Source organism: Pseudomonas solani, from assembly GCF_026072635.1.
GTDB classification, from domain to species: Bacteria; Pseudomonadota; Gammaproteobacteria; order Pseudomonadales; family Pseudomonadaceae; genus Metapseudomonas; species Metapseudomonas solani.
Genome location: NZ_AP023081.1, coordinates 4,784,339 through 4,836,908, shown reverse-complemented (window position 1 = coordinate 4,836,908; position 52,570 = coordinate 4,784,339). Strand labels below are relative to the sequence as shown.

The following is a 52,570-nucleotide window of genomic DNA, read 5'->3' as shown; positions in this document are numbered from 1 at the left end:
GGCACCCTCGACCGAGCGCGCATCAAGCGCAACGAGTACGGCACCGGCATCGCCGACGTGAAGACCGGCACCAGCGCGGTCGTCGATGGAGTGGCGAAGACCAGGGGGCACAAGCCTCAGTTGGGCACTTACGAGCTGCTCTACCAGCACACCACCGGGCATGCGACCACAGCACCGGCCGAAATCATCGGCCTGAAGACCAAGGGCCGGCCCGAGGCTGCCACCGCCGAGGTCGAGGGCGCGCGCGAGCTGATGGTGGGCACCGACGCAGCGCCCGGGCTGATCCAGTTTGCCGCCGACATGTTCCGCACCGGCCTGTTTCCCCCGAACCCCCAGAGCAACCTCTGCAGCGCCCGCTACTGCCCGCGCTGGTCCACCTGCCCCTACCACGACTGAGGCTCACCATGACCCAGACCCAAACGCTTCAAGGCCTGCAACAGCAACAGCTCGCTGCTGCTCACCACCAACCGCCCGTGGCAATGAGCTTCTTCGACCTGCAGGGCTTCGAACTGATGCAGCGCATCGCGAAAGCCTTCTCCAGCTCCAACCTGGTGCCCAAGCATTACCAGGGCAACCTGCCGAACTGCATGATCGCCCTGGACATGGCGCGGCGCATTGGCGCCAACCCGCTGATGGTGATGCAGAACCTGTATGTCGTGCACGGTACGCCGGGCTGGTCCAGCAAGTTCCTGATCGCCACCGTGAACACCTGCGGCCGATACAGCACGCTCCGCTATGAGTGGGTCGGCACCAAGGGAAAGGACGACTACGGTTGCCGCGCCTGGGCGATCGAGCGCGAAACCGGTGAGCGCTTGGATGGGATCGTCGTCGACTGGGCGATGGTCAAGGCCGAGGGCTGGTCCAGCAAGTCGGGCAGCAAGTGGATGACCATGGCCGACCAGATGTTTATCTACCGATCGGCGGCCTTCTGGCAACGCGCTTACGCGCCGGACCTCGGCATGGGCCTGGTGACCGAGGAGGAAATCCGCGACACCTACGACGCGCAGCGCAGCAACGACGGAAGCTTCAGCGTCGATCTCGATTCGTTGCGCGACACCGCCCCGGGCCCGGTGGTGGACATGGAAACCGGCGAAATCCTGGACGCCGAGCCCGAGGCACCAGCGCCTGCCGCTGCTGCGGCCGACGAGCCCCAGCAGCAGGACGACGAGCCGGAAGGCGGCGACCTGGTTCTCGAGTAATCCCCATGGCATCCCGCACGGTTGAAGAGCGCTTCGACCGTGTCGAGGAGTTCAACGCCCTGCTCTGCGCCGCCGAGATAGTCGCCCAAGGCGACTGGGACGAGCAGTTCACCGCCGACCTCCGCGACACCTTCAAGCGTTATGGCCCCCACACCTACCTCAGCGACTCCCAGCTCCAGCAGCTGGAGCGCATCGCCGCCCAATAGGAGCCCCACCCCATGAAGATCGAACACCGCAGCATCATCGACCGTGCCCGCAGCATGGGCCTGTATCCCAGCGAGCTCGCCCACGAGCTGCTGGTCCACGACCTGGTAGCCGCTTGCCTGGGCGAACTGCGCAACCTCAAGGCGGCCTACAGCAGCCTGAACGAGTCCACGCAGCAGGAAGTGATCGACCGCTTGACCGACGCCGCACGTGACGCGGCGACGGTCGCAATTCGCACCATCAGCACCCGCGACGTGGAGCACGTGCAAGTCGAGATGAAGTCCATCAAGGTCGAAGCGAAAACGCTGACGATCACCGCCAAGGTCGATGCGCACGAGCCGAGCAAACACGCTCTCACCGACTCCGCCGGGAAGCTGTGCCTGCTGGTGATCGCGCCGAACGACTACGAAGAGGCGATGGACGACATCGTCCCCGATCGCGACCAGAAAACCCTGGCACTGCCGGCCAGCGAGATCCTTGGCGGCCTGGACCTGCGCGGTCGCGACGACGACATCTCGGATGGCGACGATCCCCTGTACCAGGACGTTGTCCGCGTCATCAGCGAAACCCGGCGCGCGACCATCTCTGCGGTCCAGCGGAAGTTCACGGTCGGCTACAACCGCGCCGCTCGCCTGATCGAGCGCATGGAGCGCGAAGGCCTGGTCACCGCGCCGAACTCCAACGGCGCGCGCGACGTGCTTATCCCGCCGCCCGCCGGCCACGAGCAGGAGCCCGAGCCGCTGCACACCCCCGAGGAGCAGGCCGACGACCTCTACGCGCAGGCCGAAGCCATCGTGCGCGAGGACGCTGGAGGAAGCATCTCCTGGTTGCAGATGCGCCTCGCCATCGGCCAGGACCAGGCCGAGGCCCTGATCGCTCGTCTGCGTGATGCGGGTGTGGTCGGTGAGCCGGACGACAAGGGCAACCATCCGCTGCTGGATGCGCGTACGCCGGACATCGCCGTGACCAGCAGCGAAGAGCCCGCGGCCCCGGAAGAGGCCGACGATCAACCCGAAGTTCCGATCACCCTGGAGTGACCCATCATGCACCTGGACCGAATCCTGGTAGAGAACGTCCTGGGCTTGCGTAGCGCCGACCTGGCGCTGCGTACCCCAATCACCCTGGTTGCCGGCCCGAATGGCGCTGGCAAGTCCAGCCTGGGCGACGCCGTGAGCATGGCGCTGCTCGGCAAGCCCCGTCGTGTGGCGAAGAAGAAAGACCTGGCCCAGCTGGTCAGCGAGGGTGCCAAGCGCGGCCGCGCTGCAATCTGGGCCGACGGCGAGCAGATGGGCGAAATGAAGCTGCCCAGCGGCGACCACGGCGAGCACCTGCCGGCCGGCGCGCAGTACCTGCCCTATGTGCTGGACTCGACGCTGTTCGCCACCGGCAGCGCCGACGATCGCCGCCGGCTGCTGTTCCAGCTCACCAACTGCAAGGCGACCCCGGACCTGATCGAGAAGCGCCTGCTGGAACTGGGCGCGCAGCCTGACAAGGTGGCGACGATCAAGCCGCTGCTGTTGTCGGGATTCCCCGCCGCCAGCGAGGACGCCAAGGCCCGCGCCACCGACGCCAAGGGCGCATGGCGTGGTGTCACCGGCGAGGTGTGGGGCGAAGTGAAGGCCGACGGCTGGGAACCGGAGCTGCCGGCCACTTCCGTCGACCAGCAGGACCTGGCCAACAGCCAGAACCAGCTGCAGCAGGTCGAGCAGGACCTGGCCGACGCGCAGGAGGCGCTGGGTGGCCACCGCGCCAACGCGCAGAACAACGCGCAGCGCCAGGCCAAGGTCGCCGAGTTGGTGCCCGAGGCCGACTTGCTCGCGCGCCGTACCGTGAAGTTGGAGGAAGACCGGAAGCGCCAGCTGGAGTGGTCGCAGAAGCTGATTGAAGCCGAGCAGGCCGCCAGCGCCGCAACCGCGATGAAGTGCCCGTGCTGCAGCGAGCTGCTGGTGATGGAGGACGGCAAACTGATGAAGCTGCCCACTGTCCCTGGCGCAGATGCAGCTGAAGCGGCAAAGCGTGTCGCGGAATACGAGGGCTACCTGCAAAGCGCCATGCGCGCGATCGACAACAGCCTGCGCGATGTCGCCAGTTCCGAGGCCGCAGTCAAGCAGATCAAGGAGCTGAAGGCCGAACTGGCCGCAGAGGTGTCGGCGGAGGCGATCGAGACCGCAGAGCAGGCGATCAACGAGCTGCGCCAGCAGCGCGACGCGCTGCGCGCCAAGGTCGAGGCGCTGCAGGAGGTGGCCCGAGCTATCGCCGACCGCCAGGCCGTGATCGACAAGGCCGCGCGGCACCATGCGGACGTCGTCGCCTGGTCGCTGATCGGCGACGCCCTGGCCCCTGCCGGCATCCCCGCGAAGCTGCTCGGCGAGGCTCTGGCACCGGTCAACGACTCGCTCGCCATCCTGGCCCGCCTGGCCAAATGGCGGCCGGTGGTGATCGGCAACGACATGGCGCTGACCTACGGCGACCGCGCCTACGGCCTGCTGTCCGAGTCGGAGCGCTGGCGCGTCGACACCCTGGTGGCCCTGGCCATCGCTCAGCTGTCCGAGCTGCGCATGGTGTTGCTGGACCGGTTCGATGTGCTGGACCTGAAATCCCGCAGCCAACTGCTGGGCCTGCTCCTGGAGCTGGCGAAGATCAAGGCCATCGACTCGGTGGTGCTGTGCGGCACGCTGAAGGAGCCGCCCGCCAAGCTGCCGGCGGCGATCGCCTCCTACTGGATCGAGAGCGGCGCCATCGTCCAGCCCAGCACCAGCCAGGCCGCGTAACCGCCGCCCACTCGGGCGGCCCCTCCCTCCTCGCCCTGCCGCGCCAGCCGCGGCCAGGGCCGGCTCGCCCCGAGGAAACCATGGCCAGACCGAACAACCCCGCCCGCCCATGTGCGGTGCTGACGCCGGACCAGGTGCGCCAGATCCGCGCCGCCGGCTACCGACTCACCGCGCGCCAGCTCGCCGACCAGTACGGCGTCCATTACCGAACCATTGAGAAGGTTCGGGCATATGAAACCTGGCCAGCTTTATAAGGGGCATATAACTAGAACGGGGTATCTTCATACACCGTTCGTATTAAGCTTGCTTCCATCTCAACTTTATTCACGAATTTTTCCAATTTCTTCATCAAATCTAGAATTTCCACGGGACTGATTTCTATAGTACTCCCCTGCTTTGTATATCCAGCCCTATGAACACAATCGTGTCGTTTGGCTACCGCCCGGAAGAACCATGTAATATCGCCGAAATCGATACCTAACACACTTTTATACATCGGCTTTATTTTATCCAGACGATGAAAAATCAAATCCTGCAAATAAGAGCCTACGATTCTTTTGATCTCATCATTTTTCTTGAATAGCTCACCCAACACCATAGGCCTTACAGACAAATCGCTATTGCTTTCGACTAACTGTCGAATCCGCAAATTATCGTTAACAGTGAGCTGTATGAATGTCTTAGACAAATAAGATTCTGCTGCAGCAACGACGTGCGCATACAGCATTACTTGTAGATTTTTTTGTGCCTTAAAGGGCAGTTCCGCTTTAAGCAAAGTTTCTACAGACGCCAAGTGACTGCGGAATATTTCAATAGCTGAATCGTCCGCACCACTTACAACCCAGTCTAACTCTTCCTCTTCGTCGTAGTAAGGAAGGTCATAGGCCAAGATTCCCTTATCGGTGGACATGGAACAGTCCACCCCACCATAAGAATTAGAAATCAGCACAACATGATGAACGCTACACTCGGGGCAATAAATATCTGCTTCGTCTTCAGTCTGGCTATCGATATTTCGATCAGCACTAAAGTTTGGCTCCGGGCAATACACGGCTTCCTGAATCAAACACCCGCAATCGCACCGAATTGAAAGATCAATTTTCATAACTTCCTTCCCTTTTCCACAACGACGCGCTCGCCTGAAGCCGCGAACCTATCTCAACCAATCTCAAAGCGCCACTACGGTGCGGATTCGTTAAGGAACCCGCCGCATGACATCACGGCAGGAATGTCCAAAGTCAGTCCTCAGAGCTTTCCAGGTATCTGCCCGATGTATGGCGGAACCGTCGGGGCAATTTGCTTAAGCAGGTCGTCGAAGGCTCCAGCCGGCCTTTGCGCCGCGTCATCTAACTCCTTCTGTTCGATCTCCTTCGGCTGGTCTTCCTGCTGCTGGTTTTCGTCGCTCATCGCCATCTCCTTATGACCGGCTCCATGCCGGGACTCCGAAGTTAGACCACCTACTCCTAATACGCCACCGCGGCGCGGCGTTGCCGTGCCCAGCAAAAGGAACCAGCCACATGACCTTGCGAGCCACCATCGTCCGTCCCGACGCTCGGATCGTCGTCCAGTTCAGTTGCGGCGCCGCGTCGGCGGTGGCCGGCAAGCTGGCGCTCGCACAGTATGGTGCGACCCATGACGTCCAGTTTCTCAACGCCTTCCTGGCTAGCGAGGACGCAGACAATCGGCGGTTCCTGGCCGACTGCGAAATCTGGACCGGTCGACAGTTCACGGTGTTGCGCGACGAGAAGTACGGTGCCGATGTGCAGAACGTCTTCTTGCGTGAGCGCTACTTGAAAGGCCCTCACGGGGCACCTTGCAGCAAACTACTGAAGCGGCGCCTGCTGGATGCCTGGAAGAAGCCCGGCGACGTGATGGTGCTCGGCTACACCGCCGAAGAGGCCGACCGCCTGGAAGACTTCCGGGAGCGCAATCCGGACCGCCCTGTGATCGCCCCACTGATTGAGCGCGGCTTAGGCAAGGAGGACTGCAAGGCGATCATTCTGCGGGCCGGCATTGTGCTGCCCTACATGTACAGAGCTGGCTACAGCAACGCGAACTGTCCCGGGTGCCCGAAGGGCGGCGAAGCCTACTGGCGCGCCGTGCGAGTCGACTTTCCAGAAGTGTTCGAAGCACGGTGCCAGGTGCAGGACGAGCTGGGCCCAGGGTCTTGGTTCCTGCGATACCGCTCCGGCCCTCGAAAGGGGGAGCGGTTCCCCCTCCGTGAACTTCCATATGGCCCCATCCGCCGTAACGAGTCCCTTCCGTCCTGCAGCTTCTTCTGCGAGATGGCAGAGGCCGACATCATCCACAAGGAACCCACCGCGTGACCTGGTACACCTTGCACCGCTGTTCCTAGTACCCTCTGCGCTTTTGCAAACGCCAAGGAAAGCGCATGAGTTCCATTCCAGAGATCGCCTTTGAAATCGGCCAGGTATACGACCGCCGCACGGACATTCATGAACCGTTTGGCGGTAGCTGGCAGAGTGGCATCTCCCCTTCAGCTCAGTCGCCTGTCGTTTTCATTTTCAGCGGAGAAAGCGGCAAGCAGTTCGGCTACATCGACCACTTCGATGAATACGGTGTCTTCCACTACACGGGAGAAGGCCAGGTCGGAGACATGCAACTCGCCGGCGGGAATCGAGCCATACTTGGGCATGCCCGCGAGGGGCGCTCACTTCACCTTTTCAAGGCACTCGGCAAGAAGGCAGGAAAGAGTCTTGGTCAACGCTACCTAGGCGAGTTCGCCTGCGCCGATTTCACGTGGAAGATGGGGCCTGACCGTGAAGGCAACACACGCAAAATCGTAGTGTTCCACTTGGTGCCGATTGACCGCGTAGTGGAAGCAGTGATTGAAGACTCCGCTCTAGGGGACTTACCTACATCACTTGCAGCAGCACGACAGCTCGCGATGGAGGCCATGGAGACCGGCGAAGGTGCCGGAGCAGGCAACACACTCCGCAACATCTACAAGCGAAGCGCCCAGGTAAAGCATTACGTGCTCTTGCGCGCTGAAGGGCTGTGCGAGGCCTGCGGAGAGCCGGCCCCCTTCCTGCGAAAAGACGGAACTCCGTATCTCGAACCACACCACATCAATCGGCTGTCCGATGGCGGACTGGATCATCCTCTCTTTGTCGGCGCCGTATGCCCTGCCTGCCACCGAGAGATCCACTACGGCGTAGGTGGCCAGGAAAAGAATGAAATGCTGCGGGAATACATACAGAAGCGCGAGGGCGAAATTAGCAACTAACCCTTTGCTGCTGACCAAGTTGGGCAGTCGTTCATTCTGAGCGACATGCCGATGTGGGTGCGGCCGGTGGCTATGGGGTTGAGCGTTGCCCAGCAGAAAATACCGCGGTGACCTGCTGGTACACGAGCAGCTGGCAGCAGCTGTGGCAGAACAACCTGGCGTCGCTGGAAGCCATGTTGCAGGATGCTCGGAACCCGATTTCCCAACGTCGCCTGAAGAGGCAATGCCGGACCGGGCCGAAGAAGAACTGAGCCACCGTGTGTGGCCATCACGAACTGAAGGAACCCACCCCGGGCCGGTGCTGCCGGCCCTCAACCCGCAAGGAGCTGAGCCATGAGTGAATACGATCCCAAAGGCCGCTATGACCTGATCACCGGGACGGGCGAGAAAATCGCCGAAGTGGTCAAGGGCGTGCTGTATGAGGTCGCCCCTGACTATCGCCAGCCGGCGGGAGAACTGACAGCCGTTGCGCGCATCGACGGCCTGACCGCCATCCGCTCGGACGGCGCGGTCTTTCAATTGGTCCCGCAGGCGTGACCGTCACGCATTCAACCCTACCCCAGCCAAGGAGCTGCCCCATGGATATTCGCGACACCTATAACGCCCTGATGGCCATCGCCGACAACCGCTACAACACAGAGCGCGTCCGCCGTGCGGCGCTTCGCGGCCTGGGCTCTGTCCCTCAAGGTGAGGTGCGGGCCTACCTGGCCACGGTGGCGCAAGACGAAGCAGCCACTGAGGGCATGCGCGAGGAAGCGGCTGAAGCCCTGGGCCGCGCCTGCCGCTGAAGGAACACACCCCATGACCAGGCCTACGCCCCCCGTCCGGGGCTGCCCGATGTGTGGCGGTCAGAGCGGCGTCCAGTTCACGCTGACCGAATCGCACGCGATGGGCGGCCGCTGGGGGCAGGTGCCCCAAGCGGGCGACAGCGGGCTGAAAGTGCGTTGTAGCCTGGTTGCCTGCGTGGACTGTGGCCACCGCTTCCGGGCGCAGACCCTGGAAGCGCTTGGGGCGATGGCCAGGCCCGGGCCCGCCGACTGCCCCACACGGGTGCTATGACAAATCGCCCCCAAACCTAAGCCCACCCCGGTGGGCTTTTTCATGCCTGCCGATGTGGGTGCGACCGGTGGACATAGGGTTGAGTGTGGCGAAATCAAGTCCATTTTAAGAATGCCTCTCACGCACAGGCTTGAGCACGGATGAAGCGCGCCAATGGACTCCAATGTTCATTGAAAGCTGGACGTCGCAATGAATATATCGAAAGGCCGACATCACAGCCGTCAAATAATAACCCAACAAATGAATTCCCATTTATAACGAGCTTCTCTGCTGTCGCTTCTATATCCACGAAACCCATTCGCATTTTGAGTCTCTCAACAGAAAGTGAATTCGGAGGATCAACAACCATCTTAAGTACAATATCCCCCGGCCCATTTCTAATAATTATCTTGCCAGCCGAAACTTCCACATCCCAGCTATCGCTGTATGCGATCCATTCATTATCAACTATTTTAAGCGTCGGCGCCCCAAATCTATCGCAGAAGGTTCCACTTATACGGAATGGGCCTCCTTTCGTCTCCGGCGGTTTTATGCTGATGACTGGTCGGTCAAACACCTCTATTGGCGTAGAACAGTTTGTGTGAGTTACGCCACCAATACGAATGGAAGGATACGAGTCACTAAAAAAATCGAATTCATGTTTGAGAACCCCCGTCTGAAGGCATGCAGGATTTTCTGCATATTTTTTTATAGTCGCCTTAGACCAGAATTTCGATGTCACATTTGCATGACATGTTGGGCAAAGAGTAACAATTGAAGCAGGATCATGGACCGATGCCTCATGAAATTCAGGATCTACATGTTCGTATTGAATGATTCCACACCCACACTTTATGCAACCGAAGCCACATCGCTGGCGTACTTGCCTCTTAACATCTGGAGGAATAGTTCTCGATAATCCGTGCTTGTTAAACCCGGGTTTTAACTCCATAAGTGCTCCGAAAATTTAGAAAACGCGTGAATGCTCTACATTACAAATCATCAGAGATGCCTGGCTCCCTTTACCACCTTTGACCACTGTAAATATCGGCTCGCCGAACTGGGTGATCACCGGCTTCGCGAATCCAGCCTGGCCTCGAGCCGTTGATGTCGTAGACCGCATTACCACGCACAACTAGAAACGGCTTGCCATTTTCATCACGACCCCGACCAGTCCGCGTGATTCGCTCCCCAGAGGCGTCATGAATCCACGCCCCTCGTAAAACGTGTAGCTGCCGTCCGCATAGTCCTTTGCCATACCCACCTCCATTGAATGAAGCGGCGAATATAGCTGCCGTGGAATGCCCATGAAAATGGACGAGACCGCACCATGAGCGCTCCCACCTTCTGCCGCTCCACCGGCCTGCGCATCGGGCAGTGCACCTGCATTCGCTGCCGGCCGCCAGCACCAGCAACGCCTCAGTAACCCACCTCCTACTCACCGACTCTGCGCACAGCGCCGGAGGGTTTCCCCGTGTCAACAGTTCAACAACACCGCGAGCGCCCGATCCTGTTCAGCGGCCCCATGGTTCGCGCCATCCTGGAAGGCCAGAAGACGGTCACGCGGCGCGCTGTGAAGCCTTGCAAGGCGCACGCAGACGGCTTTGCCGTACTCGACTTCGGCAATGGCTGGCAGCCGTTCAACACGTTCTGCGACTTCACCTCTGACAGCGAAGGCATGGAGTACCCCATCGCTTGCCCATACGGCAAGCCCGGCGACCGCCTGTGGGTACGCGAAACATTCGCCACGCTCAGCGCCGGCCAGTACGAACCGGTCAAGCCCGCGTGGGGTTATGGGCAAGACCTACGTTTCGCCGCGACCGACCCGCTGGCCGACTGCGACATCGGAGTGCGTGGATACGCATGGCGCCCATCAATCCACATGCCCCGTTGGGCCTCCCGCATCCTGCTGGAGGTCACCGACGTGCGCGTCGAGCGGCTGCAGGACATCAGCGAGCACCAAGCCCAGGCTGAAGGTATCGAACACCTCCCCCATCTCGACCCTGCTGGGACATGCCATTGGCGCGTGTATGGCAGCGAGAGCTCCGGGACCAACTCGCCGGTAGCCAGCTTCGAATCACTGTGGGAATCCATCAACGGCGCGGGCAGCTGGGACGCCAACCCCTGGGTCTGGGTCGTCGAGTTCCGGAGGATTCAGCCATGACCGGTCTCACCAAATCCCGCATGCAACTGGAGGTCGAACTGGCCTCCACCCTCGAACTGCTCCGCCAGGCCAATCGCATCGTAGGAACCCATCCCAGCATTGGCGCCCAAGAGCTGAGCGTGAAGATCTGTGAGCACTTCGCCGCAATCAGGCGGCAGGAGAAGAAATCGTGAGCGAAGAACTGAAGCCGTGCCCGTTCTGCGGGGAAACTCCTGATCTTCCCAGCGGAGACGGCACCTACTACGTAATCGAATGCGGAAAATGCGGATGGGCGGTGGTGGGCGTTCAGATCAGCGACCTCATGACCATTGATGAGCGACAAGCTGATCCGTTCACCGAAAACCGCTATGCGGAGCAGTTCATTGAGCGAGCGAAGGCGCAAGCTACCGAGCTCTGGGGCCGCCGCGCCACCCCTCCCGCCGCGCAGGTGCAGGGGGAGAAGCCTGAGGTGGTGGCGTGGCGCTACGGATTCTCCGGCGGGATCGTGAGTGACAAGGCGTGCCTGGATGAATGGAAGACCGATGGCGAATATCAGCCCCTGATGACCGTCGCCCAGCACGAGCGCATCGTGGCCGCGCCCTCCGCCCCGCCTGCTGCCGGGATGCCAGCCGTGGGCACCAGGCCTCAGACCTGCAACGGAAAGCGCTGCGGCTGGTGCAAGGAGGGTGCCGAGACTTGCCACTACACCCCGCCTGCATCCGAACAGCAGCAGGCTGTCGTGATGCCGAAGATTGCCGGGACTGCCATCGTTGAGGTCGTCAACGGCGTTGAAGGCCCGTCGCTCTACATCGGCAACGAAGATGGCGGGTACAGGCTCGCAGGGCCGAAGCCCTGGGGCGGCGGCAGGACCATCCACAAGTTCACCGTCAAGCTGGACGAGCTAGTCCGCGAAGCGATGGACCTGGCAGGTGTAAACCAGGGGGTTACAACTGAGGCGGGGAATGGGGGTGATGTGTGATAGAGCTTCGACCAATCACCCGCGACCTGGCGGACGCGTTCATCCGCGAGCACCACAGGCACCACAACGTCCCCGTCGGCGCGCTGTGGCGCCAGGCTGTGCACGACGACAACGGCGTTCTGGTTGGCGTAGCTGTCATCGGCCGTCCGGTGGCTCGCGCCCTGGATGATGGGCTCACCGCCGAGGTGACCAGGCTCTGCACCAACGGCACACCGAACGCCTGCAGCATGTTGTATTCCGCCGCCCGGCGCATCGCCCAAGACAAGGGATACCGCCGTGGGCTGACCTACATCCTCGCCAGCGAGAGCGGGGCAAGCCTGCGCGCAGCTGGATGGCAGTTGCTCTGGGACGTGAAGGGTCGGAGCTGGGATTGCCCGAGCCGACCGCGCACCGACAAACATCCGACCGAAGACAAGCAGGCGTGGGGATGGGGCGCATGGCCCACCCCGCCCCAGGAGAACGACCGATGAGCGATGTGATCGAATTGCCGATGTCCGTAACCGTCAGCGGTCGTCGGTGGAACCTCTTCACCTACGACTACACGACGCCGGACGGCACCTTCAGTGGCTACCTGTACGCGATCTCGGCAGAGCATGCGGCTGCACTGCTATCCGAGATGAAGGAAACCGCTGAGCTGAAGGGCCAGATGGTAGGAGTCATCGAATGAGCAGAGCAAGTCAGCACCCTTCCGAGCGAGACCGCCCCGGCCTTCAAATGGCGCTGGCCGCATTAGAGCGCCGCGAACGTATTTATCCCGGCGCCGCCGGCATACCTCGCCTACTGCTGGAGCAGATCAGCAACCCGTATACCGTTCTTGAGCCCTCTTACGACGCCCTCCAAGCCGAGCGCGACCAGCTGCGCGCCCAGGTAGAGGAGCAGTTGCCTCGCCTGATCGACGAGAACCACAAGCTCCGCGCCGAGCTCGACGCGATCAGGGGCAGGAGCCGAGCCTAGACAAGTGGGCGGAGTACAAAGCGAAATTCTGCGGCTGCAAAGATGCCAGTCGACACAATTCGTGCCGAGGCCTAGCAACCTGCCAGCTCCCGATAGGTCATCCTGAGCGCAAAGTGGAGTATCTCCCACCCCAGCAGCCCGACGCGGTGAGCGTGCCGAGGGAGTTGGCGCAGGAGGCCCTGGAGATGGCTATCGACGACGCCGAAGAGCATCTGTGCTCGCCGTGCTTCAACCCGACTCGACAGCGCGTGCTGGATGAACAGGTAGAGCGCTGGAGAGCCCTCCTCTCCACCCGCCAGGCTGAGGATGGGGAGTGATGGATAACCAGCTCAAGCAATGGCGTAATGATCAGAAGCACCTGCCGAAGTTCATGCGGGACTTCCATAACTGCAAAGACCTGTTCAAAGGGATCTCGGATTACATCGTTTGCGACGATGACCACCCAGCAAATCGGGTGAATTGGCGCCAGGCGCAGTGCTATACGATCGACGTTTTCCTTTGGTTCATGGCAGAGCACGGCTTCACGCTTCAGCGAAGCCGAGCTCGACAGAATTTCAGCGACCTTGACGCACTTCTTGCTGAATTGAACCGCCTGCGCCGCGAGGCATTCACCTCCGCAATGCTGGCTCACAGCCAAACCGAGTAACCCCCTACCCCACCACAGCCTGCCGGCAATGACCGGCGGGGAGGCCTCCCTATGTCTGCAGCACACCAAAGCATTGAGGACGAACACGACAAGCTCACCGAGGTGCAATTCGCCGCCTTCCTCGGCACCACCGTCGCAGCACTGCGCACCAGGCGCTTCCGCAAGCAGATCCCTGAAGGGGTCTGGATCAAGCTCGGCCGCGAAACCATCTACAGCAAACGGAGATACGATGAATGGCTGGAAAACCAATGGACTTGCCCGCCGGGGTGGAAATCTTCCGCAACTCCCTCCGTGTCCGCTTCACCTGGAACGGAAGACGTCGCAGCGAAACACTTCCGCTTCCCGTCACGCAAAAAGGCATCCAGGCTGCATCCCGACTGCGTGCTCAGGTAGTTGGCCTGATAAAGATGGACCTGCTGGACGACGCCAAGTACGCCGAGCTTTTCCCAAGCTCGGCGAACGTGGCAGGGCTCAACACCTTCGGTGAATACGCCCAGCTCTGGCTGGACAGCCGGGGGATGTCGAAGGGCACCAGGGGCAACTACGTCAGCGCGCTGAACCTCTACTGGCAGCCCCATCTGGCCAAAACCCGCATCGACCTGATAACCACCACCCTGCTCCGAAAGATCATCGCGGACACCGAATGGTCTTCGCCTGGGGTGAAGCGCAACGCCATCTGGCGCCTTGGCACGGTGCTGCGCACCGCCGTTGAAGACGGCGTCATCGACAAGAACCCTGCAGAGCCAATTGAGTTGCCACGGCGCGGGAAGAAGGAGGTTGACCCCTTCACCCAAGAGGAGGCGGACCAGATCATCGAGGCGATGTATGCCCGTGATTTCTGGCCGAGCAGCATCTACGCGGCGCTCTACGAATTCATGTTCTATTCGGGGCTGCGGATCGGCGAGGCAATTGCGCTGCAGTGGGACGCCGTCGACTTCCAGAAGAGGACAGTGCGGGTATTCCGGGTAGTTGCATTGGGGGAAGTAGAGGAGCGCACCAAGACCCACAAGGACCGAACGGTGCTGCTGAACGATCGCGCCATCCACGCGCTGGAGTTCGCCCTGGCATATGCCGAGCGCCGGAAGAAGGGAGAGGGGCGCATCAAGGAAACGCCGTTCGTCTTCCCGCCGTCGAAGAACAGCGAGTTCATCAAGCAGACTTCCGACGTCCACCACCAGTGGCGGCCGATTCTCAAGGCCCTGGGTATCCGCTATCGCAAGCCATATAACTGCCGTCACACCTATGCGACAATGTGCCTAATGTCAGGCATGAACCCCGCCTTCATCGCGCAGCAGTTGGGCAACAGCGTCCAAATGCTTCTCTCTACGTACGCCCGCTGGATCAACTCTGGCTCCGATTGGACCGAGATTGCGAAGTTAAATACTGGTATCAAATCGGTATCGACTTCGGCAGACAGCTTGTAAGTCATTGAAAGGTAAAGCTCTTGATCTCCACCGCAAATATCACCATGCAGTTCGGCCCCAAGCCGCTGTTCGAGAACGTTTCCGTCAAGTTCGGCAACGGCAACCGCTACGGCCTGATCGGCGCCAACGGCTGCGGCAAGTCGACCTTCATGAAGATCCTCGGCGGCGACCTGGAGCCTTCCGGCGGCCAGGTGATGCTCGAGCCGAACGTGCGCCTGGGCAAGCTGCGCCAGGACCAGTTCGCCTATGAGAACTTCAGCGTCATCGACACCGTGATCATGGGCCACGAGGAACTGTGGCGGGTGAAGGCCGAGCGCGACCGCATCTACTCCCTGCCGGAGATGAGCGAGGAAGACGGCATGGCCGTGGCCGAGCTGGAGACCGAGTTCGCCGAGATGGACGGCTACACCGCCGAATCCCGTGCCGGCGAGCTGCTGCTCGGCCTGGGCATCCCGCTGGCCCAGCACTTCGGCCCGATGAGCGAAGTCGCTCCCGGCTGGAAGCTGCGCGTGCTGCTGGCCCAGGCGCTGTTCTCGGACCCGGAAGTGCTGCTGCTGGACGAGCCGACCAACCACCTGGACATCAACACCATCCGCTGGCTGGAAAACATCCTCACGGCGCGTAACAGCACCATGATCATCATTTCCCACGACCGCCACTTCCTGAACAGCGTGTGCACCCACATGGCGGACCTGGACTACGGCGAGCTGCGCCTGTTCCCGGGCAACTACGACGAGTACATGACTGCGGCGACCCAGTCCCGCGAGCAACTGCTGGCCGACAACGCCAAGAAGAAGGCGCAGATCGCCGAGCTGCAGACCTTCGTCAGCCGCTTCTCCGCCAACGCCTCGAAAGCCAAGCAGGCCACCTCCCGCGCCAAGCAGATCGACAAGATCCAGCTGGCCGAGGTCAAGCCGTCCAGCCGCGTCAGCCCATTCATCCGCTTCGAGCAGCACAAGAAGCTGCACCGCCAGGCGGTGACCGTGGAGAAGCTGGCCAAGGGCTTCGAGGACAAGCAACTGTTCAAGGGCCTGGACCTGCAGATCGAAGCCGGCGAGCGCGTCGCCATCATCGGCCCCAACGGCATCGGCAAGACCACCCTGCTGCGCACCCTGGTCGGTGAAATGACCCCGGACGCCGGCAGCGTGAAATGGACCGAGAGCGCCGAGCTGGGCTACTACGCCCAGGACCACGCCCACGACTTCGAAGACGACGTCACCCTGTTCGACTGGATGGGTCAGTGGACCCAGGGCGGCGAGCAGCTGGTGCGCGGCACCCTCGGCCGCATGCTGTTCTCCAACGACGAGATCCTCAAGTCGGTGAAGGTGATCTCCGGTGGTGAGCAGGGCCGCATGCTGTTCGGCAAGCTGATCCTGAAGAAGCCCAACGTGCTGGTGATGGACGAACCTACCAACCACCTGGACATGGAATCCATCGAGGCGCTCAACCTGGCGCTGGAGAACTACCCGGGCACGCTGATCTTCGTCAGCCACGACCGCGAGTTCGTCGGCTCCCTGGCCACCCGCATCATCGAGCTCTCGGAGACCGGCGTGACCGACTTCAGCGGCACCTACGACGACTACCTGCGCAGCCAGGGCGTGATCGTCTGACGCCCCGCTCCGCCCCATGAAAAAGCCCCGCCGATGCGGGGCTTTTTCTTGCCTGCGCGCCCCCTAGCCGGGCAGCCCCGCCAAGGCGGCGCGCAGCCGCTGGGTGCCGGGGCGCTGGCAGGTGATGGCCACCGCCTCCAGCCCCAGCCAGGTGGCGAGGCTGCGCAGCTGCTCGGCCAGGGCCTGGATGCCCACCTCGCTCAAGCCCCGGGGCTCTTCGTGCAAGGCATGCACGGCGAGGCGGTCCTGGGCCCGCTCGGCGCGCAGGTCGACCCGGGCGGGCAGGCGTTCGTCGTGCAGGAAGGGCAACACGTAGTAACCGTACTGGCGCTTCTCCGCCGGGGTGTAGATCTCCAGGCGGTAGCGGAAGTCGAACAGGCGCTCGGTGCGGGCGCGCTCCCATACCAGCGAGTCGAAGGGCGAAAGCAACGCACTGGCGCGCACCTTGCGCGGCACCGTCGGTTCGCCGATGCAGTAGCCGGGCTGCTTCCAGCCGCGCACCGTCACCGCCTGCAGGTCGCCGTTCTCCACCAGCTCGGCGAGGGCCTGGCGGCTGTCGGCCGGGTCCAGCCGGTAGTAATCGCGTAGGTCCTTCTCGGTGGCCACGCCCAGGGCCTGCGCCGAGTGCAGCAGCAACTGGCGGATGGCGGCGTCTTCCGGCAGTTCGACAGCGTTGAGCAAATCTGCCGGGATCACCCGCTCGGGCAGGTCATAGAGGCGCTCGAAGCCGCGGCGGCCGGCGACCGTCACCTCCCCCGCGGCGAACAGCCATTCCATGGCGTGCTTTTCGGCGCTCCAGTCCCACCAGGGGCCGGCACGCTCCTGGCGGGTGCTCAGGGCACCGGCACCCAGGGCGCCCTGCTCGCGCACGGCGGCGAGCACGCGCTGGATCACCTCCTGCTGCTCGCGACCGAAGCGCGCCAGCTGCTGGTAGATGCCCCGCCCCAGGGCCGCCCGCTGCATGCGCCAGCGCAGCGCCGGGTAGAGGTCCAGCGGCAGCAGCGAAGCCTCGTGGCCCCAGTACTCGAAGAACTCGCGACGGCGCGGCTTGCCCCAGGCCAGTTCGTCCAGCAGCTCGCGCGGGTAGTCGCCGAGGCGCGAGAAGAACGGCAGGTAGTGCGAACGCACCAGGGCGTTGACCGAGTCGATCTGCACCACGCCAAGACGCCCGGCCAGCGCACGGACGTGGCTGGCGCGGATGGCGCCACGGGGCGGCCGCATGAAGCCCTGGGCGGCCAGGGCCAGGCGGCGGGCTTCGGCGGCGCTGAGTTCGAGGGGCATCGGCGGGGGTCCTGGCAGCGGGATCAGCCCAGGACATTAGCACCCGTCGCGGTGGCTTTCCCATCGTTCGGCAAGGTCGCCGGCGGCGGGAAGGGATGGCGGAAGGTGAAGGCCCGTGGCCCCGGCCCCTGCTCACGCAGCAGGGCCAGGCGTTCGGCGGCTTCCCGGGCATCGGGGCGATGCCCGGCGGGCACCCACCAGCACACCAGATGCGCTTCGCTGATGCGCGCGAACCACTCGTTGCGGCGCTTGAGCATCTCGGTGTGGGCACCGCGGTAGGTGAAATCGCGCAGGGATTCCATGTCCCGCCAGACCGAGAGGTTGACCAGCACGTCGTCGCCGAAGGGGCGGATCGCCGTGGCGTCACCACCCTCGTCCTCCAGGCGCCACACGTAGCCGGGCGACGCTTCCGCCAGGCCATTGATGCGCGCCAGGTTGGCGACGAAATCGGCCATGCCGGGGGAATCCAGCGGCGCGGTCATCAACGCGATATTCAGTTGTGCCAGTTCGAAGGCCGGGGCCATCGGGGGTCTCCTTTCCGTGTGGCGTCAGATATCGAGGGTCAGGGTGTGCATCACCTGGGCGTTGCCGCCAGCCATCAGGCGCTGGATGCGGCCTTCGCCGTCCAGGTCTAGGTCGACGGTGATCAGGCTCGGCGAGGCCGGTTGCATCAGGTAGCCCTGTTCGATCAGCAGCTGCGCCCCGGGCAGGCCCATGCGGTCGTGCAGGTAGCAGGCCAGTGGCCCGGCGGCCATGCCGGTGGCCGGCTCCTCGGGGATGCCGAAGCGCGGCGCGAACATCCGCGCACCCGCCACGCGGCCAGGTTGGCGGCTGTCACGGGAGAAGGCGTAGAAGCCCACCACGTCCAGTTCCTCGCTGATGCGTTCGAGGGCATCCAGGTCGGTGCGGATGCTCGCCACATCGGCTTCGCTGCGCAGGGGCACGACGACGAAGGCGACCCCGGTGCTGACCCGCGACGGCAGCAACCCCTCGGCCAGTTGCCCAGGCTCCAGGCCCAGGGCCGCGAGGCTTTCCGCCAGCAGGCGCGAGCCCGGCTCGACGTCCTGGTACTGCGGCGCGCGCTGCTCCATGAACACCCGCTCGCCCTCGATGAAGATGTCGCGGTTGCCGTCGATGGTTTCCTTGTTGCTCCAGCCCTCGCCGACCCGGCCCAGCTGGCGCAACAGCGAGAAGGTGGCCACGGTGGCGTGGCCGCAGTGGGGGATCTGCCGGTTGGGGGTGAAGAACTCCAGCTTGAAGGCGGCCTGCCCGGAGTCGGAGACGAAGGCCGTCTCCGACAACCCGAGCTGGGCGGCGATCGCCTGCTTCTGCGCCGCGCTGAGCGCATCGGCACCGACCACTACACCGGCGGGGTTGCCACCCTGCCCGCCATCGACGAACGCATTCACGATCCTGACTTCGACTTGCATCGCTTTTCCTTGTTGTGTGGGTGTTGCGTGGGTTCATTGTTGCCGGGGGTAGCTGCGTGGGTTCATTTGCCCAGCGGGTCGTCCCAGAAAGGCCGCTCGCTTTCCTGCATCACATCGCCCCGGGTCAGGCCCAGGTCCTTGAGCATGGCATCACTCAGGCCGGCCAGCTCACGGCGCTGGCTGTACAGCTGGTACCAGCGCAGCAGGCGGGTACCGAGGGAAAGATGGGAGCCACGAACGGCGGGCCGGTGGGTGGGGTGCAGCGTGCCTACGAAACCGAATTGACCTTTCATCGCATCGCCCTCCTTGTGGGGTTGGCGCCAGTTTCCCGCGACGCTTATGATCAATCCAACGAATGTTTCTTATGCACTGCATCTCAGGAATTGATGAATGAGCTACCCCGCCATCGACACCGAACTGCTGCGCACCTTCGTCGCCATCGCCGACAACGGTGGCTTCACCCGCGCAGCGGAAGTGGTCAACCGCACCCAGTCGGCCGTGAGCATGCAGATGAAGCGGCTGGAAGAGGACGTGCTGGAACGCACGGTGTTCGAGCGTGACGGCCGCCAGGTGCGCCTGACCGCCGAGGGGCAGATATTGCTGAGCTATGCGCGGCGCATCCTCAAGCTGCACGGCGAGGTAATGACCACCCTGCGCGAGCCGCACATGGTCGGCTCGGTGCGCATCGGCACCCCGGACGATTACGTGATGCGCTTCCTGCCCGGCATCCTTTCGCGCTTCGCCCAGTCCTACCCGTTGGTGCAGGTGGAGGTGCATTGCGAGTCGTCCTCGCAGTTGCTGCAGCGCCAGGACCTGGACCTGTCCATCGTCACCCGCGAGCCGGGCACCGAGATCGGCCAGTTGCTGCGCCAGGAGCGCTTCGTCTGGGCCGAGGCCATCGGCTTCAGCCCCCACGAGCAGACCCAGTTGCCGCTGGCGATGTTCAACACCGACTGCTTCTGCCGCGCCTGGGCCTGCAACGCACTGGACGCCATGGAGCGCCCCTACCGCGTCGCCTACACCAGCCCGAGCCTGTCGGCGATCATGGCGGTGGTCAGCGCCGGCCTGGCAGTCACCGCCCAGTTGCAGAGCCTGATCACCACCGACATGCGCATCCTCGGTGAAGCGGAGGGGCTACCCACCCTGCCCGCCTGCAGCATCGTGCTGGTGCGCAACCCCCGCAGCAGCTCGCCGGTCACCGAGACCCTGGCCGAGCACATCGTCGAAGGCTTCCGCCTGTAGCTCCGGTAGCGGACCATCGGCGGGCGTTCTGCACTCGCGGAGCGCCCGTCCTGCCCACGCCACGCACAGCGCCAAGTTCGATCACTCGAACGCCAGCATCACCGCACACACCAGCAGGAACACGCAGAATGCCGTGCGCAGAACCCGTTCCGGCAGGGCGTGGGCCAGGCGCACGCCCCAGCTGATGCTGAGCAGGCCGCCGACAGCCAACGGGATGCCCATCGCCCAGTCGACGTGGTGGTTGAAGCCGTAGGTGGCGAGGGTCACCGCCGTGCTGGGTGCGGCGAGGGACAGCGACAGCCCCTGGGCAACCACCTGGGTGGTGCCGAAGACGCTGGTGAGCACCGGCGTGGCGACCACCGCCCCACCCACGCCGAACAGGCCGCCCATGGCGCCGGCGAAGCCACCGAGCACGCCCAGCCAGGGCCAGGGGTGGCGCAACTCGGCACTGGTGGCGGCCTTGGCCATGAACATCCGCGCGAAGTTGTAGGCCGCCAGCACCAGCAGGAAGGCGACGAAGGCCAGGCGCATGCTCTCCGCCTCGATGCGCACCGCGAACAGCGAGGCCAGCCAGGCGCAACCAAAGCTGGTCACCGCCAGCAGCAGCGCATAGCGCGGGTCGATGCGATTGCGCTGGTGGTAGCGCCACAGCGCCAGCAGCACGTTGGGCACCACCATCACCAGCGCGGTGCCCTGTGCCAGTTGCTGGTCCAGGCCGAAGAACACCCCCAGGGCGGGAATGGCGATCAGCCCGCCACCGATGCCGAACAACCCACCCAAAGTGCCAAGAGCCGCACCGAGCACCACATTCAACGCAATTGCCAGCAGGTCCATAACGCCTCCGTTCCGATGACGCGCATGCTACGCAGCGGCGGCTACCACGGAAACGCACAGCAGCGCACAATGGCTTTGCGAAATCCGCATAGGCACCTCCATGAATCCCGATGCACTGACCGACCAACTGGCCCTCTTTCTCGATGTACTGGAAGCGGGCAGCTTCTCTGCTGCCGCCCGGCGCCACCCGCTGACGCCTTCGGCCGTGGCCCGGCGCATCGACGCCCTGGAGCGCGGCCTCGGCAGCGCCCTCTTCACCCGCAGCACCCACGCGGTGCGCGCCACCCCGGCAGGCCTGGCCTTTGCCGAGCGGGCAAAACGGATACTCGCCGAATTGCGCCTGGCACGTGCTGAGGCCGTGTCCCTGAGCAGTGCACCGGAGGGGTTGATCCGCATTGATGCACCCGCCCCGTTCGGCCGTCGTCACCTGGCGCCGGCCATCGCCGAATTCCTCGTCACCTACCCGGGCCTGGACGTTCAGTTGCGGCTGATCGACAGCTTCATCGACATGCACGGCGCCCACCTGGGCGAGGTGGACCTGGTGCTGCGCATCGGCCCGCTGGCCGACACCCGCCTGGTGGCGACGCCGCTATCGCCCCTGGTGCGCGTGCTCTGCGCCAGCCCCGATTACCTGCGCCGACGCGGCGTACCGAGCGACGCCCGCGAGCTGACCGAGCACGACGGCCTCGACTGGGATGCCCTCGCACCGCCCTATGCCTGGCGCTTCGAGGTGGAGGGCCGCGCCCAGGTGATCCGCCCCCGGCGCATGCGCATGACCGCGAACAACGCCGAAACCCTGCTGTTCAGCGCCGTCGCCGGACTGGGCGTCGCCCACCTGCCGACCTGGCTGATCAGCGACTACCTGCTGCGCGGGGAACTGGTGCCGCTGCTCTGCGAAAACGGCTTGCCCGCTCCGGAACCGAGCGGGATCTACGCCCTGCGCCTGGAGGGCGAAGCCAGCTCGCGGAGCCGGCTGTTGCTGGAGTTTCTCAAAAACCGCTTTGGCCCCGTACCGCCCTGGGACCTGGCCCTGAGCGGGCTGGGGCAGTCTTGAGGGTACGGTGCGGCAACGCCGGCGAAACGCTTCGCGAGCAGAGCTCGCTCCTACCGATCCAGGGCAGAGCGGGCAAGCGCCGCAACGTAGGATGGCGTAGAGCGAAGCGAAACCCATCACCACAGAATAACCGCCCGGATCAAAGCCCGGGCGGCCGCGCCATCAGTTGGGCAGTTGCACCACGCGGGTGCTGGCGGTCAGGTCGTGCAGGCAACGGCGATCCGCGCGGAAGATGAACAGGTAGTTCGCCAGCAATATCAGGCCGCCGATGATCGGGATGTAGGCAACCAGGCCCCAGAGCAGGTAGCGCTTGAGGTACATCGTGATCCACTCGGGCTTGTTGCCCTGCAGGTCGACGATGGCAAGCTTGAGCACGCGCTTGCCGACGGTCTGGCCGTAGTTCTTCAGGAAGTGCCCGTTGATCGCCAGGAACACCACGATACCCACCAGCGAACCCAGCGCCTGCTGGCCGAAGCCGGGCTGCACGCCCTCCATGAGCCCATCGTAGACACCCAGCAGGTAGCTGATGGGGATGGTGACGCACAACAGGATCAGCCCGTCGATGAGCGCAGCGCCGAAGCGCGAGCCGCGGGCGGCCAGCGGCAAGCCGGTGGCCTCGTGGGTCAGCTCCGCCTGGGGCGATTGGTAGGGGTTCTGGGCATCGGTCATTTGCAGCTCTCCTTGCAGGGGTCTAGCCGGCAATTCTGGCTGCTGCGCACGGCGGCGCAAGCCCCCGTGCACCAGAATGAGAACCGGTCAAATTTTGCTCACGAAAGGCTTGTGCGCTAAATTACGTCCATTCCCGCCCTCAGGAGGCCGCCATGAACACCCCGCTGGAACGTTGCGACGATCTGCTGCTCGATAACCAACTGTGCTTCGCCCTCTACTCCACCTCCCTGCTGATGACCAAGGTGTACAAGCCGCTGCTCCAGGAACTGGGCCTGACCTACCCGCAATACCTGGCGATGATGGTGCTCTGGGAAGGCGACGGCATCACCGTGGGCGATATCAGCGCCCGCCTGCTGACCGACCCGGGCTCCCTCACGCCCCTGCTCAAGCGCCTGGAAGCCGAAGGCCTGATCACCCGCACCCGCAGCAGCGCCGACGAGCGCGTGGTGGAGCTGCACCTCACCGAAAAAGGCCGCGCCCTGCACCAGCAGGCCCAGCGCGTGCCCGCCTGCATCCTCGCCGCCAGCGAGATGGACATCGCCGGCCTCGGCCAACTGAAGGACGAGCTGGTGAGCCTGCGCAGGAGCTTGCAAAAGGCCGTCTGACGGCCTTATTCCCATCTGGCTGAGCGCTATTCGTTTTTCTTCTGAATAAATATCTTGCGCGCAAACTAAATGATCGATAACGTTCGCTCCACGCACTTAGTTAGCGCGCAATATTTTACGAAGCCAAACGAATCCAGCGGAGAATCACCATGAACACCCAGCGCATCGCAAACCTCCTCACCGGTAGCCTCCTCGCCCTGTCCATCGGCAGCGCCTTCGCCGCCGGCAGCCCCGGCGTCGAACACAACACCCAGGCCTTCCTCGAAGCCCTCGAAGCCGGCAACGGCAAACCGCTGGAAACCCTCGCGCCGAAAGAGGCCCGCGCCGTACTGGTAGGCGCCCAGGCCGGGGTCAAGGTCGACCTCTCCGGCACCCGCGTCGAGAACAAGACCATCAGCATCAAGGGCCAGCCCCTGGAGCTGACCATCGTCCGCCCCGAAGGCGCCAAGGGCGACCTGCCGGTGTTCATGTTCTTCCATGGCGGCGGCTGGGTGCTGGGCGACTACCCCACCCACGAGCGCCTGATCCATGACCTGGTGGTGAACTCCGGCGCGGCGGCCGTGTATGTGAACTACACCCCCTCCCCGAAGCCAAGTACCCCACCGCCATCAACCAGGCCTACGCGGCGACCCAATGGGTGGCCGAGCACGGCAAGGACATAGGCGTGGACAGCTCGCGCCTGGCAGTGGCCGGCAACAGCGTCGGCGGCAACATGGCCGCAGTGGTGGCGCTGATGGCCAAGGAACAGGGCACCCCGAAACTGCGCGCCCAGGTGCTGCTGTGGCCGGTGACCGACGCCAACTTCGAGACCGCCTCGTACAACCAGTTCGCCCAGGGGCACTTCCTCACCAAACCGATGATGCAGTGGTTCTGGGACAGCTACACCACCGACCCGAAGCAGCGCGCCGAGATCCACGCCTCGCCGCTGCGGGCCACCACCGAGCAGCTCAAGGGCCTGCCGCCGACCCTGATCCAGACCGCCGAGTTCGACGTGCTGCGTGATGAAGGCGAAGCCTATGCCCGCAAGCTGGATGCCGCCGGCGTCGAAGTCACCGCCGTGCGCTACAACGGCATGATCCACGACTACGGCCTGCTCAACGTGGTCAACCAGGTTCCGGCGGTGCGCTCGGCCATGCTTCAGGCCGGCGCCGAACTGAAGAAGCACCTGCAGTAACCGCGACGGTTGAATCGCAGGCAACAAAAAGCCCGGCCTAGGCCGGGCTTTTCACATCTCGCGAAAGGCTTAGGCCTTGACGCGGGATTTGTACTCGCCGGTGCGGGTATCGATCTCGATGGAGTCGCCGATTTCGCAGAATGCGGAAACCTGCAGCTCGGCACCGTTGTTCAGGCGAGCGGTCTTCATCACTTTGCCGGAGGTATCGCCACGCACGGACGGCTCGGTGTAAGCGATCTGGCGAACGATGGTGGTCGGCAGTTCAACGGAAATGACTTTCTCGTTGAAGAAGATGGCTTCGCAGACGTCGGTCATGCCGTCTTCGATGAAGGTCAGTACGGCTTCCAGATCGTCTTTCTCGATCTCGTACTGGTTGAATTCGCTGTCCATGAACACGTACAGCGGATCGGCGAAGTAGGAGTAGGTAACTTCCTTGCGATCCAGGATTACCGGTTCCAGCTTGTCGTCGGCCTTGTACACGGTCTCGGTGGCGGAACCGTTGAGCAGGTTCTTCAGCTTCATCTTGACGACTGCGCTGTTACGGCCGGACTTGTTGAACTCGGCTTTCAGGATGACCCAGGGGGAGCCATTGATGTTGGCAACCTGGCCAGCGCGGAACTCTTGAGCGGTTTTCATACGAATATCCGATTTGGATGAGTGACAAAAAACAGGCCGCGTATCATATCCAATTTGTATAAAAATGCACCAGCCCCGCAGCCAGATCCCGCCGCCCCGCCTGCAAGCCGCACCATTGCTCGGCGTGAGCCTGCAGTTGGGCCTCGAACGGCTGTAGCGCCAGCCAGGCGGCGCCCACGTCACCGCCTTGGTTCCAGGCGCGCCAGGCCGCCAGCAACGCCTGCGCCGGGGCATCATCCAGGCCGGCGACATAGAGCGCGAGGAAGGCCTCGAGCTTCTCCAGGTGGACGTCCTCTTCCTGCTGGTAGATGTGCCAGAGCAACGGCCGGCCGGCCCATTGGGCGCGCACGAAGGAGTCCTCCCCACGCACGGCGTTGAAGTCGCAGCACCAGAGCAGGCGGTCGTAATCGTCCTGGGGCATGAAGGGCAGCACCTGCACGGACAGGTTGCCGCGCTGGCCCTTGGCGCCGACGGCCAGTGAATCGACACCGAGCCCGCGCGCCACATCGCCCAGCACACGCCCCTCCGGCACCAGCAACTGGGTGGGGCGCGGCGCGGCCGCCAGCACATCGAGCCAACCGGGCAGCGCCGCGTTCTCGTAGGCGAACAGGGAGATCAAGCGGGCACCGGCAACCCGCTCCACGCCAAGCGTTCGCAGGAACTCGGCCTGGGCGGCGGCATCACTGCGCAGCGCGTCCCGTCGTTCGATCAGCCCACGCTCACGCAGCAGACCGCCGGTGCCTTCGCTGAAGCCGGGGAAGAAGAAGAACTTCTGCAACCCGCCGGCCTGCGGGGATGGCAGGCCGTGAAAGCTGCCGACCCAGTCTTCGGCACTGAGGTATTCCAGGTTCAACCAGAGCGGCGTCCTGTCGCGTGCAGCCATGGCGTCTATGTAGGTGGCGGGCAATTGGCAGGCGAACGCCTCGATCACTGCATCCGCAGGCTCCACCGGCTGCCACTCGGCCGCCCAGCGACGCACTTCCACACCCTGACGCAGCTGGCAATCGGCTGCGGCGTCGGCATCCGGGCACAGGCGCGCGAAGGCGGCCGGCTCGTCCACCCACAGGCGCACCTGCAAGCCATGCTCGGCGACCAGCTGCCGTGCCAGGCGCCAGGTCACGCCGATGTCGCCGTAGTTGTCGACGACGCTACAGAAAATATCCCAGTTCACATGGGGGCTTCCGCGATAAAAGCCGGCAGTTTACCTGCAGCCGGCCCGGGCGGAAAAAACAAGGCCCGCCAAGTGGCGGGCCAAAGGGGGTGCGGGATGGGCACCAGGAATAAACGGGCAGCCCCACGCTGCCAAAATGCGCCGGAGCAGGCGCAAGAAACCTCAGGCGGCCATGGCCAGGAAACCCTTGTGGCGCTTGGCCATTTTCGCCATCTCCAACTCCCAGATGGCCTTGCTTGCGCTGGCCATGTCCTGGGTGGTGTAGGGGCCGGATTTGCGCTGGCCGTCGATCACCACGAACCAGCAGGCGAGATGCCCTTGCGCTCGCAGCGCCTCGGGGACTGCACTTCCAACCAGGGACATGATGTCGATATGTGGCATGGCGACCTCCTTAACTCTGTTGGGAGCCACTTTATGGGGGCCTGGCGCGGCTTTGAAATCAGTCGTCTCGATAGTGCTTATGGATAAGCGCAATCACAGCCGGCAGCCCGTTCGGGAAAATCGGCAAAACCAATTCCCGCCCTGCCCGTCTATTGGCAAGGACACCCCGGCAAGGAGGAAGACATGAACGGGCACAACCGCTACGAGATCATCTACAAGGAAAACGGCAGCCCACGCGCCTTGATGGTCGAGGTGGATTACCAGCCGTCCAGCGCCGACATCTACGGGTTGCTGATGGAGAAACACGGCATCCCCTTTACCGGGGAGCCGCGGGACAACGGCGACTACCTGCGCATGACGGCCGAGAAGGGCATCACCGACGTCGCGGTGCGGCGCAAGTACTGAAAGCAACGAGGATTAGAAGCAAGAAGCCCCGGTCGATGCCGGGGCTTCTCTATTGCTGCACGTCTTCCGCGCAGTGATCAGCTCAGGGTGCCGAGATTGAAACCGGTCACCGAAGCGAGGGTACCGCGCCACAGCGTCAGCCCGGTGCAGGTCAGGCCGCCGGCGGCATAGACGTTGACGTTCTTCAGGTGGATGTACTGCGGCGGCAGCAGCTTGGGGTCGTCGCCGGTGGTCTTGGTCATCACCCCGATGTTGGCGAAGGTGGCGCGGATCTCCTCCCTGCCCTCCTGGGGCCAGGAGTTGGCGTACTCGTCGGCGAACTCGGCGAAGTAAGTCTCCACGGAAATGAGCGTGCCGCTGATCATCCCCGCCCCGATGGTCAGCGTGATCCCGACCTCTACACCCAGGTCGTTGGCCTGACGCACCAGCATCTGCAGGAACCAGTCCATGCTGCGGCCCGTCCACTCGAAATCCTTGGCCTTGCTCAGGTCGTATTCGGGCAGGGCTGTGGGTTCCTGCTTGGCGAGTTTGCTTGTATCGCTCATGTGTCCGTCTCCGTGGCGTTGTGGCGTTAAACCATAGGGTTATAGCACGCACCTTCGTTGGACCCGCTACGCCGCGCAGGAGTTGCGGCTAATGCGCCAGCTACGTAGGGGATCTAGGGGTCACCCCTAAGCCGTGTAAGAGATTGCCGACAAGTGGCTAAGAAATGAGCTAGCCATCACCTGGCCACCACCGTACACTTGGCGCCAAGTTCATGGCGAACCTGCTGGCGTAGCGCCCCCTGCAACGCAGCGTTCAATCAATCCAAGGAAAGCAATCCAAGCTGTCAGTTGTGACTCGACCAGGAAGGCCGATCACCGTCAGTTTCACCGTCGAGCAGTCGGAATGAGTACGGCCTTCAAGCGCTCCATCTTCGCAGCGTTAATGATCACCAGTGCTTTCTTCTCCACCACCAGCAATGCCGGCCAAGCCGTTGGAAACATGGGCGTCAGCTTGACGATCTCCAGTTCCTGCGCGGTCGACAGCGGCTACGACGCCAGCTCCCGCTCCTACAGCGTGACGCGTCAGTCCTGCTCCAAGGGCGGTGAATACCAGGTGCGCACCGAGCACGCCAACGGTCACAGCGAAACCCTCGCCGACCAGGCCGTGACCCAGGTCAGCGGCGACGCCAAAGGCGACACCCGCGTAACGCTCTACTGGTAACAGCGATGCTTTCCATCGCCAGCGCGCAAGCTGGCGATGCCCCGCGCCAATCCGCCACACCCGCACCAACCGCCGTTTCCCTAAGGGTTCCCCCTAGCGCCTCTTTGCCATCATTTCTTGCATTTGCGCCCTGTGCTCTGCTGTGCGCCGGTCAAACACCTGACCGATTCATCAAGGAAAAGGACTGAGAGATGAAAAAGCTAGCGAAGCTGGTACTGGCCGGCGCCGGATTACTCGGCGCCCAGGGATTCGCCCTCAACGCCATCGCCGCCGAATTGCTCGGCAAATGGGACCTCAATGGCGACGGCACACTGGAAAGCGTGTACCGCGGCACCGGCGTGCTGGAAGTGCGCAACGCCGCCGGCGCCCTGGAACGCAGCTACAACTTCGGCAACGTCACCTGGAGCCTCGCCACTGCCGCCAATACCGACAGCCAGCCGGGCGCGGAACTGGTGGTGAAGGCCGGCCCGGACGTGGCGATCGTCAACCATGCGCTCAACGACGTGCGCAAATACACCATCGGCAACACCCTGTTCGATGTCGTCGGCACCGCTCAGTTGGATGGCGGCCAGGGCGATGAGGTGATCGTTCGCGCCGGCAACGCCCTGGTGTTGATCTCCAACCTCAACCGCACCAAGCGCACCGTCAGCGATGGCATCACCGGCACCTGGCAATACCAGGGCGCCTATACCCTCGGCAACCTGCCCTACGCCACCCTCGCCTACACCGCCGGCACCAGCCTGCGCCTCTATGACTACAGCCTGCAGGCTGGTCGCGAGTTCCCCACCGACGGTGCCACCAGCGTCATCACCGCCGCCGACCTCGACGGCGCGCCCGGTAACGAACTGGTGGCCCGCTCCAGCAGCAACCTGCTGGTGATCACCGGTGGCGTACAGACCGCCGTGCTTAGCAGCTACGCCGGTGGCACCGGAGCCAACTGGAACGTCCACGGCACCCTCGCCGACACCGACGGCCAGCCGGGACAGGAAGTCATACTCGCGCTGCCGGGCAAGGTGCGCGTGGTGCACCAGCGCACCGGCCAGGCCAAGGACTATGCCGTCTCCGGCACCTACGCCATCTATGCCGTCGCCGACCGTGACGGCGTGGCCGGCGCCGAGATCACTGTGGTCGACAGCGCCAACCGCACCTTCATCATCAATGACCGCCTCGGCACCATCAAACCGCTGTAACCCGCCAGCTCCCGGCCATGGCCGGGAGCTACCCCACCCACTAGTACAGATGTACTAGTCCTTGTCCAAGCGTGAGCAGGTTGGCGTAACGTGACGGCCACCGCCGCTATGCTCGGCCGCCCCGAACACTCCTCGCCCCTGGCAGTACCGCATCCAGAAGGAACGCCCCATGAACAAAGGACTCCCCTGCCTCAGCCTTCTCGGCCTGGCCCTGCTCAGCGGTTGCGTCCCGCGGCCCTCGCTGATCGACCAGCAGAACCAGTACACGCAGGATGTCGAAGCCCAGGCGCGCCTGTTGCACGCCGCCACCGACGACCTGTTCGAAGCAGCGATGGCCAGCGGCATGGCGATAGTCGTCACCACCACCGTCAACCTCGACAGCCAGCAGTACAACTTCGAAAACAATGACGATTCGGTGCGTTTCGAGAAGTTGCGCACCGGCACCGCGGTCTGGCGCAACAGCGCCAATCCCAAGCGCCTGCTCTACGTGGGCAACAATATGCAGGCCGAGAAGATCGGCGCCCACGGCTCCCACTACCAGACGGTGTTCGGCCGCACGCTCTATCAGATCTACATCGTCGAACCCGGCCATTACGACCTGGTCGGCAGCCTTTACAACTCACCACGCACCAGCACGCCCAACCCGCGCACCAACCAGGACATCAAACCCTCGACGCTGGGCCAGGTGACGCTGGTGGAAAAGGAATTCACCGAGTTCGACCGCGGCCAGCGCTGGCAGGATGCCCAGTACCGCACGGAAACGGTGAACCAGAGCTACTGCGCCGCCGTGCGCGTGGTCAGCGGCGAATGCGTGAGCTGGGGCAACAACTCCTACGACGTCACCAACCAGACCGCCGCCGCCGGCTGGGTTTCCAGCGTCAGCGCACGCAAGGTGGCGAGCGTCGAAACCCACAGCGAACTGAAGAAGGCCTTCGCCTCCTTCGATGTCGCCCCTGGCGAGGCCATCGTGGTCGACGGCTTCTACCCGAAGCGCCCAACGTCGGTTTCGAGGAGAAGGACTGCCGCCGCACCGCCAACGATAAGCTCGAGTGCGAACTCTCCGCTCTTTATATGGTGCGCATCCCCACCGGCCTGCAGGAGTTCCGCGGCGCCACCGACCCCTCCAAGTACGGCTACATGAAGATGAGCAAGGCCCTGGCCAACCTGCAGTACCGCCCGGTGAAGCTCAACGCCAAGCCGGTGAAGGATGAAACCATCTGGGGCGAAACCTACGTGCTCAAGCGCTGAGCCAACGGCAGGCCCTGAAACGCAAAAGCCCCTGGAGTCCTCGACTCCAGGGGGCTTTTTCATACACGCGAAGATCAGCGCTTGATGAAGGTGTACGGCGGCCGCTTGAACAGCGACTGATCCGGCAGCAGCTTCAGGCTGCCCGCCTCGACACCGAGCAGGGTGTATTCGGAACGCTCCGTAGCCTCGCGCTCCCCATTGCCCGAGAAGCCGTCCTTGAAGGTGTTGCGGGTCACCACCCGCAACGTGTCGCCCTTCAGCTCCCAGCTCCCGGCCAAGCGCCCGGTTCCCATGCTGTCGACCAGGGTGCCGGCAAAGCTGCCGTCGGCCTTGAAGGTCCAGTCGAGCGTTTCTTCATCGTTCTTCATGTACCAGCGCCCGACGATATCGGCGCTCTTGAAGGCCGAAGGCTCCGCAGGCGCGGCTTCGGTGGTCGGTTTCGCAGCCGCCTCGGGCGCCTTCTCGGCCGGAGACGCCGCCCCCTTGATCTGCTCCGCCCCGCTCGGCGGCGGCACGTTGCCGAACTGCACCTTGCCGTTGGCATCCACCCATTTGTAGATCTGCGCACCCGCCACCACCGGTAGCCCCGACAACACCATCACTGCGGCGAGCGCCGCCAGCCATTTCCCTGAAACCACGATGCAGCTCCCGATGTACCCATGAGTGAAACGCCGACCGGCGCCCATGACTGAAACCGAACATGCCCGAGCAGGCATGGCAGTTTCCGGGTTGCGTCACCAACCGGCAACCCATGCAGCAATGACCCCACACGGAAAAACCGGCACTGCGCCACAGGCAGGTTGCGACGCCGCGCACAACCTGCCTGCTAACACCACGCCACTAGCTCATGCGCCCTATTCAAGTCGCCACGAGCGCTCGCTAACGTCCGCGCTCTGCCGTGCAAGGGGCTGGGCTCTCCAGTTGCCAAGCGGCCCTTCATGGAAGACACGCATGAACATCAAGAACAAAGTCGTACTGGGCGTATCGCTGGCACTGCTGCTGATCCAGGTCCAGCAATCGGCGATGGCTGCCGACTGGTGGGTGATCTTCGGCACCGGCGACCAGCCCAACCGTGACCTCTTCTACGCCGACGGCGCCTCCGTCGCCGAACTCAAGATGGAATCCGGCCAGGCAGAACCCGCCCGCTCCGTCACCGTCGTGCAGATATTCGAAACCGCCGATGCCCCCGACTTCGTCGCCTACGACCTGCAGTTCCAGTGCAACAAGCGCCTGCTGAAGGTCAACACAGTCACCGCCTACAACCGCTCCGCCACCGCCTCCACCCTGCCGGCGCCCAAGGGCTGGAACCCGGTCCCGCAAAGCTGGATCGACCGCTCCTACGACTTCGCCTGCAAACCCGACGGGCGTGAAGCCAACGCGATGATGCGCCTCGGCAACACCACCGCCGACGTCCTCGCCACCGTCACCCGCACCAAGATGTGGGGCATCACCCGCCCAAGCGCCTATTATGAAGAGAACCACGGCCCCAACGCCGTGAAGAACAGCAGCCAGGGCGTCCTGCGCGACCTCGACCTCCTCCTGGGCAACAAGCCCGCCAATCCCTGACGGGCAGCCAGGCCCCAGGAGACAGACAAATGAAAGCGCTACGGATACTCGCCCTGGCCTGCCTGCCGCTCGCACTGGGCGGCTGCATCCAGATGGACACGCTCCCCGAGCTCTACGCCGCCAGCCAATGGAAGGGCCGCTCCGCCGAGGAAGCCATCAACTTCTTCGGCAAACCGGACCAGATGAACCCCACCGGCACCGGTGAAGTCGTGCTCAGCTGGTACAGCGACACGTCCTACTACCAGAACGAAGTGGTCGGCACCTCGTCGGAGCAGCAAGGCAACGTCATCGTCACCACCAACTACTGGGACAACGTCCACCACCCCAACCGCTGCATCATCACCATCACGGTCGACAAGTCGAAGACCATCACCGCCTTCGAGGCCGACGACGGGCAGATGCTGCTGTCCCACGGCTGTGCGCAGATCGAGTTCGGGCCGCCGTAATAAACGTAACGACCGGATACCTCAAAAGCGCAACCCCTGGCTCCACCGGAGATCAGGGGTTTTGGTTTCTGGGGATGCGGGGTGTATAGGCACTATTTCAAGGGCAAACAAAAAACCCCTGACTCTTTCGAATCAGGGGTTTCTGTATACGGAAAGTGGCGGTGAGGGTGGGATTCGAACCCACGATACGGTTTCCCGTATACACACTTTCCAGGCGTGCTCCTTCAACCGCTCGGACACCTCACCGGAATCTCTCCGAGGCGTCAGCCCCGTCGAGGTGCGCTAATTTAGTGGAGTGTTTTCCGGAATGCAAACATTTTTTTGAGAATTTTCATGCGCTTATGGAGAACGGGGCGAGTCGCCGTCCTGGCCGTTGCGGTAGTCGTCGAATTTGAGGCTGCCGAAGAAGATGAAGCCGAAGGAAACGAACACCCCGGCGACGAATAACAGGAGCACGCCGGTGGGGTTCTGCAGGGTGGCGCTGTTGGCCACGAGCAACGAGCCGAGCAGCAGAACGACGGCGAGGATGATGCTGGCGCTGTGGGCGAATCGGTCCATGGGAGCTCCTTTCGACAATGGAGGCGAACTTACCGGCCTCCCGCAGCTCCGCCCAATTGTCCCTGCCCATCACCCCCATAGAGAACGCCTTATAGGGAGGAAACGCCCGGCCCGCCTGACTTGTCAGTCAGTCAAAGCGCTTTACCTGAATCCTGCGCCTGAGTAGTGTCTGCCCCATTCCACAACAAGGACCCCTGCCATGAGTGAGCTGATCTCCTACCAATTCGAAGACGGCGTCGCCACCCTGACCCTTGCCAACGGCAAGGTGAACGCCATTTCCCCGGACGTGATCGCCGCCTTCAATGCCGCGCTGGACCGCGCCGAGCAGGACCGCGCCATCGTCATCCTCACCGGCCAGCCGGGCATCCTCTCCGGCGGCTACGACCTCAAGGTGATGACCTCCGGCCCGCAAAACGCCGTGAACCTGGTCGCCGCCGGTTCCACCCTGGCGCGCCGCATGCTCGCCCACCCCTTCCCCATCATCGTGGCCTGCTCCGGCCACGCCGTAGCCAAGGGCGCCTTCCTGCTGCTGTCGGCGGACTACCGCATCGGCGTCGAGGGCCCCTTCAGCATCGGCCTGAACGAAGTGCTGATCGGCATGACCATGCACCACGTCGGCATCGAGCTGGCTCGTGACCGCCTGACCAAGGCCGCCTTCCAGCGCTCGGTGGTCAATGGCGAGATGTTCGACCCCAAGGGCGCCCAGAAAGCCGGCTTCCTCGACAAGGTGGTGCCGGCCGAAGAACTGCTGGCCACCGCCCAGGCCGTCGCCCAACAGATGAAGAAGATCAACTCCACCGCCCACAAGAACACCAAGCTCAAGGTGCGCAAGGCGCTGCTGGAGACCCTGGACGCCGCCATCGAGCAGGACAAGCAGCACCCGCTCTGATCACACCGTCCCCTGTAGAAAGCCCGGCCCCGTGCCGGGCTTTTTCATTTCCGCCTCCTGCCTCGCTGTAGCCGCCTAGACTCCCATCCCAGACGAGCAGCAGAAATTTCCGACAAGTGATGGCACTTTGCTTCGGACAAGCTCGAAAAGCTGTATTACTTTTAAGCCATGACGCCGGGCACGGACGGAAGGCATCAGGCATTTCACTCGCCAGGAGCTCCGCATGAAGATTGCCCACAAGGTCAGCCTTGCCGCCGCTGCAGTACTCTTCCTCACCACCGCGCTCCTGTCCCTGGCCCAGGTCAGCCAGGTCCGTAGCACCCTTCGCGCCCAAGCTGAATCCAGCATTTCCGAATCCAGCAACGCCCTGGCCCGCCAGATCGAAAACTGGTTGAACGCCAAACTGCGCCTGCTGGACCTCATGTCCCAGACCATCGACAGCAAATACAGCCCCGAGGAAACCCAGCGCGTCGTCGATTCGACGATGCTGAAGAACGAATTCATTCTGGTGTTCGGCGCCCTCGAAGCCGACGGCAAGCCAATCAAGAACGACCCCTCCTGGCAGCCCAAACCCGACTGGGACGGCCGCCAGCGCCCCTGGTACGCCACTGGCAAGGCCGGCAGCCAGGCGGTGCTCACCGAGCCCTACGTCGATTCCACCACGGGCGAGATCCTCATCTCCGCCGTTGCCCGAATCACCGATGCCGGCAAGTTCCTCGGCGTGATGGGCGGCGACATCCGCCTGAAGACCGTGGCCGACGCGGTCAACACCCTGGACTTCAACGGGGCCGGCTACGCCTTCCTGCTCAGCCGCAACGGCAACATCATTTCCCACCCCGACACCAAACTGAACGGCAAGCCCTACAGCGAACTGTTCGGCGGCAAGAGCCCGGCCCTGAAAAAGGACCTGCAGGAAATCGACACCGGCGACCAGCAACTGCTGGTGTCCTTCACCCCGCTGCCCAACCTCAAGGGCATGGACTGGTACATAGGCGTCGTGCTCGACCAGGGCAAGGTGATGGCCGAAGCCAACGCCCTCAGTTGGCGCGCCGTGGTCGGTACCGTGCTGGGCGTGATCATCAGCCTGGTGCTGCTGGGCGTACTGATGAAGAGCGTACTGCGCCCGCTGGATGCCCTGGGTGACTCGCTGCACGAGATCAACAGCGGCCAGGGCGACCTGACCAAGCGCCTGCCGGCCGCCGGCAACGACGAAATCTCCCTGGTGGCCCGCGAATTCAACAGCTTCCTGCAGAACCTGCAGACCCTGATCGGCGACGTGATGGGCAGCTCCCAGCAAGTGCGTGGCAGCACCGACCTCACCTCCAACGAAGCCGGCCAGGCCGCCAACCGCCTGCAGGTGCAGCTGATGGAGCTGGACCAGCTGGCCACCGCCATGCAGGAGATGGCCTCCACCGCCGAGGAAGTGGCGCGCAACGCCCAGGCCGCCGCCCAAGCCGCGCTGGCCGCCAACGAGGAGACCGAGAACGGCGTCACCGTGGTCTCCCGCTCCACCGAGGCGATCAAGCAGCTCGCCAACGAGATGGACGACACCGGCCAGGCCATCAACGAACTGGCCAAGCTCAGCCAGAGCATCGAATCCATCCTTTCGGTGATCACCAGCATCGCCGACCAGACCAACCTGCTCGCCCTCAACGCCGCCATCGAAGCGGCGCGGGCCGGCGAATCCGGCCGTGGTTTCGCGGTGGTGGCCGACGAGGTGCGCTCCCTCGCCTCGCGCACCCAGCAGTCGACCCAGGAAATCCGCCAGATGATCGACCAGCTGCAGACCGGCGTCCGCCAGGCCGAGCAGCGCATGCAGCAAAGCCGCGACACCGCCAGCAAGACCGCCGACGATGCCGGCGCGGCCAACGACATGCTCGGGCGCATCCGCGATGCCATCAACCGCATCAACGACATGAACCTGCAGATCGCCACCGCCGCCGAGCAGCAGAGCGCCACCACCGAAGAGATCAACCGCAACACCACCAACATCCGCGACATCAGCCACGAGGTTGCCGGCGGTGCCGAGCAGCAGGTGCGTCAATGCGCGGTGATGGTGGAACAGGTCGGCCAGCAGGACAGGTTGCTCAGCCGCTTCAAGATCTGACCCGGGCAGGCCGCGCATGAAGCGCGGCCGCTTTGCCGGAGGCATGCCATGCGCGCGTTTCTGCTGGTGGCCCTGCTCTGCGCCACGGTCCTGTGCCGTGCCCAGGGACCAACGCCCGTCGAGGTCACCATCCTCTGCGACTCGGGCTACCCGCCCTATAGCTACGAGGAGAATGGCGAAGCCAAGGGGCTCTATACCGATATCCTGCGCAGGGTCTTCGCCCTGATGCCGGGCTACCGCGTCACCATCCGCCCGGTGCCTTGGCCGCGCGGCCTGGCGGAAGTGGCCAAGGGCAACGCCTTTGCCCTCTACCCGCCCTACTACCGCCCGGACGAACGCCCGTGGATGGAGTACTCGCGGCCGATCCTGGAAGAGCGCCTGGCGGTGTTCATCCGCCCGGGGCTGGCCGGCACCCGGAATTTCGACGACTTCCCCAGTGCCTACGCCGGGCTGCGCGTGGGCCTCAACAGCGGCTTCGTCACGGTCAACTCCCAGCGCTACCGCGAGATGGTGGAGACCGGCGAGATCGACCAGTCCTACGCCCGCGACAACCGCACCAACCTGCTCAAGCTGCTGCGCCAGCGGATCGACGTCTACATCAACGATCGCCTGTCGATCCTCTGGGAACTGCAACAGATGCGCGAAGACGGCAGCATCACCGAGGAGGAAGCCATCAGCCTGGTGGAAGGCCCGGTTCTGGCCAGCGAACGCGGCCACCTCGGTTTCACCCGTCTCAATGCGGTCGCCTACCCCTACAAGGCCGACTTCATGCAGCGCTTCGACGCGGCACTGACCCAGGTACAGGCCAACGGCACCCTCGACCGGCTGGCCGAACACTACAGCTCGCCGGAGTTCCTCCCTGCCACGGCCAGCGGTACAGAAAAGGTTACAACCCCCTGACCGGCAGCAATTGCCCAATAAAGTGCACACCCGTACACTGCGCGCCTTTTGTCTGACTGGGCGATATCGATGCTTTTCCTTCTGCGCATGATCCTCATGGGCGTGCACTTCATAATCGCCGGCATCGCTGGCCTGCTGCTCGGCATCTGCCGCCCATTCAACCCGGATAACAGCCGTCTCTGCGCCCGCTTCTATTCCCTGCCGGCGCTGCGTATCCTGCGCCTGGACGTGAAGCCCGACGTGAAGCTGCTGGAGCACGACAAGGCCTGCGTCATCGTCGCCAACCACCAGTCCAACTACGACCTCTACGTGCTCGGCCGCGTGGTGCCGCCACGCACCGTCAGCATCGGCAAGAAGAGCCTCAAGTGGGTGCCCTTCTTCGGCCAGCTCTACTGGCTCGCCGGCAACGTGCTGATCGACCGTGGCAACGCCCGCAAGGCCCGCGAAGCGATGCTCACCACCACCGAGACGCTGCGCAATAAAGACACCTCCATCTGGGTGTTCCCCGAAGGCACCCGCAACCTCGGCGAGGAGCTGCTGCAGTTCAAGCGCGGCGCCTTCCAGATGGCCATCGCCGCCGGCGTGCCGATCATCCCGGTGTGCGTCAGCAACTACGTCAAGCAGATGCGCCTGAACCGCTGGAACAGCGGCAAGGTCATCATCCGCGCCCTGCCCGCCATCCCCACCGCCGGCTTGAGCCTGGACGACCTGCCCATGCTCATCGAGGAATGCCGGCAGAAGATGCTCGACTGCATCAACGCCATGGACCGCGAACTGGCCCAGGCCTGATCGTCCGTCCATGAAAAAGCCCGGCTCGATGCCGGGCTTTTTCGTTTGCGCGGGCGTGTAGGGTGGGCTTCAGCCCAGGCGGCTCGAAACCTGCCCCTGTGCAACCAGGATGCCCCGCTCCACCAGCCAGCCCAGCACGAACTCCGCCACCGAACCGGGCGTTCGCAACCAGGCGCTGTGGGGGTTTTCGTGGGGTGGCCGGGGCGAAGGCAGGCGCTGCACCCGGGGCGGCGCCTGGATCAGCGCGGCCAGGCCGAGGGTGGAGGCTTCCGGCGAGAAGTTATCGCCCTCGATATTGACGAAGAGCGAGGTCACGCCCACCCGCGCCGGCTCCGCCAGGGGCAAGCCGACATGCTTGAAGTCGCCGCTGAAGGCCACCCGCCCCCATTGGCGGATCAGGCTGCTCGCCTCGTAGCCGCCGAAGCCGATGCGCGGCCCCGGCAGGTAGCCGAGCACCGCTGTCATCAGGTTGAAGCTCAGCGCCACCAGCGGCGTCATCAGGCGCTTGCGGCCGTGCCAGTGGCGGTAATGGATGTTGCCGCAGGCGACGCCGATCACCGTCACCTCGGCATCCGGGTTGGCCGCGGCATAGAGCGCCGCGACATGCCCACCCAAGCTGTGCCCCAGCAACACCTGGCGGCTGCCGGGGAAATGCCGCGCGGCCATGGCCAGCAGCTTGGGCACGAAATCCTCCACCAGCTCGCGGTAGCCATAGTCATGGCCGCGGTCCGGGCGCGGCCGGCTGGTGCCCTGGCCCGGCCAGTCGGCCACCAGCACATTGCAGCCGGCGGCCACCAGTGCCTGGGCCAGCGCCTCGTACTTGCGTGCCGCCACGCCCATGGCGGGCATCACCACCAGGGCCGGCGCACCCGGCTGCCCCGGATGGATAGTCACCGGGCAATCGAAAGTACCCGCAGCGAAAGGGAATGCCTCGTTCACGCCTGTTCTCCTTGTTATGAGCGGGAGCCGCCGAATCTAGAGCAAGCGCCGCACCGGCACCATGACCCGCCGGGTAATTCGGCCGAAGTGCCCGCCTTTGTGGAAGAACTCCCCGCATCCACCGACACTCTCAAGCAGGGGCGGGTTAAGCTCACCGCCGCTCACCATTCGAACAAGGAAAACCAGCGCATGGGTCATGTGGTTGCCGCCGCCGTCTACGCCAAGGGCAAGAAGATCACCGACATCAGCCTCGACGAGGGCAAGGAGTGGGCGAAGAAGCCCGGCCATTTCGTCTGGATCGGCCTGCACGATCCTGGCGCCGAGGAACTGACCAACCTGCAGCGCCAGTTCGACCTGCATGAGCTGGCCCTCGAAGATGCCCTGGTACGCCACACCCGGCCCAAGCTGGAAACCTTCGGCGACGCCCTGTTCCTCGTACTCTATTCACCGGTGCGCACCGACACCGGCCTCACCTTCGTCGAGACCCAGCTATTCGCCGGCACCGGTTATGTGATCAGCGCCCGCTACGGTGCCTCGGCGCCTTACTCCCAGGTGCGCCAGCGCTGCGAAGCGCGCCCGCTGCTGCTGGAGCACGGCGAAGACTTCGTGCTCTATGCGCTGATGGCCTTCGTCATCGAGAACTACCGCCCGCTGATGGACGGCTACCACCTGGAACTAGAAGCCCTCGAACAACTGGTACTCGACCGGCCGCTGAGCCAGGACGACGTCGAGCACATCCAGGGCGTACGCCGCGACCTGCTGCGCCTGCGCCGCTACATCGGCCCGCTGGCGGAAATCTGCCAGGAGCTGCAGCGCCTGGACTTCCCCTTCATCGACAAGAACATGCGGCCCTACTTCCGCGACATCGCCATCCACGTCAACCGCCTGCTGGAAGACCTCACCGGCCTGCGCGAGATGGCCGACCACGCCATCGAGATCGGCCTGCTGCTGGAGTCCTCGCGCCAGAGCGTGGTGCAACGCAAGTTCGCCGCCTGGGCCGCCATCCTCGCCTTCCCCACCGCCGTGGCCGGCATCTACGGGATGAATTTCCAGAACATGCCGGAACTCACCTGGCACTACGGCTACTTCGGCGTGCTCGGCTTCATCGCCGCCGGCTGCACCGGGCTGTTCGCCAGCTTCAAGCGCTCGGGCTGGCTCTAGCCACGAGTCTCGCCGCGCGCCCATGAAAAAGCCCGCCATCAGGCGGGCTTTTTCATGACACGAAGCGGTCAGGCCGCGTTACGGCCCTGGGCGACAAAACGCATCATCCACTCCGCCACCGTCGTGCCCTGGTGCTGCTTGTCCAGGCTGGCGACGCCCTTGCCGTAGATCTCATCGCCGAGGAACTGCTGGCGGATATCCAGCAGCGCGCGGGAATAGTCGTGGATGAACTCCGGGTGGCCCTGGAAGCACAGCACCTGGTCGCCGATGGCGTAGGCCGCGTTCGGGCAGAAGTCGCTGGAGGCGATCAGGGTCGCGTTCTCCGGCAGCTGGGTGACCTGGTCCTGATGGCTGATCAGCAGGGTCAGCTGGTCCAGTGCCGGGCTCATCCAGGCCGGTTGCTCGGCGATGCGATAGGCGTGGGTGCCAACACCCCAACCCTGGGTCGCACGCTCGGTGCGGCCGCCCAGCAGCAGCGCCAGCAACTGGTGGCCGAAGCACACGCCCAGCAGCTTGTCGCCGTTCTCGAAGCGCTCCAGCAGGTAGGTGCGCAGGGTCTGGATCCAGGGGTCATCACCGAAGGAGTCGGCCTTGCTGCCGGTCACCAGGTAGGCATCGAAGCGCTCGCCGGCCGGCGGGTAGTTGCCCTCCACCACGTTGTAGACACTGAACTGGGCCTCGATCGGCTGCTTGGCGAACAGTTGCTCGAACATCTTCCCGTAGCCCTGGTACTGGTCGACCAGTTCGGGGCGAAGAAGATCGGTTTCCAGAATGCAGATACGTAACGGCATGGCGGACTTCCTGAAGCAATGAAAGGGGCAGCGCAAAGTGTGCGATTTATTTAACACAGGCGCCCCTATAAGGAAATAGCGCCTACACCGAAGCACCATAGAGGCTGACTAACAGCGGGATAGAGAACAGCACCGCAGGCGCCGTATGGGGCGGCCTTTCAGCAGATTCCCTTGCCACTCAGGCACTTGGATCGATCGTCAATAAAATTTTACGATCCCATGCAGACCTATTGGTTTCGTCGATAGTTGAAATGCCTGATATCCGTTTTTCTATCGAATCGCTTTTCGCGAAGCTGTGCCCACCCCACGGAACAGCCAAGCGGAAACCACCATGAGCAACCTCACCCTCAAATACGCACGCAATGGCGCCCTGGCTTCGCTCGGGCTCTACACCATCGCCATCTCCCTGCTGCTGGTGGTGAGCTTCAGCTACGAAAAGGCCCGCCTGGGTGTCAGCCCGGTGGACGGCTCCATGGGCTTCTACCAGCAGCTCAGCCAGAGCGTGCCGGCGATGCTGATGAGCCAGAAACCGGTCAGTGGACGGCAAAGCGGCTGAGGAGCGAAATCGCCATGAAGGCACAACGCAAACGGCTTCTCCTGCTCGCCGGCCTGGCGCTGATGACCAACGGCTTTTCGCTGATGGGTTACGCCCACGGCTCGGTGGGCGGCGTGGCCAAGAACATCGAGGCCCGCCACGAGATCGACCGCCAGCTCGCCAACGAGGTGGCGCTCAAGGGCGAACTCGGCAGCCCGCCGATCCGCCGGCAGTTCCAGCTGCCCGCCGCCTTCGTCATGGATTCACTGCTCTGCTGCCGCGACCGGTTGGCGTGAAAGCCGGTCGCAGCGCTGCGCATCGGGTAGACTGCCGGCCCGTTTTCCGCCGCAAGGGTTACCAACCGTGTTCATCAAGGCACTCCGCATCGGCCTGGGTCAGCTGATCATCCTCATCGACCTCGTCACCCGCCCGCGCAAGCTGCGCCGCAGCCCCGAGGCGCAAGCCCGGGTCGAGGAGGAAACCGCCGGCCTCGCCCTCTACCAGTTCCACGCCTGCCCCTTCTGCGTGAAGACCCGCCGCACCCTGCACCGCCTCAACCTGCCGGTGCAGCTGCGCGATGCCAAGAACGACGAAAGCCACCGCGCAGCCCTGCTGGCTGGCGGCGGCAAGGTCAAGGTGCCCTGCCTGCGCATCGACGAGAACGGCGAAAGCCGCTGGATGTACGAATCCAACGACATCATCCGTTACCTCGAAAGCCGCTTCGCCCAGGCCTGACCCGCTAGTTACTGCCGCCCGCGCCTCCAGCACCGCCCGCCGCCCCACCTGCAGCGCCCGACCCCGTGGTCGAACGGCCCTGGCCGGTGGTCGGCGCGCCGGGTGCGGCAGTGGATGAACCCTGCCCGGACGTGGACGTACCCGGCCGCGCCGTCGAGCTGCCGGGCACGGCAGTGGAAGTCCCGGGCAACGCCGTCGAACGCCCCTGCCCCGTGGTCGGCTTGCCCGGCGCATGGGTCGGCACACCCTGCCCCGTCGTCGGCGTACCGGGCGCCGTGGTGGAGCTACCCTGGCCAGTGGTCGGCGAGCCCGGCGCGGTGGTCGGATTACCCGTGGTCGTGGTCGGCGACCCCACCGAGCTGCCGGAGCCCTCAGCGCCTGGCGTCGCCGCCGAAGACGGCACCCCGGAATTGTTCAACGCCGGTTGCTCGCCCTTGCGCTCGGCCTCCATGTTGGCGCCGATCTGGTCGCGCTCCTGCTCCATGGTCAGGTCCTCGTCATCGGCCAGCACCGCCGTGGAAACGGCGCCGACCAGCAGCAGCAACGGAAGATTCAGCCGTCTCATCTCAACCTCCAGGTTCATTCGGCATGACCTAGGGTGGACCCTGGCCAACGGCCGGGCGTTCAGCCAAAAGCGTGCGCGCAACCTCGATGTGCAAGCGCCGATCTCCGTGATAGCGCTGCTCATCGCCCGATGAATCCATGAGTCGGCACTGGCCAGGAGTGAGCCGATGCACCGTCCCGCACCGCCAACGCATCCAGCCGCCCGGGCTGGCGAATCCGGAACATCGCAGGTCGGAGAACACGCAGCCACGACAAGGAATCCGGCCAATACCCTGGCAATACGCTGTTTGCCGCAGATCCGCTCGCGTTTCCGAAGCTGCAAGGCAGGCCCGCTGCCACGTAGCGGAACGCCCGGAGGTAGTGGTACTTGTTTTCAGCGAACCAAGGAGGAAGACCCGATGGCTGAAAACAAATTCCAAGAACGGCCGCTCGACCCCAACGGCAAAGGCCTTGGCCCAGCACCCAGCGGCTGCCGTATCGCCGACGTTACGAGCCTGGGCTGGAACATCCTCGCCGACGACGTCAGCCTGCCGGTCGCCGTACTGCGCCAGAGCCGCCTCGAACACAACCTGGCGTGGATGGGCCGGTTCATCCGCCACTACGGCGTACAGCTGGCCCCCCACGGCAAGACCACCATGAGCCCCGCACTGTTCCACATGCAGCTCGAACAGGGCGCCTGGGGCATCACCCTGGCCACCGCCCCACAGGTGCAGGCCGCCTACAACCACGGCGTGCGGCGTGTGCTGATGGCCAACCAACTGGTAGGCAAGGCGAACATGGCGCTGGTCGCGCACCTGCTCCGGGACCCGGCCTTCAGCTTCTGTTGCCTGGTGGATTCCAGCACCAACGTCGAGGCACTGGGGCGCCACTTCTCCGCCACCGGCCAACGCCTGCGGGTGCTGCTGGAGTTCGGCGTGCAAGGCGGTCGCACCGGTATCCGTGACGAGCGACAGGAGGCCGAGGTACTCGCAGCCATCGGGCGCTGGCCTGGCACCCTCAGCCTGGTGGGCTGTGAAGTCTACGAAGGCGTGTTGCAGGACGAGCCCAGCGTTCGGAACCTGCTGCGCCATGTACTGGAGCGCACGCGGCAGCTGGCCGCCAAGGGCTGCTTCGACGAGCCCGAGGTGATCCTCTCCGGCGCGGGCTCCGCCTGGTACGACGTGGTCGCCGAAACCTTCAGCGGCCAGGACATCGGCCAGCCCCTGCAGGTGATCCTGCGCCCGGGCTGCTACCTGACCCACGACGAAGGCATCTACCGCGAAGCGGCGCAGCGGATCCACGCCAGCAACACCGTGGCCAGGGAAATGGGTAGCAGCCTGCTGCCAGCGTTGCAGCTCTGGGCCCATGTGCAGGCGCTGCCCGAACCGGGCCTGGCGATCATCGGCCTGGGCAAGCGCGATGCCGCGTTCGATGCGGGCATGCCCCTTCCGGCGCTTCACCACCGCCCTGGCCGCGAGGCGCCGCCGGTGGTCGTTCCGGCCGCCTGGAGGATCACGCGGATGATGGATCAGCACGCCTTCCTGGAAACGCCCCCCGACGCCGACCTGCAAGTGGGCGACCTGCTTGCGTTCGATATCTCCCACCCCTGCCTGACCTTCGACAAGTGGCGCCAGTTGCTGCTGGTGGATGACCACTACCGGGTCATCGGCGCGGTGGAAACCTTCTTCTAGCTCACCCCCTGGAACGAGCCGGTTCCCGCCTTATCAGGCGGGGCGGCCGGCCTTTGCCCCGAGAAAAGGAGCACACCATGCCCGCCAGTTCCGGCACCTACCTGCTGATCCACGCACTGCTCGCCATCATTGCCCTGGTGCTGCTGATCGCGCGCTATCGGCTCAACCCCTTCATCGTCATCACCCTGGTGTCCATCGGCCTGGCCCTGACCACCGGCATGCCGGCCCAGGACATCATGGTCGCGTACGAGGCCGGCGTCGGCCGCACCCTCGGCCATATCGCGCTGGTGGTGGCCCTCGGCACCATGCTCGGCAAGATGATGGCCGAGTCGGGCGGCGCGGAACGCATCGCCCAGACCCTGATCACCCGCTTCGGTGAGCGCAACGCCCACTGGGCCATGGCCGCCATCGCCTTCCTCTGCGGGCTGCCACTGTTCTTCGAAGTGGGCTTCGTGCTGCTGGTGCCCATCGCCTTCACCGTGGCCCGCCAGGTCGGGGTATCGATCCTGATGACCGGCCTGCCCATGGTGGCCGGGCTATCAGTGGTGCATGGGCTGGTCCCCCCACACCCGGCGGCCATGCTGGCGGTGGGCGAATACTCGGCGCAGGTCGGCAGGACGGTTCTCTACGCCATCGTTGTCGGCATTCCCACGGCGGCGATCGCCGGGCCCCTCTTCACCCGGCTCGTGGCCCCGCGCATCCAGTTGCCCGCCCACAACCCCATCGGTGAACAACTGCTCGGCTCCGGCAAGCCCGTGGCATCGCTGCCAGGCTTCGGCATCACCATCGGCACCATTCTGCTGCCGGTGGCGCTGATGCTGCTTGGCGGCTGGGCCGATCAACTGAGCACCCGGGGCAGCGGGCTTCACCAGTTCCTGTCGTTCGTCGGCAACTCGGTGATCGCCCTGCTGATCGCCACCCTGTTCAGCTTCTGGAGCCTGGGTCTGGCCCGTGGTTTCAACCGCGACTCCATTCTCAAGTTCAGCACCGAATGCCTGGCCCCCACCGCTGCCATCACCCTGCTGGTGGGTGCCGGCGGCGGCCTCAACCGCATCCTCATCGAAACCGGCATCACCACCGAGATCGTCGCCCTGTCGTCCCGCTTCGAGCTCTCGCCGCTGTTGCTGGGCTGGCTGGTGGCCGCGCTGATGCGCATCGCCACCGGCTCGGCCACCGTCGCCATGACCACGGCCGCCGGCATCGTCGCCCCCATTGCGCTGGCCAGCGGCTACCCGCACCCGGAGCTGCTGGTACTGAGCACGGGCGCGGGCTCGCTGATTCTCTCCCACGTCAACGATGGCGGCTTCTGGCTGATAAAGGAGTACTTCAACATGACCGTGGTCCAGACCCTGCAGACCTGGACGGTCCTGGAAACGCTGATCTCGGTGGTCGCCCTGGCCCTCACCTGCGGCCTGGCCCTGGTGCTGTGATGGACATCCTCTACACCATCCGCAGCCGCCAGGGCCGGCTCAGCGGCAACGCGGCGCGCATCGCCGAGGCCGTGCTGCACGACGTGGCCTTCGCGGCCGCAGCCAGCATCGATCAACTGGCGGCCAAGGCAGGCGTGAGCAAGGCCGCGATGTCGCGCTTCGCCCGGTCGATGGACTGCAACGACCTGCGCGACCTGCGCCTCAAGCTGGCCCGGGCCTCCCTGGTCGGCCGCCGCTTCCTCGCCGGGGCTGCCACACCGGCGCTGCCTTTCCACGAACAGATCCTGGCAGACGTGGAAAACAGCCTGCGCCGCCACCTCGACGGACTCGACCAGGCGCACCTGAGTGCCGCAGTGGACCTGCTGGCCTCCGCCCGCCGCCTCTACGCCTTCGGCATGGGCGGCTGCTCCACGCTGCTATCGACCGAGTTCCAGTTCCGGCTGGTGAGGCTGGGCTACCCGGTGTCCACCTACCACGACCCGGTGATGATGCGCATGGTGGCCTCCACCCTGGCGGAGGGCGACCTGCTGATCGTGCTGTCGCTCACCGGCACGCCGCCCGACCTGCCGAGTGTCCTGCGCCTGGCCAGGGACTACGGCGCCCGGATACTCGCCCTCACCCGGGCGAATGGCCCCCTCGCCGCGCTGGCCGACATCGTGCTGCCCGTGCACCTGGACGAAACCGAGTTCATCCATAAACCGACAGCCGCCCGCTACGGGATGCTGCTGATCATCGACCTCCTCGCCACCGAGCTCGCCTTGCGCAACGCCGAAGCCAGCCAGGAACTCCTGCGCCGGGTGAAGCTGGCGCTGGACGGCTATCGCCAGGGCGAGGACCGACTTCCGCTGGGGGACTGACACATGAACCACTACGACACACTGATCCGCCGCGCACAGGTCATGGACGGCAGCGGGACGCAAGGCTTCGTCGCCGACGTCGGCCTGCTGGACGGCCGCATCACCCTGATCGGCGAGGCCGGCGATGCCACTGCCGAGCGCACCGTCGATGCCGATGGGCTGATCCTGGCCCCGGGCTTCATCGACGTGCACACCCACGACGACCTGGCGCTCATCCGTAACCCGGCCATGCTGGCCAAGCTGAGCCAGGGCGTGACCACGGTGATAGTCGGCAATTGCGGCATCAGTGCCGCCCCCGTGCGCCTGACCGGCTCTCCGCCGGACCCGATGAACCTGCTAGGGACGGCGGAAGCCTTCTGCTACCCGCGCTTCTCGGACTATCGCTCGGCGGTGGAACGGGTCCGTCCGGCGGTCAACGTCGCGGCACTGGTGGGGCACACCGCCTTGCGCAACAACCACCTGGACCGCCTCGACCGCAGCGCCACGGAAGCCGAGATACGCGCAATGCGCAGCGAGCTGGCAGCCAGCCTGGCCGAGGGCGCCATCGGCCTGAGCAGCGGCCTGGCTTATGCCTCGGCCCATGCAGCCGACGCCAACGAGGTGCGCCAGCTGGCCGAAGAGCTGAGTCGCTTTGGCGGGCTCTACACCACCCACCTGCGCGACGAGTTCGACGGCATCCTCGGTGCGCTGGACGAAGCGCTCGCGACCGGCCGCCATATCGACAGGCCGGTGGTGGTGTCCCACCTGAAATGCGCCGGTGTCGGCAACTGGGGCCGAAGCGCCGAGGTGCTCGCCCACCTGGACGCCGCCAGCACCGGGCAACCCCTGGGCTGGGACTGCTACCCCTACGCCGCCAGCTCGTCCACCCTCGACCTCAAACAGGTCACCGACGCCTACGAAATCCTCATCACCTGGTCGGAGCCGTACCCCCACATGGCTGGGCGCACGCTGGTGCAGATCGCCGCCGACTGGGCGCTTCCCCTGCTGGAGGCCGCGCGGCGCCTGCAGCCCGCCGGTGCGGTGTACCACTGCATGAGCGAAGCGGACGTGCAGCGCATCCTCGCCCACCCACTGACCATGATCGGCTCGGACGGCCTTCCGGAAGACCCGCAACCCCACCCGCGGCTGTGGGGCACCTTCCCCGCGTGCTCGGCCACTACGCCCAGGACATCGGCCTGTTCAGCATCGAAGAGGCGCTGCGCAAGATGACCTCGCTTCCCGCCAACCGCTTCGGCCTGCATGAACGAGGCGTGGTCGCCCGCGGCTACTGGGCCGACCTGGTGCTGTTCGACGCCCTGACCCTTTCCGACGTCGCCAGCTACACCGACCCGCAACGCCCCGCCACCGGCATCCACGCCGTCTGGGTCAACGGCACCCTGGCCTATTGCCCGGGGGAGGCCTGCCCAGACAGGGCGGGCCGCTTCCTGGCCCGCGACACCCCCTCCCCCGTGAACTGAAAGGAGCACCCCATGACCGAACTCAAACGCTACACCCGCGCCAGCGGCACCGCCGGCCAACCCATGCCCTTCGCCCGCGCCGTACAGGCCGATGGCTGGCTCCACGTCTCCGGGCAGACGCCCCTCCGCGACGGTGTGCTGGTGGATGGCGGCATCGTCCCGCAAGCCCGCCAGTGCCTGAACAACCTGCTGGAGATTCTCGACGAGGCCGGTTATCGACCCGAGCACGTGGTGCGCTGCGGGGTCTGGCTGGATGACCCGAGGGACTTCGGCGCCTTCAACGCGGTGTTCCTCGAGTTCTTCGGCGACCACCCGCCAGCCAGGGCCTGCGTGGTCTCCAGCATGGTCATCGACTGCCGGGTCGAGGTCGACTGCATCGCCTACCGTGCGCCCGAAGGGAGGTAGCCGCATGCGCATCGCCTGCCTTGGAGAATGCATGGTGGAGCTCGCCGGCAACCCGCTGCGACGCAGCTTCGGTGGCGACACCCTGAATACCGCGCTCTACCTCGCCCGCCTGCTGGCCGGGACGGCGCACCGGGTCGAATACCTCAGCGCCCTCGGCGATGACACCCTGAGCGAGGAGATGGAGCAAAGCTGGATCGAGGAAGGCATCGACACCCGGGAAGTGCTACGGCTACCGGGTCGTCGCCCCGGCCTCTACCTGGTGGAGGTGGACGCGCTGGGCGAACGGCGCTTCCACTACTGGCGCGAAGACAGTGCCGCACGCCACTGCTTCTCCTGCGGCGCAGCACTGGCGCGCTGGGTCGACCGCTCACGCATCGACATGCTCTATCTTTCCGGCATCAGCCTCGCGCTGTTCCCGCCGCCGCGCCGGGAGGAGTTGCTGGTCGCGCTCGCCGCGTTCAAGGCCGAAGGGGGCCACATCAGCTTCGACAACAACCTGCGGCCAGCACTCTGGAGTGCCGCGCACGCCCGCCCGGTTCACGATCAGGTACTGGCACTGACCGATACCGCCCTGCTGACGCTGGCTGACGAATGCCTGCTGCACGGCACGCTGGGCGCACAGGCAGTCGCTGATCGGGCATTGGGCCTGGGCTGCACGGAAGTGGTGATCAAGCGCGGAGGCGAGCCCTGCCTGGTAGCCACGGCGGAGCAGCGCATCGAGGTCCCCGCCCGCCCGGTGGCCCGGGTGGTGGACAGTTGCGCGGCGGGCGATGCATTCGCCGCCGGCTACCTCGCCGCACGCATCCAGCAGCAGCCACTCCGGTTGGCGGCGGAAAGCGGGCACCGCCTGGCTGCAGCCGTGATCCAGCATCCGGGCGCGATCATCCCCCGCAGCGCGATGCCCATCTGAGCTAAAACCGACAACGACGAAGCCGGCCCGGGGCCGGCTTTGCGTCACCGCGCCGTTCACCGCCGACGCGCTGCCCCAGGTCACTTTCTCCAGCGGCGACATCGCCATCCCGACGCCCTCGAAAAGCGCCTTCTATAATCCACTCCAGCCTGCAGGGAGCCTTGTGGAGAGCAGGCTGTACGGGAACGCCGAATGATTGCGAAATCACGTTTCTTCAAGCGCGTCAGACAGCTCTGGCACGCCGCCGACCTGGTGTCGGTGGCCCAACGCCGCGAGCGGCGCATGCGTTTGCTGGCGAGCTGCGTGATGCTGGTGCTGGGGGTGATCTGGGCGGTGATCTTCGCCCTGCGGGGGTTCTGGGCCATCGTCGCGATGGATGCGGTGCTCATCGTCTCCGGCCTCACCGTGCTGATGCTCACCGTGCGCAACAAGGCCCGCAGCGCCAACCTCATCCTGTTCAGCGTGCTGATCGTGATCATCGCCGGCACCGCCATCGTGCTCGATGTGCCCAATGCCGCCGCGCCCCGCGCCACCCACCTGTACCTGTTGCCCCTCACCCTCGCCGCGCTGATGGCGTTCCGCGACGAGGGCCCGTGGCTGCGCTACGGCATCGCCCTGCTGTGCCTGCTCACCTTCACCTGCCTCGCCTCCAGCAACTGGGCGCCCGTCCTCGGCTACAGCCTGCCGGACGAGGTGCGCACGCCGGGTTCCTGGGGGCAGGCCGGGGCGGCGATGGCGATGTTCTTCGCCCTGCTCCACGTGCTGCAGACCGACGCCGCCGAGCGCTCGGTGCTGGAGCGCGAGCTGCAGGCCGCGCTGCGTGAACAGCAGTTCGAACTCCACTACCAGCCCCAGCTGAACGTCGCCGGCCGGGTGATCGGCGCCGAGGTGCTGATCCGCTGGCGCCACCCGCAGCGGGGCCTGCTGCCCCCCGGCGAGTTCATCGACCACGCCGAGCGCAGCGGGCTGATCATCCCCATCGGCAAGTGGGTGCTGGAGCAGGCCTGCGCGCAACTGCGCACCTGGGCGGACGACCCGGCCCGCTGCGACCTGTGCCTGGCCGTCAACATCAGCCAGAAGCAGTTCCGCCAGGCCAGTTTCGTGCCCGAGGTCCTGGAGATGCTGCGGCGCTACGGCATGGACGCGCGGCGCCTGGAACTGGAGCTGACCGAGACCGTGCTGGTGCAGGACCTGGAAGACCTGACGCAAAAGATGTCGGTCCTGGTGCAGCATGGCGTGTCCTTCTCCCTGGACGACTTCGGCACTGGCTTCTCCTCCCTCAGCCACCTCAAGCGGCTGCCCCTGGGCAAGCTGAAGATCGACCGCTCGTTCATCTGCGACCTGCTCACCGACGCCAGCAGCGAAGCCATCGTGCGCAGCGTCATCGCCCTGGGCCAGAGCATGGGCCTGACGGTGATCGCCGAAGGGGTGGAAACCGAAGCGCAGAAGGACTTCCTCCTGCGCCACGGCTGCGCGCAGTTCCAGGGCTACCTGCTGAGCAAGCCGCTGCCACTGGACGCCTTCCTGGACTTCACCCAGGCCATCACCGAACGGGAAAGCCGCGCGGGCAGCGGCATGTCGTAGGCGCAACTGGCAAGACGGTTCCGCAGCGGTAAAAGGTGTCCTCGAGCCACGCCACCGGAGCCACCCACGCCGCTCGCGCCCCTGCTGCGCTGCCACGACCTGGGCGCCACCCGCCGTCACTACCGCGATGCCCTGGGCTTCACCACCCTCGACTCGGCGCACGCGAGCCTCACCGTGCAACTGCAGGATTGCCGCCTGATCTTCACCGAGCAGGACCTGTGGGCCGCTCCCGTCGCCTGCTCCGGCACCCTCTACCTCGCCATCGCCGACGTCGCCCGCTACTACGAGCAGGTAAGGGACAAGGCCGAGATCGCCTGGCCCCTGCAGGAAATGGACTACGGCTCAAGGGAGTTCGGCATCCGCGACTGCAACGGCTACACCCTGGCCTTCACCCAGGTCGCGCCCGCCACCGGGGAATGATTGAGCGGCGCCGCAGTCTATCCCTCAAGCGCGGCAAGCCAGACGGCAGCCACGCCGACAACCGCCCCGCCTTGCCCCCAGGGGCGGCCCCGAACGCACAGCGATGGCGAGGTCGATCATGCGCTGGATATCAGGAATGCTTTGCGTCGCCGCCCTGCTGATCGGCGGTCCAACCTTCGCCGGGGAAACCCGGCAAAAAGCCCAGGCGGCGGAAACCAAGGCCGAGGTGCTGGAAGAAAAAGCCGCCAACCAGGCACCACTCCCCGCTGGCACCCCGCCCATCACCCGCAGCGAAGCCAAGGCCGTGGACCCGGCCGGCGAAGCACCGCTGGACGACCCCATCACCTGCCTCGCCCGCTCCATCTACTGGGAAGCCAAGGGCGCCCCGGCGCAGGACATGGAATCGGTGGCCAACGTGGTGATGAACCGCCTCGGCAACGAGCAGTTCCCCAAGACCGTTTGCGCAGTGGTCAAGCAAGGCTCGGAAACCAAGAGCTGCCAGTTCTCCTGGTGGTGCGATGGCCGCCCCGACGAAGCCGTGGAAGAAGAACGCTTCACCCTCGCCCGCGAAATCGCCCGCAAGGCCCTCAACGGGCAATTGCAGGACCGCACCCACGGCGCCCTGTATTTCCACGACCGCAACGTCTCGCCGTCCTGGGCGAAGACGTTCACCCGCACGGCGCAGACCAAGCGCCTGCTGTTCTACAAACCGCGCCTCGAAGAGCCCCTGGCCGGTGCGGAAGACACCCGCCCCTAGGGGCCGTCAGCGGGCTTCCCGACGCGCCGGCTCGGTGGCGTGCACGAACACCGTGTAGGTGTCCGCCGGGTGCGCCACGCCGGCCAGGTCCAGCGCGTGGGCGATGTTGCCGCGGTGGTAGGTGGCATGGTTGAGCACGTGGAAGAACATCTCCTCGCGGGTCAGCCGGCCCATGCGGCCATCGGTGAAGCGGAAGGTGATGGCCTCGGCGGCGGCGGCAGGCTCCAGCGCCGCCACCTGCTCGGCGTACCACTGGCCGGAAGCGAGCAGCCGGCGCTGCAACACCTCGTAGCCCGGCACCGCCTCGGTGTTGGTGGCCGGGTGCGGTTCCGCCGTGCCCGTGAGCCGCGCGCGGAACA

64 protein-coding genes, 1 tRNA gene and 3 pseudogenes (2 of these 68 cut by a window edge) are annotated in these 52,570 nt (G+C 64.6%); 49 read left to right on the top strand and 19 right to left on the bottom strand.

Annotated elements, in window-relative coordinates; all coding sequences use genetic code 11:
• The 6 genes from PSm6_RS22075 to PSm6_RS22050 form a co-directional block, all read left to right on the top strand.
• Positions 1-396 carry the 3' portion of a RecB family exonuclease gene (locus tag PSm6_RS22075; protein WP_265168226.1) on the top strand. The gene continues 408 nt to the left of window position 1, outside the view, so the window shows 396 of its 804 coding nt (coding positions 409-804); the start codon falls outside the window, past its left edge; the stop codon is at positions 394-396.
• 8 nt (positions 397-404) lie between these two features.
• Positions 405-1,199: a hypothetical protein gene (locus tag PSm6_RS22070; RefSeq protein WP_263403134.1), complete on the top strand. Its 795-nt coding sequence runs from the start codon at positions 405-407 to the stop codon at positions 1,197-1,199.
• Positions 1,200-1,204: 5 nt separating this feature from the next.
• Positions 1,205-1,405, top strand: a complete 201-nt coding sequence (locus tag PSm6_RS22065; RefSeq protein ID WP_263403133.1) for a hypothetical protein — start codon at positions 1,205-1,207, stop codon at positions 1,403-1,405.
• 12 nt (positions 1,406-1,417) lie between these two features.
• The gene (locus PSm6_RS22060) at positions 1,418-2,440 is read left to right on the top strand and encodes a DNA translocase FtsK (RefSeq protein ID WP_265168225.1); all 1,023 of its coding nucleotides are present in this window, start codon (positions 1,418-1,420) and stop codon (positions 2,438-2,440) included.
• Between the two features lie 6 nt (positions 2,441-2,446).
• A complete protein-coding gene (locus tag PSm6_RS22055) occupies positions 2,447-4,174 on the top strand; it encodes an AAA family ATPase (RefSeq protein WP_265168224.1) in 1,728 nt (575 codons plus the stop codon).
• A gap of 80 nt (positions 4,175-4,254) precedes the next feature.
• A complete protein-coding gene (locus PSm6_RS22050; protein ID WP_265168223.1) occupies positions 4,255-4,428 on the top strand; it encodes a hypothetical protein in 174 nt (57 codons plus the stop codon).
• 11 nt (positions 4,429-4,439) lie between these two features.
• On the opposite strand, the gene PSm6_RS22045 is transcribed toward PSm6_RS22050, so the two are convergent.
• Both PSm6_RS22045 and PSm6_RS22040 read right to left on the bottom strand, forming a co-directional pair.
• On the bottom strand, positions 4,440-5,279 hold the full coding sequence (locus PSm6_RS22045; RefSeq protein WP_265168222.1) for a hypothetical protein: 840 nt from the start codon (positions 5,277-5,279) through the stop codon (positions 4,440-4,442).
• A 140-nt stretch (positions 5,280-5,419) separates the two neighbouring features.
• The gene (locus tag PSm6_RS22040) at positions 5,420-5,581 is read right to left on the bottom strand and encodes a hypothetical protein (protein ID WP_265168221.1); all 162 of its coding nucleotides are present in this window, start codon (positions 5,579-5,581) and stop codon (positions 5,420-5,422) included.
• A gap of 110 nt (positions 5,582-5,691) precedes the next feature.
• Here PSm6_RS22040 and PSm6_RS22035 point away from each other — a divergent pair, with 110 nt between their 5' ends.
• The 4 genes from PSm6_RS22035 to PSm6_RS22020 all read left to right on the top strand — a co-directional run bounded on the left by PSm6_RS22035 (position 5,692) and on the right by PSm6_RS22020 (position 8,209).
• On the top strand, positions 5,692-6,501 hold the full coding sequence (locus tag PSm6_RS22035) for a hypothetical protein (protein ID WP_265168220.1): 810 nt from the start codon (positions 5,692-5,694) through the stop codon (positions 6,499-6,501).
• Positions 6,502-6,566: 65 nt separating this feature from the next.
• Entirely contained in the window at positions 6,567-7,421 is an 855-nt protein-coding gene (locus PSm6_RS22030; RefSeq protein ID WP_265168219.1) for an HNH endonuclease, read from the top strand.
• A 333-nt stretch (positions 7,422-7,754) separates the two neighbouring features.
• Entirely contained in the window at positions 7,755-7,958 is a 204-nt protein-coding gene (locus tag PSm6_RS22025) for a hypothetical protein (RefSeq protein WP_265168218.1), read from the top strand.
• A 41-nt stretch (positions 7,959-7,999) separates the two neighbouring features.
• Entirely contained in the window at positions 8,000-8,209 is a 210-nt protein-coding gene (locus PSm6_RS22020) for a HEAT repeat domain-containing protein (protein WP_265168216.1), read from the top strand.
• Positions 8,210-8,598: 389 nt separating this feature from the next.
• On the opposite strand, the gene PSm6_RS22015 is transcribed toward PSm6_RS22020, so the two are convergent.
• On the bottom strand, positions 8,599-9,411 hold the full coding sequence (locus tag PSm6_RS22015) for a hypothetical protein (protein ID WP_265168215.1): 813 nt from the start codon (positions 9,409-9,411) through the stop codon (positions 8,599-8,601).
• Positions 9,412-9,984: 573 nt separating this feature from the next.
• Here PSm6_RS22015 and PSm6_RS22010 point away from each other — a divergent pair.
• The 10 genes from PSm6_RS22010 (at position 9,985) to PSm6_RS21965 (ending at position 16,215) form a co-directional block, all read left to right on the top strand.
• Entirely contained in the window at positions 9,985-10,623 is a 639-nt protein-coding gene (locus PSm6_RS22010) for a hypothetical protein (RefSeq protein ID WP_371877148.1), read from the top strand.
• Positions 10,620-10,796, top strand: coding sequence for a hypothetical protein (locus PSm6_RS22005; protein ID WP_265168211.1), 177 nt, complete (start codon positions 10,620-10,622; stop codon positions 10,794-10,796). The genes PSm6_RS22010 and PSm6_RS22005 overlap by 4 nt, the downstream gene beginning before the upstream one ends.
• Positions 10,793-11,581 (top strand): Lar family restriction alleviation protein, encoded by a 789-nt coding sequence (locus tag PSm6_RS22000; protein ID WP_265168210.1) that lies wholly within the window; start codon positions 10,793-10,795, stop codon positions 11,579-11,581. Before PSm6_RS22005 ends, PSm6_RS22000 begins: the two co-directional genes overlap by 4 nt.
• On the top strand, positions 11,578-12,051 hold the full coding sequence (locus PSm6_RS21995; RefSeq protein ID WP_265168208.1) for an XF1762 family protein: 474 nt from the start codon (positions 11,578-11,580) through the stop codon (positions 12,049-12,051). Before PSm6_RS22000 ends, PSm6_RS21995 begins: the two co-directional genes overlap by 4 nt.
• Entirely contained in the window at positions 12,048-12,248 is a 201-nt protein-coding gene (locus tag PSm6_RS21990) for a hypothetical protein (RefSeq protein ID WP_265168207.1), read from the top strand. Before PSm6_RS21995 ends, PSm6_RS21990 begins: the two co-directional genes overlap by 4 nt.
• Positions 12,245-12,535, top strand: coding sequence for a hypothetical protein (locus tag PSm6_RS21985; protein WP_265168206.1), 291 nt, complete (start codon positions 12,245-12,247; stop codon positions 12,533-12,535). Before PSm6_RS21990 ends, PSm6_RS21985 begins: the two co-directional genes overlap by 4 nt.
• A 185-nt stretch (positions 12,536-12,720) precedes the next feature.
• On the top strand, positions 12,721-12,852 hold the full coding sequence (locus tag PSm6_RS21980) for a hypothetical protein (RefSeq protein ID WP_265168205.1): 132 nt from the start codon (positions 12,721-12,723) through the stop codon (positions 12,850-12,852).
• Positions 12,852-13,181 carry a hypothetical protein gene (locus PSm6_RS21975; protein ID WP_265168204.1) on the top strand — a complete coding sequence of 110 codons (330 nt, stop codon included), beginning with the start codon at positions 12,852-12,854 and terminating at the stop codon, positions 13,179-13,181. Before PSm6_RS21980 ends, PSm6_RS21975 begins: the two co-directional genes overlap by 1 nt.
• 233 nt (positions 13,182-13,414) lie before the next feature.
• Positions 13,415-14,605, top strand: a complete 1,191-nt coding sequence (locus PSm6_RS21970; RefSeq protein WP_265168203.1) for a site-specific integrase — start codon at positions 13,415-13,417, stop codon at positions 14,603-14,605.
• Between the two features lie 20 nt (positions 14,606-14,625).
• Positions 14,626-16,215, top strand: a complete 1,590-nt coding sequence (locus tag PSm6_RS21965) for an ABC-F family ATPase (RefSeq protein ID WP_031286787.1) — start codon at positions 14,626-14,628, stop codon at positions 16,213-16,215.
• A 63-nt stretch (positions 16,216-16,278) separates the two neighbouring features.
• Here the strand turns inward: PSm6_RS21965 and PSm6_RS21960 are convergent, their stop codons facing one another.
• From PSm6_RS21960 to PSm6_RS21945, 4 genes are all read right to left on the bottom strand, one after another.
• The gene (locus tag PSm6_RS21960; RefSeq protein ID WP_265168201.1) at positions 16,279-17,496 is read right to left on the bottom strand and encodes a winged helix-turn-helix domain-containing protein; all 1,218 of its coding nucleotides are present in this window, start codon (positions 17,494-17,496) and stop codon (positions 16,279-16,281) included.
• Positions 17,497-17,519: 23 nt separating this feature from the next.
• Positions 17,520-18,020 carry a DUF3291 domain-containing protein gene (locus PSm6_RS21955; protein WP_021216690.1) on the bottom strand — a complete coding sequence of 167 codons (501 nt, stop codon included), beginning with the start codon at positions 18,018-18,020 and terminating at the stop codon, positions 17,520-17,522.
• Positions 18,021-18,044: 24 nt separating this feature from the next.
• Positions 18,045-18,926: a PhzF family phenazine biosynthesis protein gene (locus tag PSm6_RS21950; protein WP_021216691.1), complete on the bottom strand. Its 882-nt coding sequence runs from the start codon at positions 18,924-18,926 to the stop codon at positions 18,045-18,047.
• A gap of 62 nt (positions 18,927-18,988) precedes the next feature.
• A complete protein-coding gene (locus tag PSm6_RS21945) occupies positions 18,989-19,219 on the bottom strand; it encodes a DUF1127 domain-containing protein (RefSeq protein WP_021216692.1) in 231 nt (76 codons plus the stop codon).
• Positions 19,220-19,316: 97 nt separating this feature from the next.
• Here PSm6_RS21945 and PSm6_RS21940 point away from each other — a divergent pair, with 97 nt between their 5' ends.
• Positions 19,317-20,168, top strand: coding sequence for a LysR substrate-binding domain-containing protein (locus PSm6_RS21940; protein WP_043242941.1), 852 nt, complete (start codon positions 19,317-19,319; stop codon positions 20,166-20,168).
• A gap of 81 nt (positions 20,169-20,249) precedes the next feature.
• Here PSm6_RS21940 and PSm6_RS21935 read toward each other — a convergent pair whose 3' ends face one another.
• The gene (locus PSm6_RS21935; RefSeq protein WP_021216694.1) at positions 20,250-21,002 is read right to left on the bottom strand and encodes a sulfite exporter TauE/SafE family protein; all 753 of its coding nucleotides are present in this window, start codon (positions 21,000-21,002) and stop codon (positions 20,250-20,252) included.
• Between the two features lie 100 nt (positions 21,003-21,102).
• On the opposite strand from PSm6_RS21935, the gene PSm6_RS21930 reads away from it, so the two are divergent.
• On the top strand, positions 21,103-22,056 hold the full coding sequence (locus PSm6_RS21930; protein ID WP_021216695.1) for a LysR family transcriptional regulator: 954 nt from the start codon (positions 21,103-21,105) through the stop codon (positions 22,054-22,056).
• A gap of 162 nt (positions 22,057-22,218) precedes the next feature.
• Here the strand turns inward: PSm6_RS21930 and PSm6_RS21925 are convergent, their stop codons facing one another.
• Positions 22,219-22,725, bottom strand: coding sequence for an RDD family protein (locus PSm6_RS21925; protein WP_021216696.1), 507 nt, complete (start codon positions 22,723-22,725; stop codon positions 22,219-22,221).
• A 152-nt stretch (positions 22,726-22,877) separates the two neighbouring features.
• Here PSm6_RS21925 and PSm6_RS21920 point away from each other — a divergent pair, with 152 nt between their 5' ends.
• Both PSm6_RS21920 and PSm6_RS21915 read left to right on the top strand, forming a co-directional pair.
• Positions 22,878-23,330 carry a MarR family winged helix-turn-helix transcriptional regulator gene (locus tag PSm6_RS21920; protein ID WP_021216697.1) on the top strand — a complete coding sequence of 151 codons (453 nt, stop codon included), beginning with the start codon at positions 22,878-22,880 and terminating at the stop codon, positions 23,328-23,330.
• Positions 23,331-23,479: 149 nt separating this feature from the next.
• A pseudogene (locus PSm6_RS21915) lies at positions 23,480-24,504 on the top strand (alpha/beta hydrolase).
• Positions 24,505-24,573: 69 nt separating this feature from the next.
• Here the strand turns inward: PSm6_RS21915 and efp are convergent.
• The 3 genes from efp to PSm6_RS21900 form a co-directional block, all read right to left on the bottom strand.
• A complete protein-coding gene (efp, locus tag PSm6_RS21910) occupies positions 24,574-25,140 on the bottom strand; it encodes an elongation factor P (RefSeq protein WP_021216699.1) in 567 nt (188 codons plus the stop codon).
• 43 nt (positions 25,141-25,183) lie between these two features.
• Positions 25,184-26,311, bottom strand: a complete 1,128-nt coding sequence (earP, locus tag PSm6_RS21905) for an elongation factor P maturation arginine rhamnosyltransferase EarP (protein ID WP_043242940.1) — start codon at positions 26,309-26,311, stop codon at positions 25,184-25,186.
• Between the two features lie 162 nt (positions 26,312-26,473).
• Positions 26,474-26,692 (bottom strand): hypothetical protein, encoded by a 219-nt coding sequence (locus tag PSm6_RS21900; protein ID WP_021216701.1) that lies wholly within the window; start codon positions 26,690-26,692, stop codon positions 26,474-26,476.
• A 183-nt stretch (positions 26,693-26,875) separates the two neighbouring features.
• On the opposite strand from PSm6_RS21900, the gene PSm6_RS21895 reads away from it, so the two are divergent.
• Positions 26,876-27,097 carry a hypothetical protein gene (locus tag PSm6_RS21895; protein WP_021216702.1) on the top strand — a complete coding sequence of 74 codons (222 nt, stop codon included), beginning with the start codon at positions 26,876-26,878 and terminating at the stop codon, positions 27,095-27,097.
• A 77-nt stretch (positions 27,098-27,174) separates the two neighbouring features.
• Here PSm6_RS21895 and PSm6_RS21890 read toward each other — a convergent pair whose 3' ends face one another.
• Positions 27,175-27,642: a GvpU-like protein gene (locus tag PSm6_RS21890; protein WP_021216703.1), complete on the bottom strand. Its 468-nt coding sequence runs from the start codon at positions 27,640-27,642 to the stop codon at positions 27,175-27,177.
• Between the two features lie 343 nt (positions 27,643-27,985).
• Here PSm6_RS21890 and PSm6_RS21885 point away from each other — a divergent pair, with 343 nt between their 5' ends.
• The 3 genes from PSm6_RS21885 to PSm6_RS21875 all read left to right on the top strand — a co-directional run bounded on the left by PSm6_RS21885 (position 27,986) and on the right by PSm6_RS21875 (position 30,634).
• Entirely contained in the window at positions 27,986-28,303 is a 318-nt protein-coding gene (locus tag PSm6_RS21885; RefSeq protein WP_148304242.1) for a hypothetical protein, read from the top strand.
• Between the two features lie 191 nt (positions 28,304-28,494).
• Positions 28,495-29,493 (top strand): PA5033 family protein, encoded by a 999-nt coding sequence (locus PSm6_RS21880; protein ID WP_043242939.1) that lies wholly within the window; start codon positions 28,495-28,497, stop codon positions 29,491-29,493.
• Between the two features lie 169 nt (positions 29,494-29,662).
• A complete protein-coding gene (locus PSm6_RS21875; protein WP_265168198.1) occupies positions 29,663-30,634 on the top strand; it encodes a hypothetical protein in 972 nt (323 codons plus the stop codon).
• 181 nt (positions 30,635-30,815) lie between these two features.
• Here the strand turns inward: PSm6_RS21875 and PSm6_RS21870 are convergent, their stop codons facing one another.
• Entirely contained in the window at positions 30,816-31,457 is a 642-nt protein-coding gene (locus PSm6_RS21870; RefSeq protein ID WP_081711498.1) for a DUF4124 domain-containing protein, read from the bottom strand.
• Positions 31,458-31,692: 235 nt separating this feature from the next.
• Here PSm6_RS21870 and PSm6_RS21865 point away from each other — a divergent pair, with 235 nt between their 5' ends.
• Positions 31,693-32,307 carry a hypothetical protein gene (locus PSm6_RS21865; RefSeq protein WP_265168197.1) on the top strand — a complete coding sequence of 205 codons (615 nt, stop codon included), beginning with the start codon at positions 31,693-31,695 and terminating at the stop codon, positions 32,305-32,307.
• A 29-nt stretch (positions 32,308-32,336) separates the two neighbouring features.
• Positions 32,337-32,753, top strand: a complete 417-nt coding sequence (locus PSm6_RS21860) for a hypothetical protein (protein WP_021216708.1) — start codon at positions 32,337-32,339, stop codon at positions 32,751-32,753.
• Positions 32,754-32,909: 156 nt separating this feature from the next.
• On the opposite strand, the gene PSm6_RS21855 is transcribed toward PSm6_RS21860, so the two are convergent.
• Positions 32,910-32,999 (bottom strand) — tRNA-Ser (locus tag PSm6_RS21855).
• Between the two features lie 93 nt (positions 33,000-33,092).
• Positions 33,093-33,311, bottom strand: coding sequence for a hypothetical protein (locus PSm6_RS21850; protein WP_184489408.1), 219 nt, complete (start codon positions 33,309-33,311; stop codon positions 33,093-33,095).
• A 199-nt stretch (positions 33,312-33,510) separates the two neighbouring features.
• On the opposite strand from PSm6_RS21850, the gene PSm6_RS21845 reads away from it, so the two are divergent.
• The 5 genes and pseudogenes from PSm6_RS21845 (at position 33,511) to PSm6_RS21830 (ending at position 37,996) form a co-directional block, all read left to right on the top strand.
• Entirely contained in the window at positions 33,511-34,200 is a 690-nt protein-coding gene (locus PSm6_RS21845; protein WP_265168196.1) for a crotonase/enoyl-CoA hydratase family protein, read from the top strand.
• 223 nt (positions 34,201-34,423) lie between these two features.
• Positions 34,424-35,449 (top strand): annotated as a pseudogene (locus tag PSm6_RS30585) (HAMP domain-containing protein); the annotation flags it as partial.
• 30 nt (positions 35,450-35,479) lie between these two features.
• Complete coding sequence (locus PSm6_RS30580; protein ID WP_371877147.1) at positions 35,480-36,307, top strand: methyl-accepting chemotaxis protein; 828 nt, start codon at positions 35,480-35,482, stop codon at positions 36,305-36,307.
• Between the two features lie 48 nt (positions 36,308-36,355).
• Positions 36,356-37,207 (top strand): substrate-binding periplasmic protein, encoded by an 852-nt coding sequence (locus PSm6_RS21835; RefSeq protein ID WP_265168194.1) that lies wholly within the window; start codon positions 36,356-36,358, stop codon positions 37,205-37,207.
• A 69-nt stretch (positions 37,208-37,276) separates the two neighbouring features.
• The gene (locus PSm6_RS21830; protein ID WP_265168193.1) at positions 37,277-37,996 is read left to right on the top strand and encodes a 1-acylglycerol-3-phosphate O-acyltransferase; all 720 of its coding nucleotides are present in this window, start codon (positions 37,277-37,279) and stop codon (positions 37,994-37,996) included.
• A 69-nt stretch (positions 37,997-38,065) separates the two neighbouring features.
• On the opposite strand, the gene PSm6_RS21825 is transcribed toward PSm6_RS21830, so the two are convergent.
• Positions 38,066-38,935, bottom strand: coding sequence for an alpha/beta fold hydrolase (locus PSm6_RS21825; RefSeq protein ID WP_021216714.1), 870 nt, complete (start codon positions 38,933-38,935; stop codon positions 38,066-38,068).
• A gap of 189 nt (positions 38,936-39,124) precedes the next feature.
• Here PSm6_RS21825 and PSm6_RS21820 point away from each other — a divergent pair, with 189 nt between their 5' ends.
• A complete protein-coding gene (locus PSm6_RS21820; protein ID WP_021216715.1) occupies positions 39,125-40,096 on the top strand; it encodes a magnesium and cobalt transport protein CorA in 972 nt (323 codons plus the stop codon).
• A gap of 68 nt (positions 40,097-40,164) precedes the next feature.
• Here PSm6_RS21820 and PSm6_RS21815 read toward each other — a convergent pair whose 3' ends face one another.
• Positions 40,165-40,887, bottom strand: a complete 723-nt coding sequence (locus PSm6_RS21815) for an amidotransferase (protein ID WP_021216716.1) — start codon at positions 40,885-40,887, stop codon at positions 40,165-40,167.
• A 331-nt stretch (positions 40,888-41,218) separates the two neighbouring features.
• On the opposite strand from PSm6_RS21815, the gene PSm6_RS21810 reads away from it, so the two are divergent.
• The 13 genes and pseudogenes from PSm6_RS21810 to PSm6_RS21750 all read left to right on the top strand — a co-directional run bounded on the left by PSm6_RS21810 (position 41,219) and on the right by PSm6_RS21750 (position 52,211).
• The gene (locus PSm6_RS21810) at positions 41,219-41,443 is read left to right on the top strand and encodes a hypothetical protein (RefSeq protein ID WP_043242934.1); all 225 of its coding nucleotides are present in this window, start codon (positions 41,219-41,221) and stop codon (positions 41,441-41,443) included.
• Between the two features lie 14 nt (positions 41,444-41,457).
• Complete coding sequence (locus PSm6_RS21805) at positions 41,458-41,718, top strand: hypothetical protein (protein WP_021216718.1); 261 nt, start codon at positions 41,458-41,460, stop codon at positions 41,716-41,718.
• A gap of 67 nt (positions 41,719-41,785) precedes the next feature.
• The gene (locus tag PSm6_RS21800; RefSeq protein WP_021216719.1) at positions 41,786-42,157 is read left to right on the top strand and encodes a glutathione S-transferase N-terminal domain-containing protein; all 372 of its coding nucleotides are present in this window, start codon (positions 41,786-41,788) and stop codon (positions 42,155-42,157) included.
• Between the two features lie 110 nt (positions 42,158-42,267).
• Entirely contained in the window at positions 42,268-42,855 is a 588-nt protein-coding gene (locus PSm6_RS21795) for a hypothetical protein (protein WP_265168192.1), read from the top strand.
• Between the two features lie 264 nt (positions 42,856-43,119).
• Positions 43,120-44,391 carry an amino acid deaminase gene (locus tag PSm6_RS21790; RefSeq protein WP_265168191.1) on the top strand — a complete coding sequence of 424 codons (1,272 nt, stop codon included), beginning with the start codon at positions 43,120-43,122 and terminating at the stop codon, positions 44,389-44,391.
• A 77-nt stretch (positions 44,392-44,468) separates the two neighbouring features.
• Positions 44,469-45,821, top strand: a complete 1,353-nt coding sequence (locus tag PSm6_RS21785) for a GntT/GntP/DsdX family permease (protein ID WP_184489417.1) — start codon at positions 44,469-44,471, stop codon at positions 45,819-45,821.
• Positions 45,821-46,678, top strand: coding sequence for a MurR/RpiR family transcriptional regulator (locus tag PSm6_RS21780; RefSeq protein WP_265168189.1), 858 nt, complete (start codon positions 45,821-45,823; stop codon positions 46,676-46,678). The genes PSm6_RS21785 and PSm6_RS21780 overlap by 1 nt, the downstream gene beginning before the upstream one ends.
• Before the next feature lie 3 nt (positions 46,679-46,681).
• Positions 46,682-48,135: pseudogene (locus PSm6_RS21775) on the top strand (N-acyl-D-amino-acid deacylase family protein).
• A 12-nt stretch (positions 48,136-48,147) separates the two neighbouring features.
• Positions 48,148-48,540, top strand: coding sequence for a RidA family protein (locus PSm6_RS21770; protein WP_184489419.1), 393 nt, complete (start codon positions 48,148-48,150; stop codon positions 48,538-48,540).
• A gap of 4 nt (positions 48,541-48,544) precedes the next feature.
• On the top strand, positions 48,545-49,450 hold the full coding sequence (locus PSm6_RS21765) for a sugar kinase (protein ID WP_265168188.1): 906 nt from the start codon (positions 48,545-48,547) through the stop codon (positions 49,448-49,450).
• 192 nt (positions 49,451-49,642) lie between these two features.
• Positions 49,643-51,034, top strand: coding sequence for a putative bifunctional diguanylate cyclase/phosphodiesterase (locus PSm6_RS21760; protein ID WP_043242926.1), 1,392 nt, complete (start codon positions 49,643-49,645; stop codon positions 51,032-51,034).
• A gap of 6 nt (positions 51,035-51,040) precedes the next feature.
• The gene (locus tag PSm6_RS30575) at positions 51,041-51,454 is read left to right on the top strand and encodes a VOC family protein (RefSeq protein WP_371877145.1); all 414 of its coding nucleotides are present in this window, start codon (positions 51,041-51,043) and stop codon (positions 51,452-51,454) included.
• A 118-nt stretch (positions 51,455-51,572) separates the two neighbouring features.
• Positions 51,573-52,211 carry a cell wall hydrolase gene (locus tag PSm6_RS21750; protein ID WP_037020852.1) on the top strand — a complete coding sequence of 213 codons (639 nt, stop codon included), beginning with the start codon at positions 51,573-51,575 and terminating at the stop codon, positions 52,209-52,211.
• A gap of 6 nt (positions 52,212-52,217) precedes the next feature.
• Here PSm6_RS21750 and PSm6_RS21745 read toward each other — a convergent pair whose 3' ends face one another.
• Positions 52,218-52,570, bottom strand: partial view of a DinB family protein gene (locus tag PSm6_RS21745; protein ID WP_021216730.1) — the 3' portion only. 142 nt of this gene lie beyond the right edge of the window; the window shows 353 of its 495 coding nt (coding positions 143-495); its start codon lies off the right edge, out of view — the gene reads right to left on this strand; its stop codon occupies positions 52,218-52,220.

Bases quoted from the DNA above. Each gene is read 5' to 3' on its own strand.
- PSm6_RS22065 (WP_263403133.1), top strand. From the start codon at position 1,205: ATGGCATCCCGCACGGTTGAAGAGCGCTTCGACCGTGTCGAGGAGTTC.
- PSm6_RS21935 (WP_021216694.1), bottom strand. From the start codon at position 21,002: ATGGACCTGCTGGCAATTGCGTTGAATGTGGTGCTCGGTGCGGCTCTT.
- PSm6_RS21940 (WP_043242941.1), top strand. From the start codon at position 19,317: ATGAGCTACCCCGCCATCGACACCGAACTGCTGCGCACCTTCGTCGCC.
- PSm6_RS21890 (WP_021216703.1), bottom strand. From the start codon at position 27,642: ATGAGCGATACAAGCAAACTCGCCAAGCAGGAACCCACAGCCCTGCCC.
- PSm6_RS21785 (WP_184489417.1), top strand. From the start codon at position 44,469: ATGCCCGCCAGTTCCGGCACCTACCTGCTGATCCACGCACTGCTCGCC.
- PSm6_RS21760 (WP_043242926.1), top strand. From the start codon at position 49,643: ATGATTGCGAAATCACGTTTCTTCAAGCGCGTCAGACAGCTCTGGCAC.
- PSm6_RS21835 (WP_265168194.1), top strand. From the start codon at position 36,356: ATGCGCGCGTTTCTGCTGGTGGCCCTGCTCTGCGCCACGGTCCTGTGC.
- PSm6_RS21765 (WP_265168188.1), top strand. From the start codon at position 48,545: ATGCGCATCGCCTGCCTTGGAGAATGCATGGTGGAGCTCGCCGGCAAC.
- PSm6_RS21820 (WP_021216715.1), top strand. From the start codon at position 39,125: ATGGGTCATGTGGTTGCCGCCGCCGTCTACGCCAAGGGCAAGAAGATC.
- PSm6_RS21790 (WP_265168191.1), top strand. From the start codon at position 43,120: ATGGCTGAAAACAAATTCCAAGAACGGCCGCTCGACCCCAACGGCAAA.
- PSm6_RS21975 (WP_265168204.1), top strand. From the start codon at position 12,852: ATGGATAACCAGCTCAAGCAATGGCGTAATGATCAGAAGCACCTGCCG.
- PSm6_RS21780 (WP_265168189.1), top strand. From the start codon at position 45,821: ATGGACATCCTCTACACCATCCGCAGCCGCCAGGGCCGGCTCAGCGGC.
- PSm6_RS21805 (WP_021216718.1), top strand. From the start codon at position 41,458: ATGAAGGCACAACGCAAACGGCTTCTCCTGCTCGCCGGCCTGGCGCTG.
- PSm6_RS21895 (WP_021216702.1), top strand. From the start codon at position 26,876: ATGAACGGGCACAACCGCTACGAGATCATCTACAAGGAAAACGGCAGC.
- PSm6_RS21985 (WP_265168206.1), top strand. From the start codon at position 12,245: ATGAGCAGAGCAAGTCAGCACCCTTCCGAGCGAGACCGCCCCGGCCTT.
- PSm6_RS21750 (WP_037020852.1), top strand. From the start codon at position 51,573: ATGCGCTGGATATCAGGAATGCTTTGCGTCGCCGCCCTGCTGATCGGC.
- PSm6_RS21880 (WP_043242939.1), top strand. From the start codon at position 28,495: ATGAAAAAGCTAGCGAAGCTGGTACTGGCCGGCGCCGGATTACTCGGC.
- PSm6_RS22045 (WP_265168222.1), bottom strand. From the start codon at position 5,279: ATGAAAATTGATCTTTCAATTCGGTGCGATTGCGGGTGTTTGATTCAG.
- PSm6_RS21875 (WP_265168198.1), top strand. From the start codon at position 29,663: ATGAACAAAGGACTCCCCTGCCTCAGCCTTCTCGGCCTGGCCCTGCTC.
- PSm6_RS21845 (WP_265168196.1), top strand. From the start codon at position 33,511: ATGAGTGAGCTGATCTCCTACCAATTCGAAGACGGCGTCGCCACCCTG.
- PSm6_RS21990 (WP_265168207.1), top strand. From the start codon at position 12,048: ATGAGCGATGTGATCGAATTGCCGATGTCCGTAACCGTCAGCGGTCGT.
- PSm6_RS21830 (WP_265168193.1), top strand. From the start codon at position 37,277: ATGCTTTTCCTTCTGCGCATGATCCTCATGGGCGTGCACTTCATAATC.
- PSm6_RS22025 (WP_265168218.1), top strand. From the start codon at position 7,755: ATGAGTGAATACGATCCCAAAGGCCGCTATGACCTGATCACCGGGACG.
- efp (WP_021216699.1), bottom strand. From the start codon at position 25,140: ATGAAAACCGCTCAAGAGTTCCGCGCTGGCCAGGTTGCCAACATCAAT.
- PSm6_RS30580 (WP_371877147.1), top strand. From the start codon at position 35,480: ATGGGCAGCTCCCAGCAAGTGCGTGGCAGCACCGACCTCACCTCCAAC.
- PSm6_RS22050 (WP_265168223.1), top strand. From the start codon at position 4,255: ATGGCCAGACCGAACAACCCCGCCCGCCCATGTGCGGTGCTGACGCCG.
- PSm6_RS22010 (WP_371877148.1), top strand. From the start codon at position 9,985: ATGGTTCGCGCCATCCTGGAAGGCCAGAAGACGGTCACGCGGCGCGCT.
- PSm6_RS22035 (WP_265168220.1), top strand. From the start codon at position 5,692: ATGACCTTGCGAGCCACCATCGTCCGTCCCGACGCTCGGATCGTCGTC.
- PSm6_RS21850 (WP_184489408.1), bottom strand. From the start codon at position 33,311: ATGGACCGATTCGCCCACAGCGCCAGCATCATCCTCGCCGTCGTTCTG.
- PSm6_RS21955 (WP_021216690.1), bottom strand. From the start codon at position 18,020: ATGGCCCCGGCCTTCGAACTGGCACAACTGAATATCGCGTTGATGACC.
- PSm6_RS21920 (WP_021216697.1), top strand. From the start codon at position 22,878: ATGAACACCCCGCTGGAACGTTGCGACGATCTGCTGCTCGATAACCAA.
- PSm6_RS21960 (WP_265168201.1), bottom strand. From the start codon at position 17,496: ATGCCCCTCGAACTCAGCGCCGCCGAAGCCCGCCGCCTGGCCCTGGCC.
- PSm6_RS21865 (WP_265168197.1), top strand. From the start codon at position 31,693: ATGAACATCAAGAACAAAGTCGTACTGGGCGTATCGCTGGCACTGCTG.
- PSm6_RS22070 (WP_263403134.1), top strand. From the start codon at position 405: ATGACCCAGACCCAAACGCTTCAAGGCCTGCAACAGCAACAGCTCGCT.
- PSm6_RS22030 (WP_265168219.1), top strand. From the start codon at position 6,567: ATGAGTTCCATTCCAGAGATCGCCTTTGAAATCGGCCAGGTATACGAC.
- PSm6_RS21770 (WP_184489419.1), top strand. From the start codon at position 48,148: ATGACCGAACTCAAACGCTACACCCGCGCCAGCGGCACCGCCGGCCAA.
- PSm6_RS22040 (WP_265168221.1), bottom strand. From the start codon at position 5,581: ATGAGCGACGAAAACCAGCAGCAGGAAGACCAGCCGAAGGAGATCGAA.
- PSm6_RS22015 (WP_265168215.1), bottom strand. From the start codon at position 9,411: ATGGAGTTAAAACCCGGGTTTAACAAGCACGGATTATCGAGAACTATT.
- PSm6_RS21860 (WP_021216708.1), top strand. From the start codon at position 32,337: ATGAAAGCGCTACGGATACTCGCCCTGGCCTGCCTGCCGCTCGCACTG.
- PSm6_RS21945 (WP_021216692.1), bottom strand. From the start codon at position 19,219: ATGAAAGGTCAATTCGGTTTCGTAGGCACGCTGCACCCCACCCACCGG.
- PSm6_RS22055 (WP_265168224.1), top strand. From the start codon at position 2,447: ATGCACCTGGACCGAATCCTGGTAGAGAACGTCCTGGGCTTGCGTAGC.
- PSm6_RS21950 (WP_021216691.1), bottom strand. From the start codon at position 18,926: ATGCAAGTCGAAGTCAGGATCGTGAATGCGTTCGTCGATGGCGGGCAG.
- PSm6_RS22020 (WP_265168216.1), top strand. From the start codon at position 8,000: ATGGATATTCGCGACACCTATAACGCCCTGATGGCCATCGCCGACAAC.
- PSm6_RS21815 (WP_021216716.1), bottom strand. From the start codon at position 40,887: ATGCCGTTACGTATCTGCATTCTGGAAACCGATCTTCTTCGCCCCGAA.
- PSm6_RS21885 (WP_148304242.1), top strand. From the start codon at position 27,986: ATGAGTACGGCCTTCAAGCGCTCCATCTTCGCAGCGTTAATGATCACC.
- PSm6_RS21930 (WP_021216695.1), top strand. From the start codon at position 21,103: ATGAATCCCGATGCACTGACCGACCAACTGGCCCTCTTTCTCGATGTA.
- PSm6_RS21980 (WP_265168205.1), top strand. From the start codon at position 12,721: ATGGCTATCGACGACGCCGAAGAGCATCTGTGCTCGCCGTGCTTCAAC.
- PSm6_RS21925 (WP_021216696.1), bottom strand. From the start codon at position 22,725: ATGACCGATGCCCAGAACCCCTACCAATCGCCCCAGGCGGAGCTGACC.
- PSm6_RS21810 (WP_043242934.1), top strand. From the start codon at position 41,219: ATGAGCAACCTCACCCTCAAATACGCACGCAATGGCGCCCTGGCTTCG.
- PSm6_RS22060 (WP_265168225.1), top strand. From the start codon at position 1,418: ATGAAGATCGAACACCGCAGCATCATCGACCGTGCCCGCAGCATGGGC.
- PSm6_RS21900 (WP_021216701.1), bottom strand. From the start codon at position 26,692: ATGCCACATATCGACATCATGTCCCTGGTTGGAAGTGCAGTCCCCGAG.
- PSm6_RS21970 (WP_265168203.1), top strand. From the start codon at position 13,415: ATGGCTGGAAAACCAATGGACTTGCCCGCCGGGGTGGAAATCTTCCGC.
- PSm6_RS21870 (WP_081711498.1), bottom strand. From the start codon at position 31,457: ATGCCTGCTCGGGCATGTTCGGTTTCAGTCATGGGCGCCGGTCGGCGT.
- PSm6_RS22005 (WP_265168211.1), top strand. From the start codon at position 10,620: ATGACCGGTCTCACCAAATCCCGCATGCAACTGGAGGTCGAACTGGCC.